60 protein-coding genes, 2 rRNA genes and 2 riboswitches (1 of these 64 running past the window's edge) are annotated in these 56,134 nt (G+C 37.9%); of the genes, 41 read left to right on the top strand and 21 right to left on the bottom strand.

All coding sequences use genetic code 11. The features are described 5' to 3' along the window. The 7 genes from FG383_RS04425 to FG383_RS04395 form a co-directional block, all read left to right on the top strand. Positions 1-117, top strand: a 23S ribosomal RNA gene (locus tag FG383_RS04425); the annotation flags it as partial. Between the two features lie 58 nt (positions 118-175). Further along, positions 176-291, top strand: a 5S ribosomal RNA gene (rrf, locus tag FG383_RS04420). Between the two features lie 389 nt (positions 292-680). Further along, a complete protein-coding gene (locus tag FG383_RS04415) occupies positions 681-1,358 on the top strand; it encodes a response regulator transcription factor (RefSeq protein ID WP_142605635.1) in 678 nt (225 codons plus the stop codon). Continuing rightward, positions 1,355-2,722 carry a sensor histidine kinase gene (locus tag FG383_RS04410; RefSeq protein ID WP_142605634.1) on the top strand — a complete coding sequence of 456 codons (1,368 nt, stop codon included), beginning with the start codon at positions 1,355-1,357 and terminating at the stop codon, positions 2,720-2,722. Before FG383_RS04415 ends, FG383_RS04410 begins: the two co-directional genes overlap by 4 nt. 74 nt (positions 2,723-2,796) lie before the next feature. Continuing rightward, the gene (locus tag FG383_RS04405) at positions 2,797-4,761 is read left to right on the top strand and encodes an MMPL family transporter (protein ID WP_142605633.1); all 1,965 of its coding nucleotides are present in this window, start codon (positions 2,797-2,799) and stop codon (positions 4,759-4,761) included. A 2-nt stretch (positions 4,762-4,763) separates the two neighbouring features. After that, a complete protein-coding gene (locus FG383_RS04400) occupies positions 4,764-5,165 on the top strand; it encodes a hypothetical protein (RefSeq protein ID WP_142605632.1) in 402 nt (133 codons plus the stop codon). A gap of 103 nt (positions 5,166-5,268) precedes the next feature. Next, positions 5,269-6,561, top strand: a complete 1,293-nt coding sequence (locus tag FG383_RS04395; protein ID WP_246096847.1) for an alpha/beta hydrolase family protein — start codon at positions 5,269-5,271, stop codon at positions 6,559-6,561. A 62-nt stretch (positions 6,562-6,623) separates the two neighbouring features. On the opposite strand, the gene FG383_RS04390 is transcribed toward FG383_RS04395, so the two are convergent. Together FG383_RS04390 and FG383_RS04385 are read right to left on the bottom strand one after the other, a co-directional pair. Beyond that, the gene (locus FG383_RS04390) at positions 6,624-7,526 is read right to left on the bottom strand and encodes an EamA family transporter (protein WP_142605631.1); all 903 of its coding nucleotides are present in this window, start codon (positions 7,524-7,526) and stop codon (positions 6,624-6,626) included. A 12-nt stretch (positions 7,527-7,538) separates the two neighbouring features. Continuing rightward, a complete protein-coding gene (locus FG383_RS04385; protein WP_142605630.1) occupies positions 7,539-8,111 on the bottom strand; it encodes a GNAT family N-acetyltransferase in 573 nt (190 codons plus the stop codon). A gap of 237 nt (positions 8,112-8,348) precedes the next feature. Here FG383_RS04385 and FG383_RS04380 point away from each other — a divergent pair, with 237 nt between their 5' ends. The 7 genes from FG383_RS04380 to FG383_RS04350 all read left to right on the top strand — a co-directional run bounded on the left by FG383_RS04380 (position 8,349) and on the right by FG383_RS04350 (position 12,812). After that, positions 8,349-8,522 carry a PLD nuclease N-terminal domain-containing protein gene (locus FG383_RS04380; RefSeq protein WP_425467625.1) on the top strand — a complete coding sequence of 58 codons (174 nt, stop codon included), beginning with the start codon at positions 8,349-8,351 and terminating at the stop codon, positions 8,520-8,522. Then, the gene (locus tag FG383_RS04375; RefSeq protein ID WP_142605628.1) at positions 8,519-9,424 is read left to right on the top strand and encodes an ABC transporter ATP-binding protein; all 906 of its coding nucleotides are present in this window, start codon (positions 8,519-8,521) and stop codon (positions 9,422-9,424) included. The genes FG383_RS04380 and FG383_RS04375 overlap by 4 nt, the downstream gene beginning before the upstream one ends. Then, positions 9,414-10,199 (top strand): ABC transporter permease, encoded by a 786-nt coding sequence (locus tag FG383_RS04370; RefSeq protein WP_246096845.1) that lies wholly within the window; start codon positions 9,414-9,416, stop codon positions 10,197-10,199. The genes FG383_RS04375 and FG383_RS04370 overlap by 11 nt, the downstream gene beginning before the upstream one ends. A gap of 23 nt (positions 10,200-10,222) precedes the next feature. Beyond that, positions 10,223-10,927 (top strand): CBS domain-containing protein, encoded by a 705-nt coding sequence (locus tag FG383_RS04365; protein WP_142605627.1) that lies wholly within the window; start codon positions 10,223-10,225, stop codon positions 10,925-10,927. A gap of 85 nt (positions 10,928-11,012) precedes the next feature. Then, positions 11,013-11,264 (top strand): hypothetical protein, encoded by a 252-nt coding sequence (locus FG383_RS04360; protein ID WP_246096844.1) that lies wholly within the window; start codon positions 11,013-11,015, stop codon positions 11,262-11,264. A gap of 111 nt (positions 11,265-11,375) precedes the next feature. Continuing rightward, complete coding sequence (locus FG383_RS04355; protein WP_142605626.1) at positions 11,376-11,999, top strand: NAD(P)-dependent oxidoreductase; 624 nt, start codon at positions 11,376-11,378, stop codon at positions 11,997-11,999. Positions 12,000-12,014: 15 nt separating this feature from the next. Then, positions 12,015-12,812, top strand: coding sequence for a metallophosphoesterase (locus tag FG383_RS04350; protein WP_142605625.1), 798 nt, complete (start codon positions 12,015-12,017; stop codon positions 12,810-12,812). A gap of 32 nt (positions 12,813-12,844) precedes the next feature. Here the strand turns inward: FG383_RS04350 and FG383_RS04345 are convergent, their stop codons facing one another. From FG383_RS04345 to putP, 7 genes are all read right to left on the bottom strand, one after another. Then, positions 12,845-13,030: a CsbD family protein gene (locus tag FG383_RS04345; RefSeq protein ID WP_425467624.1), complete on the bottom strand. Its 186-nt coding sequence runs from the start codon at positions 13,028-13,030 to the stop codon at positions 12,845-12,847. Between the two features lie 72 nt (positions 13,031-13,102). After that, positions 13,103-13,849, bottom strand: a complete 747-nt coding sequence (locus tag FG383_RS04340) for a hypothetical protein (protein ID WP_142605623.1) — start codon at positions 13,847-13,849, stop codon at positions 13,103-13,105. Between the two features lie 2 nt (positions 13,850-13,851). Further along, complete coding sequence (locus tag FG383_RS04335) at positions 13,852-14,379, bottom strand: RNA polymerase sigma factor (RefSeq protein WP_142605622.1); 528 nt, start codon at positions 14,377-14,379, stop codon at positions 13,852-13,854. A gap of 105 nt (positions 14,380-14,484) precedes the next feature. Beyond that, positions 14,485-15,084 carry a response regulator transcription factor gene (locus FG383_RS04330; protein WP_142605621.1) on the bottom strand — a complete coding sequence of 200 codons (600 nt, stop codon included), beginning with the start codon at positions 15,082-15,084 and terminating at the stop codon, positions 14,485-14,487. After that, the gene (locus FG383_RS04325) at positions 15,081-16,217 is read right to left on the bottom strand and encodes a sensor histidine kinase (RefSeq protein ID WP_142605620.1); all 1,137 of its coding nucleotides are present in this window, start codon (positions 16,215-16,217) and stop codon (positions 15,081-15,083) included. Before FG383_RS04325 ends, FG383_RS04330 begins: the two co-directional genes overlap by 4 nt. A 75-nt stretch (positions 16,218-16,292) precedes the next feature. Next, complete coding sequence (desA, locus tag FG383_RS04320; RefSeq protein ID WP_142605619.1) at positions 16,293-17,345, bottom strand: Delta(5) desaturase DesA; 1,053 nt, start codon at positions 17,343-17,345, stop codon at positions 16,293-16,295. A 344-nt stretch (positions 17,346-17,689) separates the two neighbouring features. Continuing rightward, on the bottom strand, positions 17,690-19,177 hold the full coding sequence (putP, locus tag FG383_RS04315) for a sodium/proline symporter PutP (RefSeq protein WP_142605618.1): 1,488 nt from the start codon (positions 19,175-19,177) through the stop codon (positions 17,690-17,692). 132 nt (positions 19,178-19,309) lie between these two features. Between putP and FG383_RS04310 the strand changes: the two genes are divergently transcribed. Further along, positions 19,310-20,476 (top strand): exonuclease SbcCD subunit D, encoded by a 1,167-nt coding sequence (locus tag FG383_RS04310; RefSeq protein ID WP_142605617.1) that lies wholly within the window; start codon positions 19,310-19,312, stop codon positions 20,474-20,476. Next, on the top strand, positions 20,473-23,553 hold the full coding sequence (locus tag FG383_RS04305) for an AAA family ATPase (RefSeq protein WP_142605616.1): 3,081 nt from the start codon (positions 20,473-20,475) through the stop codon (positions 23,551-23,553). Before FG383_RS04310 ends, FG383_RS04305 begins: the two co-directional genes overlap by 4 nt. Positions 23,554-23,636: 83 nt before the next feature. On the opposite strand, the gene FG383_RS04300 is transcribed toward FG383_RS04305, so the two are convergent. Next, a complete protein-coding gene (locus FG383_RS04300; protein ID WP_142605615.1) occupies positions 23,637-24,944 on the bottom strand; it encodes a M48 family metallopeptidase in 1,308 nt (435 codons plus the stop codon). Between the two features lie 155 nt (positions 24,945-25,099). Between FG383_RS04300 and FG383_RS04295 the strand changes: the two genes are divergently transcribed. The 7 genes from FG383_RS04295 to FG383_RS04265 all read left to right on the top strand — a co-directional run bounded on the left by FG383_RS04295 (position 25,100) and on the right by FG383_RS04265 (position 31,373). Then, positions 25,100-25,921, top strand: coding sequence for an ABC transporter permease (locus FG383_RS04295; protein WP_142605614.1), 822 nt, complete (start codon positions 25,100-25,102; stop codon positions 25,919-25,921). Positions 25,922-25,925: 4 nt separating this feature from the next. Beyond that, the gene (locus tag FG383_RS04290) at positions 25,926-26,705 is read left to right on the top strand and encodes an ABC transporter ATP-binding protein (RefSeq protein WP_142605613.1); all 780 of its coding nucleotides are present in this window, start codon (positions 25,926-25,928) and stop codon (positions 26,703-26,705) included. Positions 26,706-26,717: 12 nt separating this feature from the next. After that, positions 26,718-27,803 (top strand): ABC transporter substrate-binding protein, encoded by a 1,086-nt coding sequence (locus tag FG383_RS04285; protein WP_142605612.1) that lies wholly within the window; start codon positions 26,718-26,720, stop codon positions 27,801-27,803. A gap of 98 nt (positions 27,804-27,901) precedes the next feature. Beyond that, a complete protein-coding gene (locus FG383_RS04280) occupies positions 27,902-28,348 on the top strand; it encodes a YaiI/YqxD family protein (protein ID WP_142605611.1) in 447 nt (148 codons plus the stop codon). A gap of 89 nt (positions 28,349-28,437) precedes the next feature. Continuing rightward, complete coding sequence (gene trhO / locus FG383_RS04275) at positions 28,438-29,394, top strand: oxygen-dependent tRNA uridine(34) hydroxylase TrhO (protein WP_142605610.1); 957 nt, start codon at positions 28,438-28,440, stop codon at positions 29,392-29,394. Positions 29,395-29,611: 217 nt separating this feature from the next. Next, on the top strand, positions 29,612-30,049 hold the full coding sequence (locus FG383_RS04270) for a GNAT family N-acetyltransferase (protein ID WP_142605609.1): 438 nt from the start codon (positions 29,612-29,614) through the stop codon (positions 30,047-30,049). Between the two features lie 19 nt (positions 30,050-30,068). Continuing rightward, positions 30,069-31,373: a D-serine ammonia-lyase gene (locus tag FG383_RS04265; protein ID WP_142605608.1), complete on the top strand. Its 1,305-nt coding sequence runs from the start codon at positions 30,069-30,071 to the stop codon at positions 31,371-31,373. A 166-nt stretch (positions 31,374-31,539) separates the two neighbouring features. On the opposite strand, the gene FG383_RS04260 is transcribed toward FG383_RS04265, so the two are convergent. Together FG383_RS04260 and FG383_RS04255 are read right to left on the bottom strand one after the other, a co-directional pair. After that, a complete protein-coding gene (locus FG383_RS04260) occupies positions 31,540-31,998 on the bottom strand; it encodes an ImmA/IrrE family metallo-endopeptidase (RefSeq protein ID WP_142605607.1) in 459 nt (152 codons plus the stop codon). A gap of 13 nt (positions 31,999-32,011) precedes the next feature. After that, complete coding sequence (locus tag FG383_RS04255) at positions 32,012-32,353, bottom strand: helix-turn-helix domain-containing protein (RefSeq protein WP_142605606.1); 342 nt, start codon at positions 32,351-32,353, stop codon at positions 32,012-32,014. A gap of 200 nt (positions 32,354-32,553) precedes the next feature. On the opposite strand from FG383_RS04255, the gene FG383_RS04250 reads away from it, so the two are divergent. From FG383_RS04250 to FG383_RS04210, 9 genes are all read left to right on the top strand, one after another. After that, positions 32,554-32,751 (top strand): XtrA/YqaO family protein, encoded by a 198-nt coding sequence (locus FG383_RS04250; RefSeq protein WP_142605605.1) that lies wholly within the window; start codon positions 32,554-32,556, stop codon positions 32,749-32,751. 127 nt (positions 32,752-32,878) lie between these two features. After that, positions 32,879-33,355: a sigma factor-like helix-turn-helix DNA-binding protein gene (locus FG383_RS04245; RefSeq protein ID WP_142605604.1), complete on the top strand. Its 477-nt coding sequence runs from the start codon at positions 32,879-32,881 to the stop codon at positions 33,353-33,355. Between the two features lie 73 nt (positions 33,356-33,428). Next, on the top strand, positions 33,429-33,716 hold the full coding sequence (locus FG383_RS04240; protein WP_142605603.1) for a hypothetical protein: 288 nt from the start codon (positions 33,429-33,431) through the stop codon (positions 33,714-33,716). Between the two features lie 2 nt (positions 33,717-33,718). Beyond that, positions 33,719-33,988 (top strand): phage holin, encoded by a 270-nt coding sequence (locus FG383_RS04235; RefSeq protein ID WP_142605602.1) that lies wholly within the window; start codon positions 33,719-33,721, stop codon positions 33,986-33,988. Between the two features lie 108 nt (positions 33,989-34,096). Further along, positions 34,097-34,786: an N-acetylmuramoyl-L-alanine amidase family protein gene (locus tag FG383_RS04230; protein WP_142605644.1), complete on the top strand. Its 690-nt coding sequence runs from the start codon at positions 34,097-34,099 to the stop codon at positions 34,784-34,786. A gap of 658 nt (positions 34,787-35,444) precedes the next feature. Beyond that, entirely contained in the window at positions 35,445-35,834 is a 390-nt protein-coding gene (locus tag FG383_RS04225) for a GntR family transcriptional regulator (RefSeq protein WP_142605601.1), read from the top strand. Beyond that, a complete protein-coding gene (locus tag FG383_RS04220; protein WP_142605600.1) occupies positions 35,831-36,937 on the top strand; it encodes a DUF1648 domain-containing protein in 1,107 nt (368 codons plus the stop codon). The genes FG383_RS04225 and FG383_RS04220 overlap by 4 nt, the downstream gene beginning before the upstream one ends. A 60-nt stretch (positions 36,938-36,997) precedes the next feature. Beyond that, positions 36,998-37,318 (top strand): YbjQ family protein, encoded by a 321-nt coding sequence (locus FG383_RS04215; RefSeq protein ID WP_142605599.1) that lies wholly within the window; start codon positions 36,998-37,000, stop codon positions 37,316-37,318. Continuing rightward, entirely contained in the window at positions 37,315-37,548 is a 234-nt protein-coding gene (locus FG383_RS04210) for a hypothetical protein (RefSeq protein WP_142605598.1), read from the top strand. Before FG383_RS04215 ends, FG383_RS04210 begins: the two co-directional genes overlap by 4 nt. Positions 37,549-37,869: 321 nt before the next feature. On the opposite strand, the gene FG383_RS04200 is transcribed toward FG383_RS04210, so the two are convergent. The 3 genes from FG383_RS04200 to FG383_RS04190 form a co-directional block, all read right to left on the bottom strand. Continuing rightward, positions 37,870-38,310, bottom strand: a complete 441-nt coding sequence (locus FG383_RS04200) for a peptidylprolyl isomerase (protein WP_142605596.1) — start codon at positions 38,308-38,310, stop codon at positions 37,870-37,872. A 195-nt stretch (positions 38,311-38,505) separates the two neighbouring features. Further along, positions 38,506-39,762 (bottom strand): nucleoside permease, encoded by a 1,257-nt coding sequence (locus FG383_RS04195; RefSeq protein ID WP_142605595.1) that lies wholly within the window; start codon positions 39,760-39,762, stop codon positions 38,506-38,508. 70 nt (positions 39,763-39,832) lie between these two features. Further along, complete coding sequence (locus FG383_RS04190; RefSeq protein ID WP_142605594.1) at positions 39,833-40,771, bottom strand: nucleoside hydrolase; 939 nt, start codon at positions 40,769-40,771, stop codon at positions 39,833-39,835. 184 nt (positions 40,772-40,955) lie between these two features. Continuing rightward, positions 40,956-41,057, bottom strand: a riboswitch (purine riboswitch). A 422-nt stretch (positions 41,058-41,479) separates the two neighbouring features. On the opposite strand from FG383_RS04190, the gene FG383_RS04185 reads away from it, so the two are divergent. Beyond that, positions 41,480-41,734, top strand: a complete 255-nt coding sequence (locus FG383_RS04185; protein ID WP_142605593.1) for a hypothetical protein — start codon at positions 41,480-41,482, stop codon at positions 41,732-41,734. Positions 41,735-41,867: 133 nt separating this feature from the next. Here FG383_RS04185 and FG383_RS04180 read toward each other — a convergent pair whose 3' ends face one another. Beyond that, positions 41,868-42,584: a 3-ketoacyl-ACP reductase gene (locus FG383_RS04180; protein ID WP_142605592.1), complete on the bottom strand. Its 717-nt coding sequence runs from the start codon at positions 42,582-42,584 to the stop codon at positions 41,868-41,870. A gap of 281 nt (positions 42,585-42,865) precedes the next feature. Here FG383_RS04180 and FG383_RS04175 point away from each other — a divergent pair, with 281 nt between their 5' ends. Further along, positions 42,866-43,246 carry a winged helix-turn-helix transcriptional regulator gene (locus tag FG383_RS04175; RefSeq protein ID WP_142605591.1) on the top strand — a complete coding sequence of 127 codons (381 nt, stop codon included), beginning with the start codon at positions 42,866-42,868 and terminating at the stop codon, positions 43,244-43,246. A 483-nt stretch (positions 43,247-43,729) separates the two neighbouring features. Here FG383_RS04175 and FG383_RS04170 read toward each other — a convergent pair whose 3' ends face one another. Next, positions 43,730-44,554 carry a MetQ/NlpA family ABC transporter substrate-binding protein gene (locus tag FG383_RS04170; protein WP_142605590.1) on the bottom strand — a complete coding sequence of 275 codons (825 nt, stop codon included), beginning with the start codon at positions 44,552-44,554 and terminating at the stop codon, positions 43,730-43,732. Positions 44,555-44,655: 101 nt separating this feature from the next. Beyond that, positions 44,656-44,769: riboswitch (SAM riboswitch) on the bottom strand. A 185-nt stretch (positions 44,770-44,954) separates the two neighbouring features. Here FG383_RS04170 and FG383_RS04165 point away from each other — a divergent pair. The 3 genes from FG383_RS04165 to nhaC all read left to right on the top strand — a co-directional run bounded on the left by FG383_RS04165 (position 44,955) and on the right by nhaC (position 47,798). Next, positions 44,955-45,152 carry a YwbE family protein gene (locus FG383_RS04165; RefSeq protein ID WP_142605643.1) on the top strand — a complete coding sequence of 66 codons (198 nt, stop codon included), beginning with the start codon at positions 44,955-44,957 and terminating at the stop codon, positions 45,150-45,152. A gap of 12 nt (positions 45,153-45,164) precedes the next feature. Further along, a complete protein-coding gene (locus FG383_RS04160; RefSeq protein ID WP_142605589.1) occupies positions 45,165-46,268 on the top strand; it encodes an amidohydrolase in 1,104 nt (367 codons plus the stop codon). Between the two features lie 90 nt (positions 46,269-46,358). After that, positions 46,359-47,798, top strand: a complete 1,440-nt coding sequence (gene nhaC, locus FG383_RS04155) for a Na+/H+ antiporter NhaC (protein ID WP_425467622.1) — start codon at positions 46,359-46,361, stop codon at positions 47,796-47,798. 41 nt (positions 47,799-47,839) lie between these two features. Here nhaC and FG383_RS04150 read toward each other — a convergent pair whose 3' ends face one another. Then, positions 47,840-49,075 carry a hypothetical protein gene (locus tag FG383_RS04150; RefSeq protein ID WP_142605588.1) on the bottom strand — a complete coding sequence of 412 codons (1,236 nt, stop codon included), beginning with the start codon at positions 49,073-49,075 and terminating at the stop codon, positions 47,840-47,842. A 90-nt stretch (positions 49,076-49,165) separates the two neighbouring features. Between FG383_RS04150 and FG383_RS04145 the strand changes: the two genes are divergently transcribed. The 3 genes from FG383_RS04145 to FG383_RS21455 all read left to right on the top strand — a co-directional run bounded on the left by FG383_RS04145 (position 49,166) and on the right by FG383_RS21455 (position 51,193). Then, a complete protein-coding gene (locus tag FG383_RS04145) occupies positions 49,166-50,281 on the top strand; it encodes a mandelate racemase/muconate lactonizing enzyme family protein (RefSeq protein ID WP_142605587.1) in 1,116 nt (371 codons plus the stop codon). Further along, positions 50,282-50,971 carry a GNAT family N-acetyltransferase gene (locus FG383_RS04140; protein WP_185907841.1) on the top strand — a complete coding sequence of 230 codons (690 nt, stop codon included), beginning with the start codon at positions 50,282-50,284 and terminating at the stop codon, positions 50,969-50,971. A 96-nt stretch (positions 50,972-51,067) separates the two neighbouring features. Continuing rightward, complete coding sequence (locus FG383_RS21455) at positions 51,068-51,193, top strand: hypothetical protein (protein ID WP_281285271.1); 126 nt, start codon at positions 51,068-51,070, stop codon at positions 51,191-51,193. A gap of 295 nt (positions 51,194-51,488) precedes the next feature. Here the strand turns inward: FG383_RS21455 and nadA are convergent, their stop codons facing one another. Genes nadA through nadB form a run of 3 tightly spaced genes read right to left on the bottom strand, consistent with a single transcriptional unit; the run spans position 51,489 to position 55,009 of the window. Beyond that, positions 51,489-52,598, bottom strand: coding sequence for a quinolinate synthase NadA (gene nadA / locus FG383_RS04135; RefSeq protein ID WP_142605586.1), 1,110 nt, complete (start codon positions 52,596-52,598; stop codon positions 51,489-51,491). A 13-nt stretch (positions 52,599-52,611) separates the two neighbouring features. Next, positions 52,612-53,454, bottom strand: a complete 843-nt coding sequence (gene nadC, locus FG383_RS04130; RefSeq protein ID WP_142605585.1) for a carboxylating nicotinate-nucleotide diphosphorylase — start codon at positions 53,452-53,454, stop codon at positions 52,612-52,614. Then, the gene (gene nadB, locus FG383_RS04125; protein WP_142605641.1) at positions 53,423-55,009 is read right to left on the bottom strand and encodes an L-aspartate oxidase; all 1,587 of its coding nucleotides are present in this window, start codon (positions 55,007-55,009) and stop codon (positions 53,423-53,425) included. The genes nadC and nadB overlap by 32 nt, the downstream gene beginning before the upstream one ends. A 106-nt stretch (positions 55,010-55,115) precedes the next feature. Between nadB and FG383_RS04120 the strand changes: the two genes are divergently transcribed. Further along, positions 55,116-56,134 carry the 5' portion of an IscS subfamily cysteine desulfurase gene (locus FG383_RS04120; protein ID WP_142605584.1) on the top strand. The gene runs 133 nt beyond the window's last position, so only the first 1,019 of its 1,152 coding nucleotides appear in the window; the start codon lies at positions 55,116-55,118; the stop codon falls past the right edge of the window.

Below are 56,134 nucleotides of genomic sequence, written 5' to 3'. Positions count from 1 at the left end.
ATTTCCCATTACGCAAGTAAGTAAGATCCCTCAAAGACGATGAGGTAGATAGGTTCGGGGTGGAAGCGTGGCGACACGTGCAGCTGACGAATACTAATCGATCGAGGACTTAACCAAATGTATTTATCTGTTGAAAATGTCGTTTATCCAGTTTTGAGTGAACAAACACTCATCGTCTAGTGATGATGGCAAAGAGGTCACACCCGTTCCCATACCGAACACGGAAGTTAAGCTCTTTTGCGCCGATGGTAGTTGGGGGTTTCCCCCTGTGAGAGTAGGACGTCGCTGGGCACTAATAAAAAAGTCGTTACCGAGTAATCGGTAACGACTTTTTTTGTATAATAATTTACCTCTGTTAAGAAATAATTACTATTAAATGTAATAAAAAAATAGATTATCTATATTTAGTTGCTTTCAAAGGTAAACTGGTTGCCCTTGCTATAAAGATGGTTGCTCAATCAATACAACTAGTTGCTTATATAATACTCTTGATTGCGCTAAGCCATTTATCTCCAAACTTCTTTAAAATAAATCATCTCATCCAGTAAAGAGTATTCATTTGTTTGCTTTATACATAGCCTTTTGTTACTTGCTATTAGACTAATTAAGTATTAAGATGTGCATGTTGTCATGCAGTTTTTTGGCGGACACAATTATAGATAGAAGAGGAGGGCTCCAGTGTGGTTGTAATATTGGCGGTAGATGACGATATGCATACGTTAGAGTTAATCTCTATTTTTTTATCGAACACCGGGTATCGTGTTGTAAAAGCTGAGAACGGGAAAGAAGGATTAGCTTTAATTGAGAAAGAAATGCCTGATCTAGCAATAGTTGACGTGATGATGCCAGAGATGGATGGTTTGACTTTAACTAAAATTATTCGAGAGCAGTATGACTTTCCTGTTTTATTACTAACAGCAAAAGGTGGCTTGGAAGATAAAGAAAAAGGATACTTAGCAGGATCAGATGATTATTTAGTAAAACCATTTGAACCGAAAGAATTATTATTTCGTATCCGTGCAATATTAAGAAGATACGATAAAACAAGTGATGCCAATATACAAGTAGGAAATATGTTGATCAATAGAAAGAGCTTTGAGGTGCAAATAGGAGAAGAGTTACTAGTTTTACCTTTAAAGGAATTTGAATTGCTGTCAAAGCTTGCCTCAAAACCAAACCAAGTATTCACTCGTGATCAATTGATCGAAACTGTTTGGGGAATCGATTTTGAAGGGGAAGAACAAACATTAAGTGTACATATCAAACGAATACGTGAACGTTTAGCTAAAACGCAAGCAGATGTACAGATTAAGACAGTTCGGGGAATTGGATATAAATTAGAAGGAACGCATACATGAAAACTTTATATAGTAAATTTGTCTGGATGACACTCCTTATTATGTTTGCCAGTGGGACAATTGGTTTCATGATTGTAAATACGTTTTATCATCAAAATTTAAAAGAGAAAAATGATGAAAAAAACGTAGAAGTAGCCAATTCCATAGTAGAGCTTATCGAATCGTCTAATCTAGACAGCATAACGCCATTTCTACAGACGATGGGAGACGCGGGGTATCAAATATACATCGTAAATGAAGATGGCCTAGAGCGGTTCTATGGCGGTGATTTCAGGGTTCGAGAAATGAATGATTCTATTGTGAATGGGGTTTTAAATGGCGAGGTATATCATGGGATGCGAGAGTTTCCGAAAGAGACGTTTATAACTGGATATTTTTCAAACGAATTAACGAATACGGTCGGAGTTCCCTTCACATATGATCAGAAAAAATATGCACTTTTTCAAAGGCCAAATATAAAATTTCTATTCAATGAAATTCATTTACTATTAGGGGGTCTTGCTGGTGCAATGATTATCATTAGTATTATTGCGATGCTGATTGTTGCTAAGAGGATGATTGATCCGCTAACAAAACTCACGGTTGCAACGAAAAAAATTGCGAACGAAGATTTCCAAGTACCGATTCTTGTGAATCAACGAGATGAAATTGGTCAATTGGCAGACAGCTTCAGAAATATGGTCAAGCAATTGGAAGCCAGCGACCGCTATAAAAAAGAGTTTATAGCTAGGGTATCTCATGATTTTCAAACGCCGTTATTAAATATACAAGGATATGCTGCTTTGCTTGAAAACGGAGAGCTAAATGGAAATTACGCAGAAATCATTCGAAAAGAGGCTAAGCGTTTATCAGGTTTAATGAAGCAGTTATTATTGCTTACTTCATTCGATCAAGCAAATACTCGAACGAAAAAAGAGTCATTTCAACTTGATGAACAGCTAAAGCAAGTTGTCTTAAAATTTAGATGGTTGCTAGACGAAAAAAATATTTCAATCCAATTGCAATTGAAAAAGCGAGAGGTAATGGGAGATAAAGAAATGTTAGAGTATGTTTGGGAAAATCTCGTTTCTAATGCGATTAAATACAACTTTTCTCCTGGAGAGATACAAATTGGAATGTCCGAAACGCCGGAATATGTGCAAGTTACCATACAGGACACTGGTATTGGGAACAAAAATACAGACTATGGGCAATGGACAGAACGATTTTATCGAGAAGACGAGGCAAGATCTACCCAAATTGAGGGAAGTGGGTTAGGGCTGGCTATTGTAAAAGAAGTCATTCAATCGCATAATGGCATGCTTGCATTTGAAAATGTGGAACCTCACGGAACAAAGGTAAGTATCCAACTAAAGAAGATGTAATCATCCGTTCATCTTCTGTTCACTTTCGACTTGTATAGTTACCCCTGTAAGGAAATCTTAAAGGGGGAAGCGAAATGAAAAACAAGCGTACTTGGCTTATAACATTAACGAGTTGGTTAGTGATCGTAGGATTACTTTCTTTTCTTGCACCATCAAGTAAAGAAGTTGCAAGTACATCCAAAAATGCTGGTCTTCCGGAAACAGCTTTATCCATTCAAGCGGATAAAGTAGTAAAAGAAAATTTCACTAGTAGTGAGGGGATACCCCTCTTAATAGTTTTTGAAAAAGATAAAGGTGCTACAGATGAGGAAATACAAAGCATTCTCACATTAATGGAGAAGAATTATACGGGTATACCGAAGTTTTCAGAAATACCTATGGAACATCGTGCTTCATTTGTTTCTGAGGATAAAAAAACATTCTTTATTCCTTTAATATTAGAAGGGCAATTAGAAAGTAAAGAAATTCACTCACAAGTGAAAGAAATTAAAAAGAATGTATCTGACATTATCCCGGCAGGTTTTACTATTTATTATACGGGACCGGCTGGTATAGCAAGTGATACAATTGAGCTATTTTCACAGGCTGATGTCGTTTTACTTTTAGCAACAGTAGGGATTATTTTTATCCTACTAATCGTTATTTATCGTTCATTTATCCTTGCCATCATTCCACTGATTGGAGCAGGAATTGTGTATGGGGTAGTGGATAGATTAATTGGCCTTACTGGTAAGTTTACATCTATTACAATTGAAAACCAGGCCCTATCAATTATGATGATTTTATTGTTTGCGGTCATTACCGATTATTCGCTGCTTTTGTACGCACGTTATAAAGAAGAACAGGATATGAAAGTGGCACTTGCTAAAACCCGTGAAACTATTCTGTTTAGTGGTGGAACTATTTTAGCGGGAGTAGCAACTCTTGCATTTGCGATATATGAGCCTTATCGTAATTTCGCACCGGTGTTTGCGATTGCGGTCATTATTATGTTGGTCGCGGGACTGACTTTATTGCCAGCTTTGTTTGCAGTAGTAAAAACACCGAAAAAGAAAGAAAAAACAACGAAGCTTTGGGCAAATGCGGGAAATGTAAGTACGAAAAATCCATGGAAAGTAGCGATACCGATACTCCTTCTACTTGGTATTGGCACATGGCATGCAACAACAATCGTCTATTCATATGATTTGTTGGCATCTTTCCCAGAAGAGTTATCTTCAAGAGAAGGTTTTACAAAGCTAGGAGAAGCATTTTCAGAAGGTGAAATAGCACCAACAACGATTCTAGTAAAATCAAAAGACGAGAAAGTAATAGCGGCTATTCAAGAGAAGTTAGAAGAGAGACCACTTGTAAGCCAAGTGCGCCCTTCGACTTCAGAAAGTGATATATACACGCAGTTTTCCATAATATTAAATGCAAATCCTTATAGCAAAGAAGCTTTGAATGAAGTAGAAATGATTAGAGATGAATGGAAAGATCAACATGTTTTAGTAAGTGGAGAGACAGTGAAACAAGTGGATATCCGGGATATTAATAATAGCGATACATTACTCGTAATGGGGTTAATGACGATATTGATTGGATTAATGCTTGCATTCCAAACGAGATCGATTCGAGCATCTTTGTTGATGATGTTTTCTATTTTATTGTCATTCGGAGCGGCTTTAGGATTCTCTACTTGGATTTTCGACGTGCTCTTCGGGTATACGTCTTTTAGTTATCGAATCCCCCTTTACACATTTGTATTTTTAGTAGCACTAGGTGTGGACTACTCGATCATGTTAATGAGTAGGTTGAAAGAAGAACGAAAACAGTATGGCGAACTAGAAGCAATTGCGAAAGCGGTTGAAAAAACAGGCAGTGTTATTTCTTCGGCAGGGCTAATACTTGCTGCTACATTTGCCGTTTTAATATCGCAGCCAGTCATGGAGCTAAAACTATTTGGTTTTGCTGTCGCAGTTGGTGTGCTGTTGGATACGTTTATCGTTCGGCCATTATTATTACCAGCGTTATTAACGATTACAAAGAGGGGGAAATGAAGATGCAAGAAAGATGGAGTTTACGATTAATACGTGCAGGAGCAATATTTGGGTTACTAGGAGCTTATCTAGGTTCTCATATGGCAGGGGCAGGATCTTACGCACTTCGCCCAATTCATGCACATATTTTACTGGTCGGATGGTTGTCGCTATTTGTATATGGTCTGTTTTATAGATTGTATAAGATTAAATCCCCTAAGTTAGTAGCTGTTCATGGTTGGGCTGCCATTATTGGAGCAGTTGGATTGACATTAGGGATGTATTTACAGTTTATACAGCCATTTAATATGGATGAAACGTTTGCGCTTATTGCGTATATTGTAGGTGGAACTATATTGTTAATAAGCTTTGCGATATTTGTTTTGGTGACCTTTAGAGTAGAAAAAGGTAGAAGCGCGGTTTAATCTGCGCTTCTGCTTTTTTATTTTAACTTAGTAGAATTCACTAATCTTTACTCTGTGATCCGCCTTTGTTATATTAGTTATAGAACAAAGATGGAGGGATTGTATGAAGAAACTAGCAATTATTTTTACTTCAATAGCCATGGTCTTTTTATTACTTGCTGCGTGTAGTAAGGAAAAAGAGGAGGCAACAGAGATGGGTTCACTAGAAAGCATAGAAGGTGTATGGGAAGGGTCTATTAATATTCCGGAACAACCGCTTCCAATTGTCGTTGAATTCGAAGCGGACAAAGGGATGATTAGTATTCCAGTACAAGGTCTAAACGATTATCCGCTATCAAATACGGAGTTAAATGGATCAGACGTATTGTTTGATATGAATATTCAAGGACAAAAGTTAACGTTTGATGGTAAAGTCGAAAAAGAAAAGATTACGGGAACTTTTACGCAGCAAGGACAGACTTTCCCTTTTGAAATAGTGAGGGGAAGTAAAGAAGAGGAAGTAGAAAAAGATCGTCTAGTGGAAGTGAAGGTAGAGGGTGGAGCAATGTCTGGCCAACTAGAAATTCCTTCAGGAGAAGGTCCTTTTCCAGTTATGGTGATCATTGCTGGTTCTGGTCCCACTGATCGAAATGGAAATTCAATTGCATTACCTGGAAAAAACAATAGTTTGAAAATGCTTGCGGAGGATTTAGCGGCAGAAGGCGTGGCAACTATTCGTTACGACAAGCGGGGAGTTGGAAAAAATGCAAGCTTAGCTGGCAAGGAAGAAGATTTACGATTTGACCAATACATTGATGATGCTGCTGCATGGGTCCAATTTGCAAAGGAAGATGAACGCTTTTCGAAGGTTGGAATAATCGGTCATAGTGAAGGTTCTTTAATTGGAATGGTGGCTAGCCAAAAAGCAAACGCAGATGCGTTCATTTCCATTGCTGGAGCTGGAAGACCTATTGAACAAGTACTTCTGGAACAACTGAAAGCACAATTTCCAGCAAACCTTATGGAAGAATCAACGAATATTCTTGAAAAATTAAAACAAGGTGAGCAAGTGAAAACGGTTAGCTCGGAGTTACAAAGCTTATTCCGCCAATCAGTTCAACCATATATGATATCTTGGCTACAATATGACCCGGCTGAACAGCTACAAAAGTTAAATAAACCAATACTGCTAGTGAATGGGAATTTAGATATTCAAGTCCCAGTAAAAGATGCAGAGCTATTACATGAAGCAAAAAAAGATTCTGATTTGCTCATTGTAGATAAGATGAATCATATATTGAAAGAAGCCCCTGCAGACCGAGAAGGAAATATTGCTACCTATTCCAATCCAGACCTTCCATTAGCTACAGGCTTAATAGATGGTATAGTCGAATTCTTGGAAGTACATGTGAAGTAATATTTGAATAAAAAAGAGTCTAAATTCTAGTAGGAATTAGACTCTTTTTTATTCCTATTAACTTATAAAGCAGTTTGTCGTTTTTTGTTTCTACGAATTCCAGCGAGCGTAGGAATACACATACCAACTAAAATCACGACTATTCCTAGAACTTGTAGCCATGATAGTGCTTCGCTTAATACGAGTACTGAAACAATTACGGCAACGGGTAACTCCATCGCACTTAGTATAGAAGAAACCGCCCCACCCACTTTAGGTACCGCAATTACAAAGAAGTAAATTGGAATAATGATACCTAATAATCCGAGAGCCAGTCCATAAAACAGTAATGGTTCTGTAAATAGTTTTCCATTCCAAATAATTTCTGGACTTTGGAAGAAGGCGATCATAATCATTGCGATAAAAGAGACGAATAATAGACGAGTTGTTGTATTCATACCTTCGACTTGCTTCGTGTTAACATTCATATTTAAGGAGAATGACACAGCAGCGGCAAAACCATAAACCCAACCTCTCCAGTCGATTCCACTCAAATCAACATCAAGAACACCAGCCGCTAAAATCGTTCCAATAAATAAAATAATGAGCGAAATAACTTCAGGTCTTGTTGGCAATCGTTTTCTCAAAATACAATCGATTAGCGTTCCAATCCATGTAAATTGGAATAGCATAACAACTGCTAGAGAGGCAGGCAAGTATATAAGTGACATCCCGTAAACAATTCCTGTAGTAGCGGTAAACAAACCTGCTAATAAAATAATTTTAAAGCCTCCATATAAACGTGGAAGTTTTCGTTGAGTAATCAGATATAAAATGAAAGCTAATATAAATCCTACAATATATTGACTAGAAATCGCTTCAGAGGCTGAATACCCGTCCCCAATTGCGAGTTTTACCATTGTCGATAAAGTCCCATAACAACTGGCCGCAAAAACAACCATCAATGGGTAAATCCATAATTTCATAAAATTTCTCCTTTAATCAGCCTTTACCGTTTTCACCATATGATAAAAAGGTTCGCCGATAATTGTCCAAGGACATACATTATCAAAACTTAGCCGATTATACAAGCTTATTGCGGCATATTTTTCTGTTTCTACATTTAAAGATAGCTTGCCGCCTCCGAAGCTTTTTACTAATTGCTCGGCGTAATTTAAAAGCTTCGTACCAATACCTTGGCCACGATAAGTAGGATTGACTACTACGGTATCTACATACCATTCCCCAGGTAATGTTTCGGGATCTATTTTAACTGCAGTTCCTTTTTTATTGGATAGATATTCTTCCAAATTTGCATCGAGAGTAGTAGCCTGTTCAGCCGAATAAAACACAAGCACGCCAGCAACTGAACCTTCCATTTCAGCAATATACGTATATAAATAAGAATGTCGATTATCCGTCCGAGTAAACAAATGCTCGAATTCTTCCGTTACTTTTGTTTTCTCTGTTTCTCCCGTAATATGCATTGCGATATCCCCGATGGCTTCCATAATTAGTGGAACCGCTTCCCGGGCATCTTCTTTACGTGCTTTTCTAATAGAAATGTTCATTGTTCATCCACCTTCCCAATGAAATATTATAACAGAACAAAAGCGTAAGCGCCTATGATAGAGGAAATGAGCTGTGTCCTGTTGGTCTTTGCTGGTTGAAGTTAAGCGGTGGAAATCAACTTTATCTAAATTCATAGTAGAAGTAAAAAAATTTTGAAACCTTTTTGTTCTATATGTAGTAGAATAGAAGAAAACAAAAAAGGAGGAATGACAGTGGACTTCGAATCGATACCGTGGATGCTCATATTGCCACTAGTGGTTATCCAATTTATATTAATGCTTGTTGCTATTATTGATTTAATCAGAGTAAGTAATACAAATGGACCTAAATGGCTATGGGCATTGATCATTGTATTAGGGAATTTAATCGGACCAATTATCTATTTCATCATAGGGAGACGAAATGAATGAAAACATTACTTCATATGCAAGACTTAACGAAGGAATATGGAAAAGAAAAAGCGGTAGATAGTCTAACCTTTTCATTACTCAAAAATACGTCAACGGCACTAATCGGACCAAATGGAGCAGGGAAAACAACGACTTTGTCGATGCTAGCAGGATTATTAAAACAAAGTGCTGGAACGATTGTATTTGATGGAGAAATAACAGAAGATATTCAAAAGGTAATCGGTTTCTTACCGCAATATCCTAAGTTTTACTCTTGGTTAACTGCGCTTGAATTTACGGAAATGGCCGCAAAGTTAAGTGGTGTCGATGCAAAAATAGCAAAACAAGAAGCAGAAAAAACGCTTGAATTTGTAGGGCTTGGAGATGCAAAAAACAAAAAGACGGGGACGTTTTCCGGGGGAATGAAACAACGACTAGGACTTGCACAAGCAATCGTGCATAAACCTTCATTATTACTATTAGATGAACCAGTATCCGCATTAGATCCTATAGGCAGACGAGAAATAATGAATTTACTAAAAGAATTACAAACAACAACGACCATTTTATATTCGACTCATATTTTAAATGACGCAGAGGAAATGACGGATCAATTAGTGTTTTTGCGAAAAGGTAAATTAGTGGAGCAAGGATCTATGCAAGAAGTGCGGGAAAAATATGCAAACCCAATGTATAAAATTTATTTCATTTCTACTGAGGAAGCAGCAAAGTTTGTGGAAATTTCTCCTTGGCCCGCTAGACAGGAAGATTCGATTGCTTTTATCCATATAGAAGAGGAAAAACCAGTTATGAACGAAGTACTACATGTACTTGCAGAAAGTCATTTAAGTTTATTAAAAGTAGAGCGAGCGACGGCTAGTTTAGAAGAAATCTTTTTACAGGTGGTGAATAATGGTGAGTAATTTTTCGATATTATTTCAAAAAGAGTGGAGAGAAAATGTACGTAATTTTAAAATATTGTGGATTCCTCTTGTATTTTTGTTGTTTGGTATTACGGAGCCGTTGACTAATTATTATTTACCACAAATTTTAAATGCAGTAGGGAATATGCCAGAAGGAACTGTTTTTCCATTTCCTGAGTTCACACCAGAGCAAATTGTTATGTCGACGGTAAGTCAGTACCAGTTTATCGGCATGTTAGTCATAACGCTTGGATTTGCAGGAATTATTTCAAGGGAGCGGAAGAACGGTACTGCAACGTTTTTATATGTCCGACCTATTTCCTATACAAGCTATGTGTATAGTAAATTAAGTATAATGTGCATACTAGTGGTTGGTAGTGTCATACTTGGACTACTGGCGAATTTATATTATACGAATGTTCTTTTCGGTGCAGTGGATGTCGGAGCGTTTGTAGGATTTCTTGGAACGTACATCGTATGGTTATTGTTTGTCGTTAGTATTGTCCTATTCACAAGTGCGGCATTTTCGACTGCAATAGCTTCCATAATTTCACTTGCACTTGTTTTATTTGTTCAGTTTATCGATGCTTTGCTTGGAGCTTACTGGACAATTTCTCCCTGGAAAATACCTATGTATGCAGGGTATGTATTAAATGGTAGCGTGGATAAAAAGCCATTTATATGGAGTTTAATCATTACTTTATTAGCGATTGTATTACTGATTTTCGGAGCAGTTTATTTTGCTAAAAGAAATATTTCTAAAACGAAAATATAAAAAACTATTTCGAGGTGAAAAAAATGCCGACTCGCAATTCAGATCGATTTGTAACAGCATATAATCGAATAGACCAACTAATGAAAGATGTTATCGGAACGCAGGAGCATATGGCGTTTTTTCGACTGATCGATTATGCGAAAAAAAAGAATGCAGTAATAAGAAAATATGAAGCGGATTTGCGTGAATACGGCGATCTTCGGAATGCAATCGTTCATAATCGTACTTCAATGGAGTTTGCAATTGCAGAACCACACGAAGATATTGTCCTAAAAATGGAAGAAATTGAAACGGCACTGAAGACCCCTGTAACTGTCGGCAGCATGTTTCGAACGAATGTGACAATGTTTCAAAAAACGGATTCCTTAAGTTATGCGTTAAAAGTAATTAAAGACAAAAAGTATAACCAATTTCCAGTGTATGATGGTACGCAGTTTAAAGGGTTAATCACACCCGTAGGTATTACAATGTGGATGGCTAGCATGGTGGAGTCTAAAGACTTTTCTAGATCACGCGCGACATTAGGCGAAATTCTTGCACATGAAAACGACAGGGAAAATCATCAATTTGTCGCTAAGCAGGAATCTGTTTATGAAGCATTGGAAATTTTTAAGGAAGCGGTAACGAGAGGACGTCGTTTGGAAGCCCTGCTTATAACGGAGGATGGAAAGCCAAATAACAAACTGATCGGAATTGTGACACCGATGAGTTTGATGAAAATAAAATAATCGAGTGAATTTTCTCCAAAAGTCGTCTTTTCTAGTACGATTCCAAATAAAATGGAAGTGTATGAAGGGAAAAGGAGGACTAATATTGGAAGAGCATGAAAAGTTTCAACAACAGCCAGCCGGTGAGATGTCAGTAGGAGAGTGGCTCATTACGATGCTTATTATGATTATCCCAATCGTGAACATCGTCATGCTTTTTGTCTGGGGATTTGGAAGTCCAGACAAACGTCGTAACTATGCTCGTGCATCACTTATTTGGATGGCTATTAGTATTGTGCTCATTATTATTTTTTATGGAGTTATTTTTGCACTATTTTTTTCTATGAGATCCTATTAGAATAATTTCCCGGGAAATAACATAATTCGACATGAAAAAGTATTCTTGTAGCTAAATACAAGGATACTTTTTTTACATTTGATATAATTATGAACAAGGAGTGAGTTTAAAATGAAAATTGCTTTGTTTGGGGCTACTGGACGTGTTGGAAGAGACATTCTTTTATTACTTTTGCAAAACAATATAGAAGTAACTGCGCTTGTAAGGGATTCCGAGAAGGTGCAACCTCATGATAGATTGACCGTCCTACAAGGGGATGCAAGATTGGCAATGGATATAGAACGTACATTAGAAAATGCAGATGCAGTGATAAGTGCCCTGGGAACGGATCAGACGACTGTATTAACAGAGTCAATTTCACATATTATTATTGCAATGAAAAAACAGAAAATCCATCGGATCATAACGATCGGAACTGCTGGAATTCTAACAAGTAGGGTAGAGCCGGAGCTTCTTCGTTACGAATCATCCGAGTCAAAACAAAGATCGAAGGTTGCCGCAAAAGAACATCATCGTGTGTTTCATATGTTAAGCCAATCATCCCTAGATTGGACAATTGTTTGTCCAACGTATTTGCCTACTGGTGTTGTAACCAATGCATATATAATTGAACGAGATATGTTACCGGTAGGAGCAACTCGAACGACAACGGGAGATACAGCTGTATTTGCATATAATGAATTGATCGAGAATAAACATATAGGTTATAGAGTAGGTATTATGAGTCCAGAGTAATTTAGGAGAAAATAAATGAAAAAATGGTTAGTAGGATTAATCGTCATAGCAATCGCATTATACATAGGGAATAATGCGATTAAAACAACAAATATTACAGTGGAGTCAGCTAAAATTCCTACTGTATTTGATGGACTAAAAATTGTGCAAATTTCTGATTTACATGATGCAACGTTTGGAGAGAATCAAGAAAAGCTTGCGAAAAAAGTGCGAAATGCAGCGCCAGATCTTATTTTCCTGACGGGAGATTTGATAGATAGTAATCGATATGATTTGGAAAATAGTTTAGATGTGGTGAGGCAAATTATTTCGCTTGCGCCTGTTTATTATGTGACGGGTAACCATGAAATTGCTACAAATGACGTGGATCATATTAAAGCTTCATTGGTTAGTTTAGGTGTAATCGTATTATCAAATGAAGAAACGACAATTGAAAAAGATGGAGAGCAGTTGCGTATTATAGGAATTGAGGACCCTTTAAATGGGGTACCCGTCGGGGAGGCGTTGAGTAAGTTCGATGAGTTGGATGCCTACACATTGGTTTTATCGCATCGTCCAGAAACGTTTCAGGATTATGTAGATCATGGAATGGATCTTGTATTTTCGGGACATGCGCATGGTGGTCAATTCCGCTTCCCTGGTCTAGGTGGGTTAGTTGCACCTGGACAAGGATTATTTCCGAAGTACACAGCAGGTGTATATGAAGAGTCTGATACGAAAATGATTGTTAGTAGAGGACTCGGTAATAGCGTAATTCCGGTAAGGGTGTTTAATACACCGGAAATAGTGGTAGTTACTTTGAAAGCTACATAACAAGCCCCCTACATTTTGTAGGAGGCTTGTTACTACTTATCTTTACTATCCAATCGTTCTTTAAATTCTCCAAATTCTTGTTGGGCTTCGCCTTTTAGTTTATCAAGCTTACCTTCAGCTTGTAACTTCATGTCATCGGTTGCATTTCCAATTTGATCTTTTGCTTCGCCTTTGACTTTGTTGACAGTACCTTTTAATTTGTCCGATAATCCACTCATGTGTATTCCTCCTCAAATTACGGTTCTATTAGCTATATACCCCATTGAAATCAATATGAAACTATCTATAATTTACTCCACAATCTCAAATTCCTGCAACATTGCGTAGAATCTTGCCCCATGACCTTCTGCAGCTTCCAGAAAATACTTCTCTGTAATAACAAAGCTTCCACCGTTTTTATTGTCTACTACATATACGTTTGTAACGGGACTATCCCACTGTGTGCCTCCATCAATCGCATGCAGTTTATAACCTTCTACCGGATCAGTTACTACTTCCGTTGTAGTCACTTTGGAATATTCCGAAGCAAGCTCCGTTTCTTTTGTAGCAATTATCTCTTCTGGTGTAAGTTCTTTAAATTGTTCAATTTTCATTGAAACTTCCGGATATCTTTCCTCTAAAGGCTCTTTTGTTGTAATAATATCAGCGTTTTCACCTTTTATCAGTTTGTATCGTTCTTCATCCATGTAAATGATGTATTCTGCATCTTTGCCTTCTTGGAGAACAACATCTGTTGGTTCTTCTGTACCTTCAATACTTTGAATCATTTCTTTTTCGGGTACGAATATATCTTTTATTTGTTTAATGAATGCCATTCCTGTATCAGTTTGTGTGCTAAACAATATCATTACCCCAGCGGCAGCAGCAATAATAATCGGAATAGCTTTAGATTTCTTTTTCATTTGTTTTTCCCTTCTGCTTTTTTCTTGAAAAAGCTCTTGATCTAATTGATTCCAAATATCGTCTTTTAGCTGATCTATCGAATCGTCTGTATGTTCCATTATTTCTTTTTTAATACGCTCATCCATATGGTCCATATTTACTTTCCCTCCATTTCCATAAGGCTAAGTTGCTCTTTTAACAAGTTCCTCCCGTTAAAAAGCCTTGACTTTACGGTGTTTTGATTTAAATTCAAAATATCTGCAATTTCCTTTTCAGTAAAACCTCTTATATACTTCAGAAGAAGTGGAATTCGGTATAAGTCCGCCATATGTTGAATGACTCCATATAAATCGGAGACATTTTCTTTGGAATGCTCCATTAGTTGTGGGTTATTCTCCATTAACAAAATATCGATAGGTATTGTTTTCTTCTCTTTATTTAACAGTCGATTGCATTCATTGACTAAAATCCGGTAAAACCAAGCGCCAAAAGAAAGTGTTGGATTATAAGAAGATATATTACGATATACACGAATAAAAGCTTCTTGCACTGCATCTTTTGCTAGCTCATCGTCCCGAGTAATCGCTTTTGCCGTTCGTATAGCATATCCAGCATATTCATCGTAAAGATGCCGAAATGCATCTCTATTTCCTTTTTTAATATCCTTTATAATATCTTCATGCATGAGGCTGTTTCACTCCTTTCACTTATATATACCCTTGTAAGAGGCAAAAAGTTTAGTGGAAATAAAAAAACTGCTCAAAGTAATTACTTTAAGCAGTGTGAATGATTATTTAAACCAACCTTTTTCTTTAAACCTGGCAATCGCTTCTATTCGATTACCTACATCTAATTTATCTAAAATAACGGAAATATAGTTACGAACAGTGCCGGTAGTGATAAACAGTTCTTTTGCAATTTCTTTTGTATTTTTTCCGTTCGCAATTAGTGCCAGTACTTGGCTCTCACGTTCTGTTAGCGGATTCTCTCCTTCATACGCAATATCGACTAGCTCCGGTGCATAAATGCGACGACCGTCCATAATGATGCGGATGGAATTCGCAAGTTCTTCACTTGGGCTATCCTTCAGTAAATAGCCACTTACTCCGGCTTTTCGTGCGCGCTCAAAATAGCCTGATCGTGCAAAAGTAGTTAAAATAATGACCTTACAATTATTTTCTTTTAATTGTTCAGCAGCATCTAACCCACTTTTAACCGGCATCTCAATATCCATGATACAGATATCAGGCTGCAGCTGTTCGATTAAATTCAAGGCCTCTTCCCCATTATTTGCTTTACCTACAACTTTCATATCCTCTTCCAAATCTAAAAGTGAACCTAAAGCACCAAGTACCATTCGTTGATCTTCTGCAATGACAATCCGTATCATGTTTCTTCCCCCTGTCTCATTTGTTGAATCACAATAGGAACACGTATATTAAGTGTTGTACCATTCTTTTCATGAATGTCTAAACTGCCATTCACAAAATCTAATCTTTCTTTTATACCACGAAGGCCGTGGCCTTTTGACCAATCTTTTTTCGTGTCAATCCCGGTGCCGTTATCATGTACTTTAAGCAATGTTTCTTTTGTAGATTGTTTAATCGAAATGGAACATGAAGTAGCACCGCTATGTTTGACTACATTTGTCACTGCCTCTTTTAAACACATGCTAAGCACATTTTCGACAAGTAACGGGGTATTTCTCAGTTCTAGTGTTCCGCTTATTTTGCAGGAAATCTCGGCCGCAAGTAGTATTTGTTTCACTCGGAAGAGTTCATCTTCCAGTTTGTTACCACGCATATTTGCAACGAGTTCTCGTACTTCTTTCAAAACAGAACGTGCTGTTTGGTTAATATCATGAATCTCGTTTTTGGCTGCTTGTGGATTTTTTTCAAGGAGCCGACCTGCCAAGTCACTTTTTAACCCGATGAGCGAAAGTTTTTGTCCGAGCGTATCATGTAAATCTCGCGCAATTCGTTCTCTTTCTTCTATAATGATAAATTGAGAAATGCGCTTCTGTGCATCTTCTAGCTGTCCTTCTAATAATTCTCGCTTATTTCGGTTATAAGTGTTGAACGGTAATAATATTACCCCGATTAAGCAAGCAATTAGAAAAGGAAGATGGGATAGAAAAAGTTCTGTTTGCTCAAAGAAGCCGATAATGACGGCTACAATAATAGCAACTATATGAATGCTATAAACGATAAAAAAACTAATTTTGTTTTGTATATGGCCAATAATAAAGGATAAAAAAATCGAAAAGTAAATATATCCAAAAAGGAGTGTCATCGTAACACTAATTGCCATTTCAATAGCGGTACATACATAGAGAGGCCAACCAGTGGAAGTGAACGATAACCGATATGCTATAAAAAACATAATAGTTAAACTTAAACCAACAACAATTTCTATTGGTGTGCTCGATCTAAAAATAAAAAAGAAAGGAAAAATACAAAAAACAACCCATGCGTAAATACTTAGCCACGGATACTTTGGAAAAATCTGATACCATTTTGGCAATGAATGCACCTCACTTTTCTTCATTATAAATGAAAAACCATTCCTCGTTACAGTGGAATGGTTTTTACTAAGGATTTATTTTCCTTCAATTGTTGCATTTTTAGCATCTAGCTTCACTGACTGTTTCTGTTTTTTGAGTAAGTGTTTAATCTCTTTAAAGCTTACGAAGTTTTTGTTAGCTTCATCAAACAAACGGAAACGGATAGATTGTAAGCTAGTGCGCAAATTAATCGTTGTTGCTTTTTGTAGAGGTGGAGTCGATTCATGTGCTTTTTCTAAGTTATAGTTAGGAACCCTTGGACTTAAATGATGAACATGGTGAAAGCCGATATTACCCGTTACCCATTGTAGTACTTTCGGCAACTTATAATAAGAACTTCCATCGACCGCAGCTTTTACATAATCCCAGTCAGCTTCATCTTCAAAATAAGAATCTTCAAATTGATGTTGTACATAGAATAACCAAATGCCTAGTGAACCTGCGATGAAAAGAATTGTTCCTTGAATGATCGCAAATGCCTGCCAACCTATTAACCAAATCATTAATGCATACAGAACCACAACTGAGAAGTTGATCAAGTAAGTGTTATTGCGTTCTTTCGGACGAGCATCTTTTCGATTAATTCGGTTGCTTACTAAAAACAGTAATGCTGGCCCTAAACCGAACATAACAATCGGATTTCGATAAAGTCTGTAAGAAAGTCGTTTCATTGGGGAAGCCTCAACATATTCTTCTACAGTCATCATCCATATATCACCAACACCGCGTTTATCTAAATTTCCGCTTGTTGCATGATGGATATTATGTTCACGTTTCCATTTTTCATAAGCAAATAACGTGATAATTCCCGTAACCGTACCAGTAATATTATTCGCTTTTTTGTTTTTAAAGAAAGAACCATGTGTGCAATCGTGGAAAATGATGAAAATACGAACAACAAATCCTGCCGCGATTATGGATAAGCCAACTGCGAGCCAAACAGAAACATCTAAACTTAAGTAGGCTAAGAACCACAGGATAAAAAATGGTGGTATTGTATTAATAAGTTGAATAATACTCTTTTTCAACTCAGAATTTTCAAATGGTTTTACATTTTTGCGCAATTCAAGTGTTTTTTCTCTACTCACATTATTCCTCCTAAAGTGAATTATTACCTTAACTATAAAGGTACGCAGCTATTAGGAGTAGGCATAAACGTCAAGTCTTAAGTATGACAAGTGTCATATAGGGACAAAAGGTATATTAGAAGCGCAAGGCGTTCTTTATGTGCCTATTGTCTTTTCTCAATGGAAAGGGTTTACTCGACATGAGGTAACGAAGAATTGCGATGAATTGTGTACTATCTCTACTAAGCGCAATATAGGACGGCATACTCGTAACGTTCCAGGACATACCTGCAACTTTATCTAGTTTTCGGCATTATTCATAAAAAAAAGCTGACCGAAACAAACGGTCAGCTTGCGATAACAATTTATTTTCTTTCTTCTTTTAACAAGCGTAATGTTTCATCAAACTCTTTTTCAATCTCAGGATTTGGTTTGTATGTCATTAAGCTAACAACTACTGTTACGATTAACGATAACACGAAACCAGGTACGATTTCGTATAATGCACTGGAAAGAGCTTCAGTTGAGCCCCAAATAACAACGACTACTGCCCCAACAATCATTCCCCATAATGCACCCGTCGAAGTAATCTTTCTCCAGTAAAGGGTAAGTAAAATAACTGGACCAAACGATGCACCGAAACCTGCCCAAGCAAAGGATACAAGTTTCAAGATGGTATCATTTTCACCCCATGCTAGAATTGCTGCAACAATAGAAACGAAAAGAACGGCAAGGCGTCCGTAATTTACATATGTTCGATCAGACGCATTCGTTTTAATAATAGCTTTGTATAAATCTTCTATCAATGCAGAAGATGTAACGATTAACTGTGAAGAAATCGTACTCATAACAGCCGCTAAAACAGCTGCTAGTACAAGACCTGCGATAAATGGATGGAAGACGATTTGCCCAAGTGCGATGAATACCGCTTCTGGACTCGTTAAAGTCAAATCCGGATTTTGTTGATAGTAAGCTACGCCGACTAATGCAGTTGCAACTGCTCCAACTAAACTTAAAATCATCCAGCCAATCCCGATACGACGTGCTTGTTTCGTTTCTTTAACAGATTTTATCGCCATGAAGCGAACGATAATATGAGGTTGACCGAAGTAACCAAGACCCCAAGCTACTGTTGAAATAATTCCAGCTACAGTTGTTCCTGCGAAAAGACTTAGATGTGTTGGATTAACTGCTTTAATAGATTCTACTGTTTCCCCAATACCACCTGTCAAAAATAATCCAAAGACTGGTACACAAATTAGTGCCAAGAACATGAGTAAACCTTGTAGGAAATCCGTATAACTTACTGCTAAAAACCCTCCGAAAAGCGTGTACGCAACGACAACAGCCGAAACGATTAGTAGACCAGCATGATAATCAAGGCCAAATGAGCTTTCAAAGAAAACCCCTCCCGCTACCATTCCGGAAGATACGTAAAACGTAAAGAATAATAAAATAATGAGACCTGATGCAACACGTAACAAACGAGATGATTGCTTTAAACGACTTTCTAAATAACTCGGTATCGTAATGGAATCATTTGATACTTGCGTATAAACACGAAGTCTTGGTGCAACATATAGCCAGTTTAAATAGGCACCGATAGTTAATCCGATAGCAATCCATGCTTCTCCCATACCAGTTAAGTAAATTGCTCCTGGCAATCCCATTAATAACCAACCGGACATATCTGCAGCACCTGCACTTAATGCAGTAACAGCAGGACCCAGTGAACGACCTCCGAGCATATAATCTGTTAAATTTGCTGTCTTTCTATACGAATACCAGCCTATAGCTAGCATTGCAACCATATAAAGTATTATGGCTGTTAATTGATAAGCTTCTGATGACATAAACAATCTCCTCCCACAAACATAATACCATGTCAAGCAATTAGGCGCACTGAAATTTTTGATAATTCCATATTTTACAAGCGTCCTCATCTGTTAAAATAAACTTACTAAATACCGAGAGGAGAATTTTCATTGAAATTTTTTCATACAGCGGACTGGCACTTAGGGAAACTAGTGCAAGGTGTATATATGACGGAAGAACAGCGATTTGTTTTAAAGCGACTAATAGAAGCAATTGATAAAGAAAAACCCGATGCGGTTATTATCGCAGGGGATTTATACGATCGTGCCGTTCCGCCGACCGAAGCGGTAAATTTACTTGACGATATACTCGCCGAAATCGTTATAAAACGACGTATTCCTGTGCTTAGTATTGCAGGAAATCACGATAGTCCTGGACGCTTAAACTTTGGAAGTAAACTAATGAAAGAAGCAGGTTTACATATAGTCGGTCAATTAACAAAAGAGCCAAAACCAGTCATATTAAACGATGCATATGGAGAAGTGTACTTTCATTTGATCCCATATACAGATCCTTCTCAAGTGCGACATATTTTAGACAATGAATCTGTAACAAGCCATCAAACTGCAATGAAAGCAATTATAGAAGAAATAGAAAAACAAGTAGATCCTACTAAAAGACATGTATTTGTAGGGCATGCTTTCGTAACTCCTCATGGGCAGGAGGAAGAAAATACGAGTGAATCAGAGCGTCCACTTGCAATAGGTGGCGCAGAATATGTAGATGCAGCTCTTTTTAAAAATTTTCACTATACAGCACTTGGGCATCTTCACCAGGCGCATTATGTATTAAACGAGACGATTCAATATGCGGGTTCTCCTTTGAAATACTCGATTTCGGAGGAACATCATAAGAAAGGTTTTTTCATTGTCGAACTGGATGAAGTCGGAAATGTTACGATAGAAAAAAGATTATTAACTCCCAATCGTGATATGCGGACGGTAGAAGGGTATATACAAGATATTTTACAGCAGCCAATAAGTGAAGATTTCGTATTTGTGAAGCTGCTCGATGGGACACCGATTTTATCACCAATGGAGCAGATTCGAACGGTTTACCCGAATGCTATGCATGTCGAAAGAAAATTACTTCGCGAAAATGTAGCTTCCGGGGAAAGTGAAACGATGCCTCGAAGAAAGATGGATGATTTTACGCTGTTTCAAGCATTTTATGAGGAAGTGAGTGGGAAAATGCCCACAGCAGAAACAGAAACGCTCTTTAAAGAAGCATTGGGACAAACGATCATGGAAGAACGGGAAGGAGGAAGCGAAGCATGAAGCCACTTCAACTGAAAATGACCGCTTTTGGTCCATATAAATTCACTGAGACAATCGACTTTACTGAGTTAAAGGACAATCGACTATTTGTCATTTCCGGAGCAACAGGAGCTGGAAAAACGACTATATTTGATGGGATTTGTTTTGCATTATACGGGTCTGGCAGCGGTGAAGATCGGCGTGACACGAAAATGATGCGAAGCGATTTTGCTACAGACGATACACATACAGCTGTCGAGTTGATATTTGAAATACATAATCGCAAGTATCGCATTTTACGACAACTCCCACATGTAAAAAAAGGGAACAAAGGTGCAACAGGTGAACGATACGAATTTTTTGAAGTACTGGAAACAGGAGAAGTCCCGGTAGTAGAAAGACAAATTGTTTCCGAGATTAAAGAAAAAGTAGAAGAAATAATTGGTCTATCACTGGAGCAGTTCAGTCAAATCGTTATGCTCCCACAAGGAGAGTTTAGAAAACTTCTTACTTCTCCAACAGAAAACAAAGAAGCTATTTTACGTAAAATTTTCAAAACAGAACCGTATAAAATGATAAGCGAGAAGCTGAAAGACAAAAAGGTTGTTGCAGAAGCGGAACTAAAAAAAGAAGAATTAACGAGAAATGGATACACCGAGCAAATTTTAGCATCCTTTCCAATGAGGGAATCAAGCATTTTTGAATTAATTAAATCGAGTAGCTTTAACACCTATCAATTAGTCGAAGCTTTAAAAGAAGAAACAAATTTTTACAAAGAAAAGATTCAGCTAGACGAACATACGTATAAAGAGGCTTACGCGCAACACGCATCGAAACAAACTGCCTATCATGAAGCAAAAGCAGTAAACGAGCGATTCGAAGAGCTTGAGGCAAAGGAGCAGCAGCTAGAAAGCTTAAAAGGACAATCGAGGGAGTATGACAACAAGCAAAATCAGCTAGAAGCAGCTGAACGCGCAAGCGCCATAGAAGCAGTAGAAATCTACTATACCGAGCTACAGCTAGAATTGAACGAGAAACAGATGTTGCTTGAAGCTGCACGAAAAGAAATGTCAATATCTGAAGAAACGTTAAAAAAAGTGGAGGTAATGTATACAAACGAGGAAAATAAAAAAGAAAATCGTGAAAAAAGTGTAGAAATGCTTATTCAATTTAACGGATTACTGCCTTTATTTGAAGAACTAGAAACGAAACGAAATGAAATGCTTGATTTAGAAAAAAGTACAGTTTTATTACAAGGTCAATTGGAGGAAAGATCTGCCCTTTTCATAAAAGCAAAGGAAGCTTGTTCAGAACAAAAAAAAGCAATAGACAAGCTTGAGGAGTTAGTGGAGCCACTCGACACAAAAGTACAAGAACTATCCATACTACAAGTAAAACACACTGTGCTTCAAGAATATGTGATGAACGAAGAAGAGCAAAATACATTTGTAATAGAAGAAACAAAACAGCAAAAGATTTTTGATGAAATGAAAGATGCATATGTTGCAGAAGAACAAAAATGGATGAGCAACCAAGCCACTATTTTAGCATCTAAACTAGTTTCTGGTGAACCTTGCCCTGTTTGTGGAAGTAAAGAACATGATGTGCTGAATTTGGATGCCCACGAGCAATCTATGAATGAAGAAGCATTGCAGCGATTAAAAGAAGGATTGACTAAACAAGAAACGAAACTGTTAACGACTCGTGCCAAAAAAGAAGCTTTAAATAAACAGCTACAAAGAATTTCCAATCGGTTAGAGGAACTGCAAGTAAATATTCTCCAAGTAGACCAATTGCGGGAAGATGTAGGAAAGTTACAAACGGAAGTAAACGCACTCCGGTTAGAAAAAAATAAGCTGTCTTTATTGAAACAACCTTATAAAGAATTGTTAGCAAAAGTAGAAAAATTGGAGCAAGAAAAAGTTCACTTAGAAACAAACTATTATCAAAAAAACAATCTATTAGAAAAAGCAAAAGCTGTATATGCATCGAAAAAAACATCTATCCCAGCTTCTATCCCAAGTTTGCAGGAGCTCCAAGTTCAATTGACAGCTGCTAAGAAACAAAAAGAAGCATTAGAACAAGCATGGGAAGAAGCACAAAAAATGCTAAAAGCTGCACAAGACGCACGCACAAAAGCAGTTTTAACACTTGAACATGCTGACATAAACGCAAAAGAAACAACCGTAAAACGGGATAAAGCGTATGGGAATTTTCAAGACGCATTAACAAAAGCAACTTTCGAATCAGTAGAAGCATATAAAGAAGCGAAATTATCCGAAAGAGAACGAACGATGCTAAAAGAGCAATGCACCGCGTATAAACGAACACTTCATACTTTAACAGAGCAAGTAAAAGAAGGAAGGCAGCAGCTAGCATCGAAAGTGAAAGTCGAGCTAGTGCCACTAGAAGAAGAACTTGTTCAGTTAAAAGAATTGTACGAGCAAGCGTTAACTGCATTAAATAGTACAAAAGAATATGAGAAAGCAGGAAGGGCATTAGAAGAAAAGATTGCTACCACAAGTAAACGAATAACAGCTTTGGAGCAAGAGGTACACCGTATTATCGACTTGTACGACATGCTCCGCGGACAAAATCATTTAAAGATTTCGTTCGAACGCTATGTGCAAATTGAATATTTAGAGCAAATCGTTGCGGCTGCAAATGAGCGACTAAAGCATATGTCAAATGGTCAATTCTACTTACTTCGAAGTGAACGACAAGAAACGCACGGTAAGCAAAGTGGGCTTGGTTTGGATGTATATGACGCATATACAGGTCAAACAAGGGATGTTAAAACACTCTCCGGTGGCGAAAAGTTCAATGCATCGCTTTGCCTGGCACTCGGAATGGCTGATGTCATTCAAAGTTTTCAAGGAAGTATCCGAATCGATACGATGTTTATCGACGAAGGATTTGGCTCTCTTGATGAGGAATCATTGAATAAAGCGATCGATACACTGATTGACTTACAAAAGTCTGGCCGCATGATTGGCGTTATTTCACATGTTGCCGAGCTAAAAGCGTCTATGCCAGCTATTTTGGAAGTGGAGAAAGTGAAAGAAGGATATAGTAAGACGAAATTTGTTATAAAATAACTCATGTGTTTATTAGCTAATGTATTCCATTAAAAATCCAAAAGAAAAGGTGAGTCTTCATTTCGAGACTCACCTTTTTGTTCCTAATTGCTATTCAATGCTTTTAAAAAATCCTCTTCGCTATATACACCGAGCCTGTTTAATGCGGAATAACCTAGAGGGTCTTCGATTTTTGGATCAGCTCCGTATTCATATAGTAGAGAAACCATTTCATAGTTCTCCATATCCAACGCGGCAGTTAAAGCATTGGTGTATTCATCTGCTGTATTTGGATTAGCTCCTGCATCTAACAATACTTCTGCGATTGCTAGATCGTCCCCATAAATCGCATAATGAAGAGAAGTTGTTCCCTCTGAATCAAAATCTTCTAGATTAGCGCCGTCAGCTATGAGATCTCTAACTTTTTCTTCCTCTCCATTTGAAACAGCTTCCATAAGAGGGGTCATTGAAAGATAATAATCGGTACTAGAATAATCCTCTTCGGCAGACAATTCATCTAAAATACTTCCGGAAAATAAACTCGCATACGTGAATGTTCCTGCTGCAAAAAGTGCAATAACCCCAATGTAACCGACAAAGAAAATTCCGAGGAAAGCACCTATACCAAGAGCAATCTTGCCTGCATTGGAGTAATAAGTAGGTGTTCCATCTACTTGCATAAATGTTCCCACAGCCTGAATTCGTTTAGGCAAAAGTGGATGACTAGATAATACTTCGCTTAACCACACGGCGACATTCGATTCCGTATGAATTTGTTCTAGATAAGCATCCTCGTTCACTTCTGTATATAATTTTTTTCCAACCCCAAGAATGGTAAGTGCTCGCTTAGCAGCTACTCCATTTTGTATATAGTAAGCGGCTTCCCGGTCACAAGTATATTCACAAGATCGACTATATGCTTGAGAAAGAAAAGGGATAAATTGTGCAGGCATGATTAAAATGTTTTTCCACACATGTCTTCTTTTTACATGAGCAAGCTCGTGAGCAATGATAAAATCAAGTTCTGCCTCTCCTCGTTCTCTAGCAAGCTCAAATACTTCTGAATAAATGACAACCATGTTTCTCCCTAGAAATCTTGTAGCGAATGCATTAAATGCACCTTCCGAATGAATGACGAACACATCAGGTACTTTTTTTAGATTCATCTTAGTAGATAAAGAGATAACTCGTTCATAAACGTCTGGGAACTGTTTTTCGTTAATACGTATCCCATTTCCACGAATGGATCCTAGCATGATGGCATTCGCGTAGAGCAAAATACCAACTAGAACTAGTAAAATAGCAATTCCGAATAAAGAAAAAATTGCAAGTATGTATAATAGCAAACTGAAGATAACACTTATAACGAAATATGGCATTTCTCTACTTGACGTTAAATCCCTTGATGACAAATGTATTACCTCCCTTAAAATATTTATAAATTTACCAAATTATGTGTAATAAGTCAATTAGAATTAAATAGAAAACCAGGTAAAGATCTATTTAGACTGTGTTTTTCACACATTCCCTACTTTCGACATATTATTTGGAGAAGAGGTGGTGAAAAATGCGCGATGAAAAAGGGAACGTACGGTTCGATCCCTATGAAACCGAGCAACAGGAATGGAAAAAGCAACAAGTAAAAGAGCGAAGCAAGCAACTATTAACGATTATTTCACCGGTTTTACTTCTTTTACTTTGGGAAATATGTTCTCGAACGGGAATATTGGATATTCGATTTTTCCCGCCGCCGTCTGCCATTATAACGACGTTTTTCGAGTTGGCAACGAACGGCCTGTTATGGACACATGTTTCCGTATCATTATATAGAATAGCAGCAGGGTTTTTACTCGGAGTAATTCCAGGTGTAGTCATTGGCTTACTAATGGGACTGTATGCACCTATTCGACATTTTATATCTCCAATAGTGATGGCACTTATGCCAATACCTACGCTAGCACTACTCCCGATCATTATTATCTTTTTTGGAATAGGAGACTTTTCTAAAGTAGTAACGATTGCAGGAAGCGTATTTTTCCCAGTTGTTATTAATACCGTTGCAGGTGTTCTCAATATAGAAAAGGTGCATTTAGACGTTGCGAAAAATTACGGGGCAAGTCCGAAAGATTTCTTCTTCAAAATAGCATTTCCGGGTGCATTACCTGTCATGCTAGAAGGTATTCAAATGGGGCAGGCGATTGCACTGCTTACAATCGTTGCTGCGGAAATGATGGGAGCCACATCGGGGATAGGGTATTTAATATGGACCTCTTACAAAGCTTTTATGTTAAAAGAAATGTTCGTTGGGTTAATACTTATTTCCTTTTTCGGATTTCTATTTTCGCTGTTCCTACGTGGGCTGCAAAAGAAAATTGTCCCATGGAGGTGAATAGGTGAGTAATGATGTGAAAATTTCAATTGAAGATTTAACAAAAGTGTTTTATAAGAAAAATAATAGTGTGACGGCGATTAAAAATGTATCGCTTGAAGTAGAAGAAGGCGAATTTGTTTGTTTAGTAGGACCAAGTGGTTGCGGAAAGACGACTTTATTACGCATACTTGCAGGCTTAGAGCACCCAAGTTCGGGTCAATTTACGATTGCAGCTGATTCGGATTTTCGTCCGTTGCAGTCGATGGTCTTTCAAGAAAAAGGGGTTATTCCTTGGTTGACGGTCGAAGAAAACGTAGCATTCGGGCTTAACATGCGCCATTTGCCGAAAGAATTTATCCGTAAGCAAACGAATAATTATTTGAAAAAAGTAGGTCTAAGTAATTTTTCTAAGCTGTATCCAAAAGAGCTTTCGGGGGGCATGAAACAACGAATTAGCATTGCCAGAGCTTTTGCAAATGACCCTGAAATTTTACTGATGGATGAACCATTTGCAGCACTCGATGAGCAAAATAAATTCATTTTACAGGAAGAATTACTTTCTATTTGGTCTGAAACGAAGAAAACGGTGTTATTTATTACACATAGCATCGATGAAGCGTTGTTACTCAGCGACCGGATTATATTAATGAGCGCACATCCTGGAGAAATTGTAAAAGAAATTAAAGTGCCTATTCCAAGGCCGAGAACGATGGAGCAAGTGCGAGCAAATACAGAAATGGCGGAGCAATTCATTGCCATTTGGAATCATTTACAAAAAGAGGTACAACGATCGAGAGGATAAGGGAGGAAGCTTGTGAAAAAGCGTTGGTTCATACTAATTGCATCAGTGGTACTTTTATTGGGTGCGTGTAGTTCTAAAGAAAAGGGGAGCACAGATGCAATCGACGACGATGTAAATACAAATAACCCATCAGGTGATTTGGCTCCGCTGGAAAAGAAAGTGAAAGTTATTATCGCAGAAGATGGGGCAGCTTCTGGAGCCGGATTTTATATTGCGAAAGAAAAAGGATATTTCGAAGACTATAATATCGAAGTAGAATTTGCTCAGTTTGCAAATAGTGACGAAATGCTTCCAGCGCTTGCGTCTGGTGAAGTGGATATCGCCGGAGGAGTATCAACAGCTTCATTCTTCAACGCCATTGCTCAAGGTATCGATGTGAAAATTATTGCCGATAAAGGGCATAATGTGCCAGGAAAATCGTACTTTACTTTCGTAATAGGTAATCATATGCAAGATGTCATCAAAGAATACAAAGACTTTAAAGGCAAACGTATTGCTATCTCTTCTAAAAACTCAATTGATGAATACATTTATTTAGAAATGTTGAAACATGCAGGATTAACACAAGATGATGTGGAATTCGTATTACTTGGAGACTTTGGTAGTATGCTAGGAGCAATTGAAAATGGTTCGATCGATGCTGCATTGCAAATTGAACCGTTAATTACACAAGGAATTGAAAATGGTTTTCACACTCGTTTTGGGGATGCAACAGACTACGCTCCTGAATCACAAATAGCCCTCGTACTTGGATCGCCTCAGTTTATGAATGATGAAAAAAATGTGTCATTACGATTTATGGCTGCTTATTTAAAAGGAGTGCGTGACTATAATGATGCCTTCATTAAAGGGGAAGGAAAAGACGAAATAATTGATATTATGACAAAACATACCGCTTTAAAAGACCCTGCATTATGGGAAAAGGTATTTGTAACGGGTCTGGATCCGGATGGCAAAATGTTTTTAGATGACGTTGTAAAACAATACGATGCATATAAAGCAAATGGTGCAATCAGTGGAGACGTTGACTTTGATAAAGCAGTCGACACGTCAACCACCGAAAAAGCAGTAGAGATTTTAGGAGCATATGAACGATAAAGCGTCCAGTGGTATGGGCGCTTTTTTCTTACATTGTACTTTATTTGAAAGAGTGTAATACAATGGTGTAAAAAGGACGTTTGAATGAGGTGCGTAAAATGGTGAGTGTGTTGGTGGATGCAGATGGATGTCCGGTAGTAGATTTGACAATTGCTGTTGCAAAAAAGTTTAACTTAAAGATTACATTGTTATGTGATACTGCGCATTATATGCAAAGGGAAGGTGCAGAGACGGTAATGGTCTCCAAAGGTGCGGATGCAGTTGACTTTGTGCTCGTGAACCGTGTCAAAAAAGGAGATATCGTCGTTACGCAAGACTATGGGCTTGCCGCAATGGTGTTAGCAAAACAAGGATTTGCAATCGATCAAAATGGGCGTTGGTATACAGCCGAAAACATAGACCAGCTATTAGATAGTCGTCATATGTCCAAAAAAATAAGGCAAGCTGGAGGAAGACTGAAAGGACCGAGAAAACGTCAGAAAGAAGATAACGAAAAATTTGAAAGAGGTTTTACAGAACTTTGTAAAGTAGCAACGAAAGACTGACTGTTTAGAATTCAATTGAAATAGTTAACATCCATCACTATTTTTGTTATACTGTTCGGTGGACAAAATTAGAAAAGGTGGAGTAAAAAATGGAAACAAATGCATACAGAGTATTACTTTACTATAAATATGTCCCGATAGAAGATCCAGTCATATTTGCACAAGAACATCTTGCTGCTTGTAAAGAAATTGGGTTAAAAGGGCGTATTTTAGTATCTGACGAAGGAATTAACGGCACATGCTCGGGAACAATTGAACAAACCGACGCATATATGGACATGATGAAAGCGGACGATCGTTTTGCTGACATGGTGTATAAAATAGATGAAGCGGAAGGACACGCATTTAAGAAAATGCATGTTCGTCCAAAAAAAGAAATCGTTCATTTAGGATTAGCAGAAGACATTAATCCAAATGAGCTAACAGGAAAATACCTTTCTCCAAAAGAGTTTTTCGAACAAATGCAAGCAGAAGATACCATTGTAATCGATGCTCGTAATGACTATGAATTCGATCTAGGACATTTCCGTGGAGCAATTCGACCAGATATTCGGAACTTCCGTGATCTGCCGGAATGGATGCTGGAAAACAGAGAAATGTTCGAAGGTAAAAAAGTATTGACGTATTGCACAGGTGGAATTCGTTGTGAAAAATTCTCTGGCTGGTTAGTGCGCGAAGGTTTTGAAGACGTTGCACAACTACATGGTGGTATTGCAACATACGCAAAAGATCCAGAAGTCAAAGGACAATTATGGGATGGTCAAATGTACGTATTTGACGAGCGTATCGCTGTTCCGATTAATCAAGTAGAACATGTCGTTGTTGGGAAAGATCATTTTACTGGTGAACCATGTGAACGCTATGTAAACTGTGCCAACCCAGACTGTAATGACAAAATTCTTTGCTCTGAAGAAAACGAACACAAACATCTTCGTAGCTGTTCACACGACTGCCGCGTGCACCCACGCAACCGCTACATCGTAGAACATAATCTTTCTGAAGAAGAAGTAGAGTCAAGACTAGCTGCAATCGAAGCAACTGTATAAAATCCCAAAATCCCGCCTTGTTTAAAGCAAAGCGGGATTTTTTTATCGATTGATTGCATTGTTAATGTTACAGGATTGTTACTGGTGCCAGGCACCAGTAACAATCCTGTAACATTTTTTTTTAAGTCTTTTGTTTGCGGTAATATAAAGGGAAAACGCTTCCATATACCGAATATTAGTATAGAGTTCGTTTTTAAAATAGAATGGGGGAACGTATATGGCAATCGAAGTGAGAAGAATTTCTGATTTGAAAGAAGTCGACGTATCCAAACTAATTCAAGAAAGCGAAAAGGAAGGATATCGTTTCGTATCAAGGCTTGCTACTGAATATGAAGATGGTACGAATCGATTTAGCGAACAAGGAGAAGCACTATTTGGTGCATGGGATGGGGAAGAAATTGTAGCAATTGGAGGATTAAATCGAAATACAAAAAATACAGATGCTGCAAGGCTACAAAGAGCTTATACACTACCATCCTATCGCAGAAAAGGAATCGGAAGAGAACTTTTCCAAGCGCTTTTCGTCCATGCTAAGGGTGAATTCAACGAAATTACAACGAAAACCGAATCGGCAAAAGCGGATGCATTTTACCGCGCGAATGGATTTCAATTTGACGAGCGTTCACCAGATATAACACATGTGTACAGCTTATAAGAGAAAGGGTAAGACAACTATGACAAGACAAAACTTAATCGAGCAATTTCCTTTAATCGAAAAAATGAAAAAAGCAGAAGAAATAATTTGGTTTAATCCAAATTTAATAAAAACAGAAGAGGCGTTGAAAAATATATCCGTCACAGAGGAAATGGTACAGGACGCAAGCGATCGACTAGATCGATTTGCATCTTATTTACAAATTGCCTTTCCTGAAACAGCGAAATCAAATGGCATCATTGAATCCCCACTTGTAGAAATTCCAGCAATGGCTGCTGCGATGAAGGAGTTATTCCAAACAGATTTCAACGGAGAGCTTTTATTAAAATGCGACAATAATTTGCCGATTTCCGGTTCTATTAAAGCACGTGGCGGCATTTACGAAGTGTTGAAAATTGCGGAGACACTGGCCATTCGTGAAGGTTTATTAACGGAAACTGACGACTACGCTATTCTTGCAAATAAAGAAATGCGAGAATTTTTCGCAGGGTATTCCATTGCAGTTGGCTCAACGGGTAACCTAGGTCTTAGCATTGGAATTATGAGTGCAAAAATCGGATTCCACGTGACCGTCCATATGTCGAGCGATGCGAAGCAATGGAAAAAAGACATGCTTCGTGAAAAAGGGGTAGAAGTGATCGAATATGCTTCTGACTACAGTGTTGCAGTGGAAGAAGGTAGAAAACAAGCGGAAAAAGATCGGACATGCTTTTTTATCGATGACGAAAACTCGACGGACTTATTTATGGGCTATGCAGTTGCGGCTAGTAGGCTAAAAAATCAGTTGGAGCAGCAAGGGAAAAAGGTGGATGAAAACAATCCTTTGTTTGTCTATTTACCATGTGGTGTCGGTGGTGGACCTGGTGGAGTGGCATTCGGTTTAAAACTTTTGTTCGGTGATCATGTTCATTGCTACTTTGCCGAACCGACTAATTCTCCTTGTATGCTGCTTGGAATGATGACAGGTTTACATGAAGATATAGCAGTAGATGAAATCGGCCTAGACAATAAAACAGATGCAGATGGCCTTGCAGTTGGTCGACCTTCTGGATTTGTCGGCAAAACACTAGAACAACTTTTAAGTGGTAGCTTTACGATTAGTGATGAAAAGATGTACACATTGCTTGCACTTCTTGCTGACACGGAAAAAATTCAACTGGAACCATCTGCACTGGCTGGCATGACAGGTCCAATTCATCTAGCGAAAAATGAAATTAATTTGAAAAATGCAACCCATATTGCATGGGCGACTGGTGGAGGGATGGTGCCAGAGCAAATGAAGGTAGAGTACTATGAAAAAGGCGAACTATTGCTTAAAAAGTAAGTTTTACTACTTGTTCTTCCGAAGTAGCATAGCCTCATTAGTCTAACAACATGGACTAATACAATTCTAAGGAATAAAAGAAGGATGACTTAAAGGAAGAATAGCTTTTAAGTCATCCTTCTAATTTATGAGAATGCAGCTGGAATAGATGATATACAGGCTTAGTTTAATCTTTTTTTTCTATCATCTTAATATTAAGTGGGTCAAAGGTAATCTTGTACTCTTTGTGTAATTTAAAGAGACCATATTTTTCAACATAATAATCGATCACGTTTTTCAAATACTCTGGAGTGATTTCAAGAGTTATACATACTTCATCTAGTGTTGTTTGTCTTTTTTCGTAGCAATCAATGAGCTGATCCAAAGAGACAATTTTTTCATAACCCCATCTTCGAGCTATTTGCTCTAATTTTACACTTCTCACATCATTTAAGTCTGTAATATCTCCATAGGTCGTCTCGTAATGACCAAGCTCTTCCGCTAAAATACAATGCTTTTCATATTTATTTTTGAATTTATCAATTTCAATCACATTATCGTAATATAAACCTGGGAGACCTTTAGGTAATACTTTTTCAATAATTTTAATATGTGGGTACTCCATTATTAGTTGATCATACGTCATGTAGACACCTCATTTATCCGCGTTGCGATTTAATAAACTCAATGTATTTCTTAATGTCTTCCATTTCTTCCACCGTGACATCATCATCAATATGCGCTGCAATCGTTACGATTTTCTGGCTATCTAAGATTTTTTCAGAGTCTTCTCCTAAGAAGTACTGACCTGGAACTTGAAAAAAATCTGCGAGTAATCGAACAAATTCCAACTTAGGATCTGCTTCTCCATTTTCCCAACGACTTATAGAGCTCTTACTAATTTTGCTATCAAATTTAGCATTTAAAGAATCAGCTAATTGTTCAATAGTGAGTTTTCTGTTCAGTCTTAGCTCTTTTAATAATGTTCCGAAGTTCTTCACAGCTGTAATCTCCTTACATATTATCTATGGTTAGAATTCTAACTCGAAATTTCCGAAAGTGCAACAAATTTAAATTTTTTGTTCCGTTTTAGGAACTTTTTTGTTGACAGAGATTTCTGTTAGTAATATGATAGATTCATCCCACGAAAAAGAACTAATGTTCTATTTTAATTTTCAGAAATAGTGAGGAGAGGATATTGATGAGAATGAAAGACGTAGAAGTAGATTCAAAAGGTAATATCAATCTCAATACAAAAGAAATTCCGAATCCATGTATCGTCGTAATTAGTAAAGATACAGCAAAAATGACAGAGCTACCTGCATTCGCTGATACGACCATTAAGACACATCAAGGAAAAGTCGTGCGTGTTAAATGGAATGAAGGAGAGGATTTTTAAAATAGGGTAGAAAAAATCATCATAGTCCCACCAGTCATCTGGAGGACAACAAACGATTTCAGCATCTTGCTGATCTTTTGTTGTCCTCTTTTTTTATAGGGTTTTAAAAGAAAAGGAGGAGTTTCCTATGTTGAATTGGGGGGATAAATTGATAAAAGAATATTCCTATCATAAAAAAGAGCTGGAGCACCTAAAGGAACGATTAGATCCAATGAATCCTAAAGATAATACAGATCTCAAAATTATTAATAGCATGATGGATGATATGTCTTACGCGCTTGAATGGATGAAAAAAGGAAGAAGACCGGGCAATCTTCATGGTGCTGATAAACGGTCTATATACCAACGTCGTGCATTACTGGATATGGATCTATTTCCAACGATTGAATTGGACACCAAGCGAACTAGTTTAAGTGAAGAACAAAAACAGAAGATTATATCGATTTTAACAGAACTTTCTCATAGAGAAAGACAATGCTATTTAATGCATATGGCATACGGGATGAGTCTCACAGAAATAGCAGAGGAGCTGAATTTAAAGAAGAGAACCGTGCAACAATACATTGATCGTGCAAAAGACAAAGTCAAAATTCTCGTTTCCTGACGTACGAGTGACGTATAAACCCACCTAGTAGTGAAGAGAGTTATTTGATAGAGAGCTTGAATGGAGGTGCAAAATGGAGGCGTTTATCGGTATTGGTTGCACGATGATAGGTTTGTTTATAGGACTGCTTACATTTCGTCGTAATCGCGACAAAGATGTAAAAGCAGATGCTGCGAAAACGGCAGTTATTGAAACGAAGCTAGACACTATTAGTAATGGCGTAGAGTCAATTCGAATGGATTTGAAAGCAAATGAGAAGCAAATGGATGTAATAGCAGAACGTGTAGCACGAGTGGAGGAAAGCTCGAAACATGCTCACAAAACAATTGATTATCTCAAAATTATTCAGGAGGCACAATAAGTATGAAGATTAACTGGAAAGTACGTTTCAAAAATAAGATTTGGGTTACAGGTTTTATTGCTCAAATCTTTCTATTAGCTGAACTACTTTTGATAGGGGCTCATGCTGCTAGTTTAACAGATTTTCATATTACCGAAGAAATGAAAGACTGGATATTTGCTTTTATAAATATAGTGTTTGGATTATTAGCGACAATGGGGATTATTCAAGAACCTACGACAAACAAATTACCTGATAGCAAAAGAGCAATGAATTATATCGAACCAAAATAAGTTGCCTCCAGGTGGCTTTTTCTTTTGAGGTGGTGATTGCTATGTAATATATTAAAATGGTGTATAAGGTTCTTGCTAGTAATACAAAACTTATATGAGGTGATAATGGTGGTAAAAGTATTTATTGATGCAGGGCATGGTGGAACGGATTCAGGTGCAGTAGGAAATGGGTTACTGGAGAAAAATCTAACATTGCAAATTGCCACTAGAGTCAAAGATATCTTGATTGCTGAATATAACAATGTAAGTGTATTAATGAGTAGAACCGGGGATCAGACTTTGACGTTGGCGCAACGTACAAATGCAGCGAATGCTTGGGGGGCTGATTTCCTTCTTTCCGTTCACATTAATGCAGGTGGTGGGACAGGCTATGAGGATTATGTATACCCAGGAGTAGGCGCACCTACTACAACTTATCAAAATACGATTCACGCAGAAATATTAAAGCTTGTGAATTATACGGATCGTGGTAAAAAACAAGAAAACTTTCATATGTTACGTGAATCCAATATGCCGGCTCTTTTGACGGAAAATGGATTTATTGATCATGCAAATGATGCGGCAAAGTTAAAAACATCTTCCTTCATTGAATCACTAGCGCGAGGTCATGTGAATGGCATTGCAAAATGTTTCAATCTTCCAAAGAAAAGCACAGCAGTTTTTCATACTGTAAAAAGTGGGGATACCGTTTATTCATTAAGTCAGACTTATGGTAGCACGGTACAACAAATTAAGGATTGGAATGGTCTAGATGCTAACTACACCATTTATATCGGACAAGTATTAAGAGTGAAATAAAGGATGATTAGCCCTACTCACATACGTGGGTGGGGCTTTTTTTATGCTTAGGTGATTAGAAGACCTATGACGTTGATGTGCATGCGCGCAACATCTACAAAAAACGAGTCATAGTCCTTGTCGTCTCACTACAAGTAAACTTGCTGTTTTAAGAATTTGGTTGCTTTCATTAGTAATTTGGTTGCTCTACGAATAGAACTAGTTGCTTTCACTGACCAATTAATTGCTCTAATCCATTTTTTGGATGCATACAATTGAAACACTGGCTAATATATTTTTTTTTTTTGCAAGCCTGCACTGATAATTAAGCATTTTTCATTGATTTTCGCTGCAGGCGGTGATTCCCGAGGCCAACAGGATGTTGGTCACGAAGGCGTTGCCACAAGATGTGGCGCTCTTAGCCTTTGTTCCTCTGTTGAGCAAAATGAGACTTCACAACGTACGCCAAAGCGGCGGTGAAGGCTCACCGCTTACCCGGCGGAAAGCGTACGACTGCAGCGAAAATCACAGCGGTCACTTCTTTACGCATTATGCTTATATTGTGCTCAAACTATCATTTATGCATAGCTCCGGTAAACAAGATGTTTTGACTCTGCCATATGAATAATAAATGTGTTACACTAGGAGTAGAACAAAGGTAGATAGAGGAGGTAGCACCATGTTCATTGAAATACAAACAAATTCATCTGTGCCAATCTATTTACAACTAGCGCAGCAACTCATTGAAGGAATCGCAAGGGGCGAGTTAAAACCAGGAGATTCATTGCCATCTGTTCGAGCATTTGCAGCAGATTTAGGGATGAATATGCATACAGTAAATAAAGCCTATCATTACTTAGAAGAGAAGGAATTTATACAAATCGTCGCAAAATCAGGCGTAATTATACAACCAAATGGAATACCAAAAGCAACAGCCGAAGAACAACAACGATTGGCAGAACAAATTCGCCCATTAGTAGCAGAAGGATTAGTGTTAAAACTTTCGGAGGAAGAAATGGTCGATATGGTACGGGAACTCGTGCAACATATTAAGGAGGGGTCATCATGATAGTTTTCTTGTTTGGATTTATTTTATTATTTATAACCGTATTACAAGCTTTTACGCCGAAACTACTTAAGCAAACGGAAGCATTTGGCGTCTATGTACCGGAGCAATACGCTAAGGAACAAACAATCATAGCGTATAAAAAAAGATACACAGCAGTTGTATTAACACTAGGGATTATCCTACTTGCTGTCTATATTATTTGGGCGTTAACACAATCACCGACAGAAGAAACATTATCGCTTTTTAGTATTGGCGTTCAATTTTGCATTCTTTTTATAGGCTTAGGCTATTACTTCATGATGCATGTACGCGTGAAAAGGCTGAAAGAGGAGCAAGGATGGACGACGGGCAAAAAGGAAGTACGTGTAGTAGACTTGCAATTTCAAGCGAAGCTCCAGTTAATACCACGTATCGTGTTTATTATTCCAATGATTATTACGGTAGGGTTAATCATTTACACGTTTATGAAATATGCTCAAATGCCAGACATGATCCCTACTCATTGGGGACCTTCTGGGCAACCGGACGCATTTAGCGAGAAAACGTATTTCAGTGTCGTTTCGATGCCGCTTATTTTACTTGTGATGCAGGGAATGTTCCTTATGATGAGCGAAGGGATGAAGTTTGCAGGGGCTAAGATCAATCCAGCAAATAAAAAAACGTCCGTTTCACAGCAACTAGCGTTCCGTAAATATAGTAGCTGGTTTGCATTATTTATGGCTATAACAATGACATTAATGATGGGTTACTTTCATTTACAAACAATTCATCCAGAAATCGGATCTGCATGGGTGATGTTCGCACTTCCACTAGTCTTTTTAGTGCTAACTTTTCTGGCAGTAGGTATATATATAGTAAAGGTAGGGCAAAGTGGTTCGCGTTTGAAAATAGAAGAGGATAGTCCAAGTTTAGAAGATAAAATCGCTGTTGATGATGATAAGTATTGGAAAGGTGGAATCATCTATATCAATAAAGATGATCCAAGCATTTTAGTCGAAAAGCGATTTGGCATAGGGTGGACACTCAATTTTGGGCGACCGCTTAGTTGGATTGTCTTATTCGGACCGCTTATCCTAATTTTAGTCATCGCATTTAGTTTATAGCGTTACACATAATCATAGTTTAAGAACAAGAAAAACTAGCTTAATAAAGGAGCGATTCATATGTTAGTAGTGACAACGGAAAAAATAGAAGGATATAAAATAGTAGAAGTTAAAGGTCCTGCATATGGTCTAATTGTGAGAAGCAGAGGACTTGGTGGAGATATTATGGCGGGTTTAAAAGGATTAGTAGGTGGGGAGATCAAGCAATACACCGCAATGTTAGAGGACTCAAGAAAAGAAGCGATGGATCGTATGATTAAAAATGCCCATTCTATGGATGCCAACGCTATTGTTATGATGCGATATGATTCGGGGGAAATTGGTCAGAATATGAGTGAGATTGTGGCATACGGAACAGCAGTTGTTGTAGAGAAACTATGACAGGAATCTTCGTTGTAGTAGGTATATATATTGTGCAAATTATAGCGGTTATCGCTTTTATTTTGCTAGGATATTTTATTTATGACAAACGGTTTAGACGTAATCATGGAACGAAAGTGGCGGCAGGCTTTGAGCGAACAGAAGAGGTCAATATAGACCCTGTTACAGGAGAGAAAACGAGGGTGTATTATAATCCTAAAACTGGCGAACGTTTTTATAAGCAAGAATGAAAACTTATATAAAAAAGCGTCTCCAAAAGAAACGCTTCAGTTATGCATCTGTACAAACAAATAAAAATTAAATATGGCAGGTAGCAACAATGCTGATGATAAAAAAATGATTGCAGCGGACTTAGATTGCTTTGTAATCCGCTCGTCACCTTTACGTAAGTTTTCGAAAAAGGTTAAGGTAAAATAAAAGCATAAAATCCAGCACACAGTAGAAATAATACCAACCCAGTTCCCAGTAAATAATGGCGTCATTATCTTCACCACACTTTCTGACCATAGTAAAAAGCAGCTTACCCAACTAAAGGTAGCTGCTTATTTTAATTATTCAGCGTCAAAAACTTCTACTTTTTCCATTTTAGCGCCGTTTTTCATAGCTGTTGCTACTTCAAGACCGCTTGTTACTTTACCGAAAACAGTATGAACACCGTTTAAGTGTGGTTGTGGTTCGTGTACGATAAAGAATTGGCTTGAACCTGTATCTTTCCCAGCGTGAGCCATAGATAAGCTACCTGCTTCGTGTTTGTGTGGGTTTCCAGCAGTTTCACATTTAATCGTTTTGCCGCTACCACCCATACCTGTACCAGTTGGGTCACCACCTTGACTTACAAAACCAGGAATAACACGGTGGAAAATAACCCCGTTGTAAAATCCGCTGTTTGCCAACTCTTCAAAGTTTGCAACTGTGTTTGGTGCTTCATTTGGGTATAAATCAAATTCGATTTTTTCGCCAGTATCCATTAAAAAATAACCTTTTTTCGTCATTCAAAACACTCCTTTTTCAATTAAATCCTTCATAAGTATAGCACGTGCATATAACATTTTCCAAAAACAGCTCATGGAAAAGAGTTAGTACTGATTAGTACAATAATATAAAATCCGGCACCAACAAACTTGGCACCGGATATTAAGAAAGTATTTTAGTTTTCAACTATACTGTTCTCTTAGTATAAATACCTATCAAGCAGTTTTATTTATATCTTTCATTACATCACGATCATTTTTGTATTTAAAACTTATGGCAAAAATAATGGCAAGAACGATTGTATAGGACGCAAAGATTAACCAAATATTTTGCCAATCTTTTACGCCGTCAACTGTGAAGAAATCCACAATTTTTCCACTAATGATAGCGCCTAAATAAGTGCCCAGACCATTTACCATTGTCATGAATAAGCCTTGTGCGCTACCGCGAATGCGACTATCTACTTCTTTCTCTACAAACATGGATCCGGAAATATTAAAGAAGTCAAAAGCAGCACCATACACAATCATGGATAATAGTAATAAGCTAAATCCTAAGCCCGATGGTTCTCCAAAAGCGAAGAGAACAAAGCGTAATGTCCATGCTACCATACTTAACAGTATGACTGTCTTAATCCCAAATTTACGTAAGAAAAATGGAATGGCTAGAATAAATACTACTTCTGAAATTTGTCCAATTGATAATAATATAGCAGGATACTTAACAGCAAGACTATCTTTAAAGCTAGGATTTAACGCAAAGTCATGTATAAACGGGTCAGCAAAAGTGGTATTAATTTGCAGTGCAGCCCCTAATAACATAGCAAAAATGAAAAAGACAGCCATTTTCTTTTGTTTAAACAATACGAGTGCATCGAGTCCTAACCGACTGACTAGCGATGCGTCCTTCTTAGCAGTAGATGTTGGACAGTCAGGCAGTGCAAGTGAAAACAGTGCAAGTAAGAGAGCAGCTCCCGCTCCAATGTATAGCTGCATATTACTTAACTCAAATCCGAAAAGACTAATTGTCCATAAGGCAAGGATAAAGCTAACAGTTCCATAAACGCGAACGGAAGGAAATGTTTTCGTTGTATCGTGCCCTTCTTTTTCTAGACCAAAATACGAAATGGTATACGCCAAAGAAATTGTCGGCATGTAGAACATTGCATTAAAAAGCATTACCCAAAACAAAAGACTAGGGTCTGAGACCTTCGCAGCAAAAAATAAACAAATAGCCCCCAGAAAGTGGAGAATTCCATATAATCTATTTGCCTTTACAAAGCGGTCGGCTATTATCCCTATAAGACTTGGCATAATGAGAGAAGCTAGCCCGATGGAGCTATAAACGAGTCCAACCTCTGAGCCAGAAAAATGCAACGTATTGAACATATAAGATCCAAGCGTAACAAGCCAAGATCCCCAAACAAAAAACTGTAGAAAAATCATTATTTTAAGGCGCGATTTAATTGTCATTTCTTCCTCCTACTTGAGCTACGGCGCCTATCTTTTTATAAGTTCACCGGTTATTTAACATTTAGACGATTTAGTTTACTTTTTTGGATAACTGAGTAATGTAATCGAAGAAAGCGTCGCGATCAACATCATAAACCACATTTACAGGACGCCCATTAGCTGTTTCTTCTGTTCGACCTTGACTCGGTCCATTTGTATGAACGATACTATTAACGCTTTTCACTTTTACAAGATCAGGATTACCAACAAACGCTGTAGTTAAAACATCCCACAAAAAGTATGTGGAGTTAGTTGTGAAGTGAACCAGTGGTGGGCACATCGCATAACATTGACCAATAAAATCAACACCTAAATATTTACGTTCAGATGCCCAGCGTTTACGTATATCTTCCGTAAGTGGTACTTGGCTTGTACTTTCAAGAGCCACTAAATCAATTTCTATGCTGCTTTCCCATACACGCCCTGCTGCCTCAGGATCCCAGAACACATTCCATTCAGCTGTACCATCATGTTCGGGCTCTTCCACATTTCCTGTTTCACGAAATGTACCACCCATCCAAACAAGTCGTTCAATTTTCTCCTCAATTGAAGGATCTTCATCTAATGCGCGAGCAAGATCTGTAAGTGGGCCAGTGAATAGAAGGGTTGTTTTTTCAGCCGATGCGTGAATGGCATCTATCATATGAAGATGTGCTGGTTTTTCAGCTACTGGTGTATCAATTTTACCGGATTCATTTAAAATCGGCAGAGCATCAACAAAGAAAGCATGCAAACGCCAATCTTTTGGGAATGGATTTTTTCCGCGAGAATTTGATTCTGCTACATCAAGACTACCATGTCCAAAGCGATCCATAATCTTTCGGCTGGCAAACATCGCAGGTTCCAAATAACAATCAGCTGGAATGACGGATACACCAGTTAGTTCAACGTTGTCCATTTGCATTAATAAAAACAACGAAACAAGATCATCAACGCCTCCATCATGATTAAAGTATATTTTCTTTTTCATTACTCATCGATCCTCTCGTATTGAATTTAATTTATACTACTTACGAATGCCTGGCATACCATTTCGCATTTTAGTTTTAACATTCTTGAAAAGAATTATTTCCTAAACGAAAAAAACGCTCCGATTTCTACCGGAGCGTTGACTAGGGCATATGTAAATACGGAGGAAGGGTTTGAATCCTTCATCCATATAACAATTAACTCGTAGTCAAGCCCTTTACGGTGGCTTGGTAGAAACTTTTGGGCCATATTCCCAACATTATACGACATAATTCGACATTGTTTTTTTATAATAACTACTACATATGGTTTAGTCAATAAAAATTACAATCCAAATTTATACATTTGAGAGGGATGTACTTAAATAAGACCGACAGTTTAACAGTACAAGGAACTTTTCGATTGAATGGAGAATATTAATTTAGAGCACTAAATTTCGGAGAGAAACGATAAAATGGTAATTCCATTTCGGAATAGAGGATAAATTATATAAAAATAAAACAATCATTTAGATCACAATTTCACTAGTGTTGGTAGGGTTTGTAATCTTTGATTGGAATTATTTTTCACAATCTATTGAATGGAAATTGAATTGGGACTTTGTGGCCCCTAGACCAAGTAAGATAGAAACAGATTTAATACAAGTGGTGGTTTTCCAAGTGAAGGGGAGACCTTTATTGTTCTTCATTATAGGTCTATTGAAAATAAGTTGAAGGAGAAAGATGGTTGGACACCTATTAATAGAGAAACCTTTGATACAGTTTCAAACCCCTTTGAAAACTTTCTAAAAAGTGTGACTAATATAAATGATGCGCAAAATATTAAAAGATTATTTCAAGCGTATCCAGTGACTTATAATATTTATGATAGTTTCTTTTATAAATTAGGAGAAGATAATAGCTACATACTTGCAATTTCCAATACGAAGGAACAAAAACTGTTTGTAATGGAATGGATTCAATAATTGAACGTATGCTCGTGATGTTGGCCATGTGATAGACGGGTTGGCAGTACCGCTATTAGAGCATATTAATCTAAAAATGGAAGACGCTATCCAAAATAGATCAGATAGCGCCTTGATATTTCGAATAGTTCTATTAAGGGTTCGTCGACCATAGTCCAGCATGTTTTAATACAACACGTGGATGAAGTTTTAGCTGTGCAACCATTAAGTCTGCTAAATCTTCTGCTTGCATCACTTTTTCTGGATTGCCGTCTGTTAAGTTTAGCTCGACAGCCATATCTGTTGCAACCGTACTTGGCGTTAACGTTGTAACACGAATATTTTTCTTACGTACTTCAAGCATTAATGACTCACTTAGTCCGATAATTGCAGCTTTTGAAGCCGAGTATGCACTTGTAATAGGTGCCCCTTTCTGACCAGCTGTTGATGAGATATTAATGATGTCTCCTGTGTTGCGCTCTATCATTTCTGGTAATACCGCACGTGTTGTGTAGTACACACCTTTTACGTTGACATCGATAATATTTGTCCATTCTTCAGGTGTTAAGTCCATGAAGCTACCGAATTTTGAAATGCCGGCATTGTTTACTAAAATATCGAGTGCGCCAAGCTCGCCACGAATCGATTCAACTGCTGCTGTGATAGAATTTAAATCTGCTACATTTGCACAAGCGTATGCTACCTTCACATCATACTGTTTAAGTTCCTCTGCTACTTGTTGTAAGTTATCAAGCGTACGTCCAACAAGACCTACGTGAATACCTTCTTTGGCAAAAGCTAGTGCTGTTGCGCGTCCAATTCCACGTCCTGCACCTGTAATTAACGCCACTTTTCCTGCGATCGTTTGCATATTTTTTGCTCCTTTAGATGGGATAGTTTTATTTTAGACGAAATAAAGTGTATTAAACTAAAACATTTTAATAATTAAGTAAGGTGAGTTTGATAAAACTACTCTGGTGATATAATTAATAACATTGTTTTACTCATAAATGTTTGCCGCCTAAAATAGATAAAGATTTGTCTTTAATACTAACTTCATTCTACTTAAGGTTTTCTACATTGTGAAGAATGCACTTTTTTGTGCGGAGGTTACCAAAAGGTTACTTACTTATATGAAAGGGAGTTAGCTCTATGTCGGATAAATTAAGAGAAGAGATAAAAGAGAGAATAATAAAGCAGGATTATCATTGTGAAAAAGAACTTACCTTATCGATTATTAGTGGGAAATGGAAAGTTGTTATTTTGTGGCATTTAGGTGTAGAAGGACCACATCGCTTCAGCGAACTTCAAAGACTGTTTCCGAAAATATCTCATAAGATATTAACAAACCAATTACGTGAACTGATGGAAGATGGAATTGTTCATAGAGAAGTGTTTCCAGAAATTCCACCGAAAGTAGAATATTCAATGACTGAACTAGGGATGACGTTATTACCAATCGTGGAGATGATGTATGAATGGGGAAAAAAGAGGATAGATCAAATTAAACAAGAAAACAACCAGGTTGAATAAGAAAAAATGAGATTATTTCTAATGATCTAAATTACCTGAGCTATAAACAAAAGTTATAATGAATATAAAAAGGATACTTTGTTGGATAAAAAATCTTGGATTTATTCCTTATTATGTTAAAAAGACAGAAAGAGATTTAAGTTTTATCTTGTCCCATAATTGGGCGTCATTGTGGAACAAGCGTCTAATTTCTACTTCAAATAAAGGGGGCTTTAGTTAAAAATCATGAGGTTTGGTTGCTTAGGCAACCCTTTTTTCTTATTGAACAAACGTACCCTTAGTGTGAGAAATATAAAGCGAAAACCACCAAAAATTGGTGGTTTTTAATCTATTTTAAGAAAAATCTTATGAATATTACATCTCAAACAAATCTGTACTCAAATATATTAAACCGGAATCGTTAATAGTTAAAACAATATTCGCTTCTTTTTCTTACTAGTACTACTTCCAGCTTGGAATGTTCGATAGAAGAAAGTCATTTTATTACCAAGAAGGAATGAGGGATCCATCAAATCTTTCTTCGATAAATTGTTTCACTTCTTCCGAACGATACAAATCGACAAATTGTTGAATTACTTCTTCATCTTTTGATTCGGTTCTGGCAGCGATAATGTTCACGAATGGAGAATCTTTTGACTCAATAAAAATGGAATCATCTGCTGGCGATAGACCAGCATCTATTACGAAGTTCGTATTAATAGCTGCAGCTTCAAGTTCATTCAATTGACGGGGAATTTGTGCTGCATCAAGTTCAATAAATTGGAAGTTCTTCGTATTCTCTGTAATATCATGGATTGTAGCATTAGTGTCTAGACCTTCTTTGATCTTAATCATACCGGCACTTTCAAATAGCATTAGTGCACGTCCACCTTGTGTTGGATCATTTGGCAATCCAATTTTCGCACCATCTGGCAGTTCGTTAACATCTTTTACTTGATTGGAGTAAATGCCCATTGGGAAAGTGACTGTTTTACCTACAGCAACGAGATCCAGATTACGGTCTTTTTTCATTTGTTCAAAGAAAGGAATCGTTTGGAAAATATTCAAGTCAATCTCTTTCTCGGCTAAAGCAACATTAGGCATTACGTAGTCAGAAAACACTTGTAGTTCAATTTTTAGACCATCTATTTCTGCCAGTTCTTTCACTTTTTCAACGATTTCTTCATGGGGTCCAGCAGTTACGCCGACTGTTAGAACACCGTCACTTAATAAGTCTTCATTTGCTTCCTCTGATTTTTCCTTACCACCGCAAGCAGCGAGTACTGTTAAAACTAAAATGAGTAATCCTGTAAATAACCACTTTTTCATCATTATTCCCCTATCTGTTGTTTTCTTGTTTGTTGTAGATATAATAAAAACCTCTCATAGATGAGAGGTTCATTAGCAATTTGAAGATATGCAAACGTCCTCTCTCATTTTTCAAAACGGTATCGTTTTGCAGGATTTAGCACCTTTCCACACTTAAACATATGGTTGGTTGCCGAGCTTCAACGGGCCAGTCCCTCTGCTACTCTTCATGAGAGATAAAAATTATTTCATTTTTATTAATGTAAATCACTATACTTGACCAGGGTGACTTCGTCAATGTAAAATTCAAAAAATTATAGTTATGATTGGTATTGTTTGCTGTATTTATTGAACTACTTGTCTTGCATAACAGTGTATATATAGCATGGAAATGATAAGATACAAAAAGAGGTGAATCATGATGAACGGACAAAATAGAAAAGACGTTAAACCAGGATTAGAAGTATATATTATTTTGAAAAAAGACCAACGAACAGGTCAAAAAACGAAAGGTATCGTGAAGGACTTGCTTACAAACTCATCCTTCCATCCACACGGCATAAAAGTTCGATTAACCGACGGACAAGTAGGACGAGTATGTGAAATTATCGAAAAATAAGGAGCGTAAAAAATGAATGTAGAATCGCAAATATTACAATGGTTTGATCATTTCCACAAATACCCGGAAATTAGCTGGAAGGAATACGAAACAACGAATAAACTTGCAGAAATTTTAGATGCGCTACAAGTGTCATATCGCCGTTTCGATGATGTGACGGGGTTACTGGCTGAAATTGGAGAAGGCGACGAAGTCATTGCTGTTCGTGCGGATATCGATGCACTTTGGCAAGAAGTGGATGGCGAATTTCGTGCCAATCATTCATGCGGACACGATGCGAATATTTCCATGGTTTTAGGAGCTTTATTATTACTGAAAGATGAAAAGCTAAATAAGCGCATCCGCTTTATATTCCAGCCAGCAGAGGAAAAAGGAAATGGTTCAAATGCGATGATTGATCGAGGGGCGTTGGAAGACGTGACGCATTTATTTGGTGTGCACTTACGTCCAATTGAAGAGCTTCCTTTCGGGAAAGTATCTCCGGCAATTCATCACGGAGCAGCGATGTTTTTAGAAGGAAAAATTAGTGGAATTGATGCGCACGGTGCACGCCCACATCAAGGGAAAAATGCCATTGATGTGACAGTAGCCATTCATCAAGCACTGAAAAATCTTTATTTCTCCCCATTCGAAGCGTATTCTGCGAAACTGACAAAAATTCAAGCAGGTGGAGAAAATGCGAATATTATTCCGGGTACTGCAACATTTTCAATTGATGCACGTGCACAAAAAAATGCTGTTTTATTTCAAATGAAAGACCAAATTGAAAAAGACTTACACGCCATTCAACAATTATTTGATATAGAAATAGAGTGGGAATGGGAAGACATCACGCCAGGAGCCGAAGTTTCCAAAGATGCAGCAGCTATGACGAGAGAAGGAATTATCGAAGTAGTGGGAATGGAAAACCTCGCAGAAGAAGTGATTACTTCTGGAAGCGATGACTTTCACTTTTATACGATTAGACATCCCGAAGTGAAAGCTGCAATGATTGGTATTGGAGCAGATCTAGCACCAGGTTTACATCATCCGAATATGACGTTTAACTACGGGGCACTTGCAATTGGTGCAAAAGTTATAGCGAAAACGCTTTCAAATAGTGCTAAAAACAATTGACGATAAATTAGTTAAGCTATAAAATTATCCTATTAACGACTATTTAGCGACGATTCTAAATTGTCTACATAGTCTTAAGGGGGATTTTGTATGGGAGAAAAAGAGAAAGTAGTTTCTAAAAAAGAAATGTCTTTGCTATGGGCTATGATTCCATTGCTTGTGATGATTTTATGTATGATTGTAGCAGTCGTTGTTTTAGAGCAAGGACCGCATATACCATTGATCATTGGGACATCCGTTGCTGCATTAGTAGCGTGGAAGCATGGTTTTAAGTGGAATGATATTGAAGAAATGATGTACAAGGGAATTAAATTAGCATTACCAGCGGTCGTTATTATTATGTTAGTAGGATTAACGATCGGTTCTTGGATTGGCGGCGGCGTGGTAGCAACGATGATTTTTTATGGTCTGAAAATAATAACGCCGGCATTTTTTTTAATAACGATTTGTGTAATATGTATGATTGTTGCGTTGGCTATCGGTAGTTCTTGGTCCACGATGGGAACAATCGGCGTTGCTGGAATGGGGATTGGACTTAGCATGGGGATTCCGGCACCTATTATTGCTGGTGCTGTTATTTCAGGAGCTTATTTTGGTGACAAAATGTCCCCTTTATCAGATACGACGAATTTAGCGGCAGGTTTAACAGGTACTGATTTGTTTGTACATATTCGTCATATGCTATTTACTACAGTTCCAGGAGTCATTATTGCCTTAACAGTATATGGTTTACTTGGGATGAAATATAAAGAAAGCAATATAGATCAGGAGAGTATTCAACAAACGATTTTCATGCTAGAAAAAAGCTTTGTCATCTCTCCATGGTTACTGTTAATACCAATAGCGGTTATTGTACTTGTTTCCAGAAAGGTTCCAGCAATTCCTGCATTAGTTATAGGAATTATCCTTGGTTCAATAGCACAAGTACTAGTACAAGGTGGGACTATTGGAGAAGCAATAGGAGCACTTCAAAGTGGATTTGTTATTGAAACTGGAAATGCGATGGTTGATGATTTGTTTAATCGTGGTGGTTTAGATTCGATGATGTACACAGTATCAATGACAATTGTTGCGATGACATTTGGAGGGATTTTAGAGTATTCTGGTATGCTACAATCCATGATGAACCAAATATTAAAATTAGCGAAATCAGCTGGTTCGCTAGTTGCATCAACGATACTAGCTTGTTTTGCTACAAATGCAACATGTTCCGAGCAATACATTTCAATTGTTGTACCATCTCGAATGTTTGCAACTGCTTATACAAAAATGGGATTACATTCGAAAAACCTTTCGCGTGCTTTAGAAGATGGTGGAACGTTAACGTCTGTATTCATCCCTTGGAATACTTGTGGTGTCTTCATATTAGGGACACTAGGGGTTGGGGCATTTGAGTACGCTCCATACGCTGTACTAAATTATGTTGTTCCGTTGTTATCTATTGGGTATGCAGTAACTGGTTTCACCATCCAGAAGTTATCGAAAGCAGAAATAGTAGCTTTACAACAAAAAGAAGCGATGGAAGTATAAAGGAAAAAGGAAAGTTCAGTATTATTGAACTTTCCTTTTCATTAATAAGTAGGAAAACTAAATTCATAGATAGAACGGGGGCGTCCTTGTTGGTAAGTCATTTCTTCCCCAACAACCCGGGCATACCCGTGATCCACTAGCTTTTTTAATAATCGTTCTGTCGTACGTCTACTCACTTGTAAATAGACTTCTAAATCATTCGCCGTAAACTCAACAGAGCTATGTGAACGACTAAATTGCATGATTTTGGACAAATTTGCGGGACTCATCGTCGTTTCTTTTGCTATTTGAACTAGTTTCGGATCATTTGTTTTCAAGCGTACTTGCTGTTTGTTATTTGGGTATGGACCAAGTAATTCTTTATGGTCGGTTAATAAATAAGCAGTGTTCTCAGCTGCATACGGCAAAGCATCTTTTGCATTTTGTGTTGCTTCTATCACTGTTTTTCCATAGCCGAATGCTATTTTTATAGGGGCCGAAGCAAGGTCAATCCAATGTTGGACGGTATTATTTTCAAGTGCTAGCTGCACATTGCCTTGTGTAGAAAAGAATGTATATAAATGATTAGCTGATTGGACGAGATTAGCTTGAATCGTGCCAGCTATTTTCTTTAATGTGTCTTCTGGAATTACTTCTTTTGATTGGATGAATACAATAGCAATTTTCGCGGACTCGCTCTTTGCTAAAAGCGCTATAGATTTCGCATCTTCTAGTCCTTTTAAGATAAAGTTTTTAGAATCTAGCATCCGAATTACAGGAATATTTTGGTCTTGCAACGCATTAAATACGGCATGAATACTCGTGATTGCAAGGGCAGTTTTTCCGCTTTGGTGTAATTCAGCATGAAATTTTACGACCTCTTTTAATTGGAAAGTAGGTTCGATTTTTAGCATATGTGGATACTGTTTCTGTTGCCCGATATCTTCCAATACATTTTGTATTAATTGTGGTTCGATTAAGTCAATCGAAAGCTGTTCAATCGGAATATTATTAGAAAAATAAACGGATAATAACGTTGTTGTAATCACTGTTTCATCCTGTTTTAAATAATGGGTCGGTACAGGTAACTTTTTACTTGCCTCTTTTGCATATATGTATGGAAGGGAACCAGAGAAAAATACGACATCGCAAGGTTTGATGTTTTTTACTATTTCGGTTGCATCAATAGGCGATTGATAGATATAATAATCCAAACGAGTAGAAACTAATTCATGTTCCAGGTTTTTTAATCGGTCGATAAAGTTTGCAGAGCCTAGTACAGCTATTCTAATATCCATAAGAAATCCCCTTTTTTTGTAACATTAACGTCTATTTAACGACAACTATAACGATAAAATAAAAACTTGTAAAGAAAGTAGGAAAATAAAATGAAAATTAAAGAAATAGAAATATTCGCCATAAGATTACCTTTAGTAGATCCATTTATCATTAGTTACCATACTTACGATGATATGCCTTCGATTATCGTCAAGCTAACGACAGAAGATGGGCTTGTCGGATACGGCGAAGCAGTTGCGGATGAGCACGTAACGGGCGAAACGTGGGAAGCAACATATGCACTACTACAAAACACATTAGCACCGTTGCTAATTGGCGAGAATCCAATGGAATTTGAACGTCTACATGAAAAAATGGACAAAGCGGTCTATCAAGCACCTGCTGCAAAAGCGGCTCTTGATATTGCTTGCTATGACGTAGTAGGAAAAAAATTAGGGGTACCGGTCTATCAATTACTAGGTGGGCGTTACCACGAGAAGTTCCCGATCACACATGTTTTAAGCATCGGCACACCTGAATCGATGGCAGCAGAAGCGGAAAGCCGTATGAAAGAAGGCTATGCATCGTTTAAGATGAAAGTGGGAACAGAAGTTCAAGCCGATGTAGAACGTATCCAAGCTGTACGCGAAAGAGTAGGAAAAGACATTGCAATTCGTGTAGATGTAAACCAAGGCTGGAAAAACAGTGCAAATACGATTACCGCAATGCGTCAATTAGAGCATTTGGGACTAGACTGGCTAGAGCAGCCTGTAGTTGCGGATGATTTCAATGGAATGGTTGAAGTAAAAGCAAAAACAAGCACACCTCTTATGATGGACGAAGGTTTAAGAGGATTCCGCGATATGCGCGAACTAATCGAGAAGCAAGCAGCTCATAAAGTAAATATTAAGCTCATGAAATGCGGAGGTATTTATCCAGCGATGAAGCTAGCTCATATGGCAGAAATGGCAGGAATCGAGTGTCAAATTGGCTCCATGGTCGAGTCTTCGATTGGATCAGCAGCAGGATTCCACGTAGCATTTTCGAAAAAAGCATTTACAAGTGTCGAGTTAACAGGTCCGTTAAAATTCTCGAAAGATATTGGAAATCTACACTATGACGTGCCTTTCATTCAGTTAAATGAACGCCCGGGACTTGGAGTAGATGTAGACGAGTCTATATTACAAGAGCTAACTGTATTCCAGACGAAAGTAAGTGGTATTTAAATGAAAGAATGGACAGGTAAGCTCGGAGAAAAAGATTATGTAGTTCGTTTATTGGAAAAAGACAGTGTGGAAGCTATTTTACTCCTCCAGGATCTTGTTTTGAGAACGCTAATAAACAATGATTTTTTATCGCCAGTAACGAAGGAAGAATACGAAGATTTTGTTTCAAAAAGCCTAATGGTAGGTGTATTCGTAGAGGATAAGTTAATCGCATTTCGCGCATTAGCGATACCTGAAATAGACGAACATCACCTTGGTTATGATATCGGACTGAAGACAGCGCAATTAGGCCAAGTTGTCTATCAAGAAATTACAAATGTGCACCCAGACTACCGTGGATTTGGTTTACAAAAAAAACTTGGAGCTATCGTAATGGAACTATTAGATGCATCTCCGTATACGCATGTATGCGCAACAGTCGCACCATTTAATATAGCAAGTTTAAAAGACAAGTTAAGCCAAGGTATGGTCATCGGTGCATTGAAAAATAAATACGCAGACATGTTGCGCTACGTATTTTATAAAAAACTCCATGAAGAGCGGGAAGCCGGTAGCGAAGAGTTGGAAATTCTTATGGGAGACACAGAAAAACAACAGCAGTTACTAGCAGAAGGTTGGATCGGAACAGGTATTTTGCAAAAAGAGAATGAATGGTATGTGACTTACGAGGAAAAAGGTTCGTATATGTAAAAAGATAGCTAAGGACAACCAAATATATTACGCTACGTATTTTATAAAAAACTCCATGAAGAGCGGGAATCCGGTGATGAAGAGTTGGAAATCAACATGGCTGACACAGAAAAAAAGCAAAAGCTACTAGCAGATGGTTGGATCGAAACGATTATCATGCTAAAAGACGGAGAATGCTATGTGACTTACGAGGAAAAAGGGGCATTGGCTTTTCATAATTAGTTGAATAAATTATAAGCCGCAAGAAGAAAAAGAGAGTATGTTCTTCTTGCGGCTTATCTTAATGATGGAAGAATTATCTACGGTTTGGCAAAGGCATTATTGTTATGAAAAGAGGATCATAAGAATTAGGTGAAAATTCGAGTTCACCTATTTGTTGCATATAATAGGATTTATCACGGCGGTATGAGATTCCTTCGGGAAAAGCAAATGCCAATGAGCTAAATCCTAGCAACTCTATTACAATTACACTTTTTTTAGTGCCGTTCATTTCAGAACCTGTGCCTACTTTACATTTTCATGCTCTTTCCAACATCCGCTCTAGTGCCGTAATAGCATCTTTTGCAGTTAGCTCGTCTACTTTGATAACATTCACTTCTTCTTTGTTTACAATGCTTTCCAGGCTCCAAAGTAGATGAGGAAGATCGATTCGGTTCATAGTTAAACACGGACACATACTTGGATTCAACGAAATAATCTGTTTGTCTGGATGCTGTTGGATAAGGCGGTTGACGAGATTCATTTCCGTCCCAATTGCCCACTGGCTGCCTGGTGCTGCTTTTTCCATTGTATCAATGATGTACTTTGTAGAACCACTGTCGTTCGATAATGAAACGACTTCCCGTGAGCATTCGGGATGTACGATAATACGCATGTCGGGATATGTTTCACGTACATGGTTGATATTTTGGACGGTGAATTTTTCATGGACAGAGCAATGTCCTTTCCACAAGATCACTTTAACGTCTTCGATTGCTCCTTCAAAGACGAGTTTATCGTTTATCGGATCCCAAATAGCCATTTGCTCAAGTGGAATGCCGATATCATATGCAGTGTTTCTGCCTAAATGTTGGTCTGGCAAGAACAAGATGCGTTCCTTTTGTGTGAATGCCCATTTCACCATTTGATGAGCGTTTGATGAAGTCACAGTTGCGCCACCATTTTTACCGACGAAGGCTTTAATTGCTGCGGTTGAATTGACGTATGTAAGTGGTACGACTGTGTCTCCAAATGTTTCTGTCAATGTATCCCATGCACGGTCCGTCTGGAAGATGTTCGCCATGTCGGCCATTGAACAACCTGCACGCATATCGGGTAAATACACTTTCTGCGAATCCGTCGTCAAAATATCAGCGGTTTCCGCCATAAAATGGACGCCGCAAAAAACGATATGCTCTGCTTTTTCATTGGCAGCGCAAATCTGCGCCAGTTGCAGGGAATCGCCAGATGTATCAGCAAACTGAATTACTTCATCTTTTTGGTAGTGATGCCCTGGGATGAAAAGTTTTTCGCCAAGTTGCTGCTTGATCTCCGCAATACGTGTTTCCATTTGCTCACGTGATAAGTTCCTGTACGATTCGGGTAATGTACCGCTCTTTTTCTCTTCGAAATAGTGCAAGATAGACAAGTCGATCCCTCCATTAATTTGTACTAATTGTTACGTTCGCGCTAATGTCTAAAGCTTTGACAGAGTGTGTCAAGTAGCCTAATGAAATATAGTCAACACCAGCTTCTGCATAATCACGAATCGTATCGTTCGTGATCATTCCGGACGCTTCCGTAATGATTGTTTCTGGAACAAACTTCTTCCATTCTTTAATTGTTTCGGGTGTGCAATTGTCGAACATAATAATATCCGCATTAACTGCAATCGCTTCTTGCAGTTGTTCAAACGTCTCTATTTCCACTTCAATTTTGACGGTGTGACCAATAGTAACTCTCACAGCTTCGATGGCTTTTGTAATGGACCCTGCAAAAGCAAGATGATTATCCTTCAACATAACAGCATCATATAATCCGTTGCGATGATTGAATCCGCCGCCTGTACGGACAGCGTATTTATCGAGCATGCGTAAGCCTGGCATCGTTTTTCGTGTGTCGCACACTTTCGTTCCCGTTCCTTTGATCTTTTCCACAATTCTATGCGTCTCGGTCGCAATGGCACTCATTCGTTGGATCAGATTCAATATGACACGTTCACTTTTTAACAAGCTACGTACAGGTCCTTTCGCAGTAGCGATTACGGTCCCTTTTCTAATCTGCTCGCCATCCTCTATATGACAGATAGCGGTTGATGAATGATCAACAACTCGCAATCCTTCTTCAATCACTTTCTTACCGCAAAAAATACCATCCGTTTTCGCGATGATACTCAATTCACCAGTCACTTCTTCTGGGAATAAAAAATCACTGGAAAGATCATTGTCTCCAATGTCCTCTATATAAAAGTGTTCAAGCATAGATTTCAATTTCAGTGTGTTCACGTTGTCGTTCCCTCATTTCAATTCCTTTTTTTGACTGGACAATATGTAATTGCCCCCATCGTTTATTCTCCATAGAAAAATCTTTCCGGTTATGCGCACCGCGGCTTTCTTCTCTAAGCAATGCAGCATTTACTACAAGCTTTGCAGTTTGAAGCATGAATAGTTTTTGGATGTTATCGATACTCCATTCATCGAATGAATTAGCCATGAAGCTCGGATAATCGTATTCGCTTAGCCACTTTTTGAGTAGCTCAAGTTCCGAATGTGTTCGAATAATCCCAGCGTAGGCCATCATTTTTTCTTGTATTTCCTCTTTATTTGGGAATACGGGTATGTTTAGAGATGATGTTTTTATTGGATAAAAAGAAGTAACACCAGTTTCATTCATATCTATCTGTTCATTCAAATGAACCGCCAATTTCTTCCCATAATAAAGACCTTCCAACAAGGAATTGCTGGCAAGTCTATTCGCCCCGTGAACTCCTGTTGCTGCCGTTTCACCAATTGCGTAAAGGCCATCAATGGAGGTTTGACCAACTGAATTGACGGCGATTCCACCCATAAGAAAATGACAGCCGGGAGCTACCGGAATTTTCCCGCTTTCTATTGAAATCCCGTTCACGGAGCACAGCGCTGTAATCGTCGGAAATTTTTCTTCAAATTGGTGAATAGTTGAAATGTCCAAGTAGACATCGTTTCCTGTCGCACGTTGATGAAATATTTCCTTCGCGACAATATGACGTGGCGCTAAGTCTTCAAGTAAATGCTTCCCTTTCATCAAGGCAATTCCTGATTGATCTATCAATCGGGCCCCTTCACCCCTTACTGCCTCAGATACTAATCCTGCTGTTTTCCCGTTTATATAGAGTAGGGTTGGATGAAATTGAATGAATTCCATATCTGTAATTTCTGCACCTGCTCGATATGCCAATGCAACCCCATCTCCTGCAACAGAAGAATCGTTTGATGTGTAAGAGAATAATCCACCTATTCCACCGACAGCTAGAACGACATTGTCACTAAAATACACTTCGTTATTGCCATCTGGATCTTTCGCTTTAATACCAATACACTTTTTTGAATCAGGGTGAATCATGAGCTCGTAAACAAAACGATTTTCTATTACATCAATCGTCGGTCTTATCGAAGCGATGAGATGTTCCATCATATGTTTTCCGGTGGCGTCACCTCCGCAGTGAACAATTCGTTTTCGACTATGAGCGCCTTCCATCCCTAGAGCCAATTGCCCGATTTCATCTTTATCAAATGGAAGTCCAGCGTTTTTCAACTGTTCAATGAGTGCAGGACCATTTTCAACGAGTACACGGACTTCCTGTTCGTTATGGTAGTCACATCCTGCCTTTATCGTATCTTCATAATGAAAAAACGGTGTATCTTCTTTTCCAATTGCAGCTGCAATACCGCCTTGAGCTCGATATGAATTACTCGCCCGTCTCGTAGACTTTGTAATAACAAGTACGCGAGACTTGTTGTTTAGGTGATTCGCAAGCTGCATAGCAGCAATTCCACTCCCGACAATGATGCAATTGTACATTTTCACTCTCATTCCTCCAAAAATAGCGGGTGTCTTGTCACCTATCTTTACACATTTCAAAAACTATGGCAAGATGAATTTATACTTTTATCTGGGGGAATTATCATTGCATTATTTCGACTATGCAGCAACGACACCATTACATCCGGAGGCAGCACATGTTTATGGGAAAATTTCTCAAGAGTGTTTTGGAAATACAAGCAGCTTACATGAAATAGGAGGAGTAGCGCAAAATATGCTCGCTTTTTGCCGTGAAGAACTTGCCAATATGCTAGGTGTGGAATCAGCTGGGGTATATTTTACTTCTGGTGGTACAGAAAGTAATCTATTGTCTATCATTTCGCTTGCTAAAGCGAATAAACATAGAGGAAAACATATTATTACAACTTTAGGTGAACACCCTTCCGTTGATTCGGCACTTGACTATTTAAAAGAGGACGGATTTACAGTGACGGCAATCCCGTTTACGAAAGAAGGATTTGTCGATCTTCAATTATTGGAAGAAGCGTTAACAAGTAATACGATTCTAGTCAGCGTGCAACATATCAATCCGGAAATTGGCACGATGCAACCGCTTGATAAAATTGCTGCGATCTTAAAGGAACGTTCTATTCTTTTTCATAGTGATTGTGTGCAATCTTTTGGGAAAATAGATTTGAAGAAGGTCGCAAAAATCGTGGATAGCTTTACAGTTTCGAGCCATAAAGTATACGGACCAAAAGGTGTTGGGGTAGCGTACATCCATCCACGCCATCGGCTTGTCCCAGTTTTCCCAGGACTCGTCCACGAATCAGGCTTCAGAGGCGGTACAGTCAACGTTCCTGGTATTGCGGCATTTGTAACAGCAGCTAAACAAACGGAAGAAACATTGACTCACCAAGAAACATACAGAGCCTTTCGGAACGCTTTTCTAAAAAAAATTATGAAACATTCGGAATTATTTACGGTTTATCAGTCGAATGATATAGATCAACAACTTCCTCAAATCATCGGACTTGGGATAAAAAACGTGGAGGGCCAGTTGGTTATGCTAGAATTGAATCGACACGGATTTGCTATTTCAACTGGAAGTGCGTGCAAGGTTGGACAGCAGCATGCATCGAAAGTGTTGATAGCGTTACAGGT

Origin of the sequence: Psychrobacillus soli (genome assembly GCF_006861775.1) — a bacterium.
Classification (GTDB): Bacteria; Bacillota; Bacilli; order Bacillales_A; family Planococcaceae; genus Psychrobacillus; species Psychrobacillus soli.
Note: the sequence above shows the minus strand (reverse complement) of the source record. Positions and strands in the feature narration are given on the sequence as shown.

What these genes read in the sequence shown, in the direction of transcription:
- FG383_RS04410 (WP_142605634.1), top strand. Translation starts at nt 1,355, where the DNA reads ATGAAAACTTTATATAGTAAATTTGTCTGGATGACACTCCTTATTATG.
- FG383_RS04405 (WP_142605633.1), top strand. Translation starts at nt 2,797, where the DNA reads ATGAAAAACAAGCGTACTTGGCTTATAACATTAACGAGTTGGTTAGTG.
- FG383_RS04400 (WP_142605632.1), top strand. Translation starts at nt 4,764, where the DNA reads ATGCAAGAAAGATGGAGTTTACGATTAATACGTGCAGGAGCAATATTT.
- FG383_RS04395 (WP_246096847.1), top strand. Translation starts at nt 5,269, where the DNA reads ATGAAGAAACTAGCAATTATTTTTACTTCAATAGCCATGGTCTTTTTA.
- FG383_RS04390 (WP_142605631.1), bottom strand. Translation starts at nt 7,526, where the DNA reads ATGAAATTATGGATTTACCCATTGATGGTTGTTTTTGCGGCCAGTTGT.
- FG383_RS04385 (WP_142605630.1), bottom strand. Translation starts at nt 8,111, where the DNA reads ATGAACATTTCTATTAGAAAAGCACGTAAAGAAGATGCCCGGGAAGCG.
- FG383_RS04380 (WP_425467625.1), top strand. Translation starts at nt 8,349, where the DNA reads ATGCTCATATTGCCACTAGTGGTTATCCAATTTATATTAATGCTTGTT.
- FG383_RS04375 (WP_142605628.1), top strand. Translation starts at nt 8,519, where the DNA reads ATGAAAACATTACTTCATATGCAAGACTTAACGAAGGAATATGGAAAA.
- FG383_RS04370 (WP_246096845.1), top strand. Translation starts at nt 9,414, where the DNA reads ATGGTGAGTAATTTTTCGATATTATTTCAAAAAGAGTGGAGAGAAAAT.
- FG383_RS04365 (WP_142605627.1), top strand. Translation starts at nt 10,223, where the DNA reads ATGCCGACTCGCAATTCAGATCGATTTGTAACAGCATATAATCGAATA.
- FG383_RS04355 (WP_142605626.1), top strand. Translation starts at nt 11,376, where the DNA reads ATGAAAATTGCTTTGTTTGGGGCTACTGGACGTGTTGGAAGAGACATT.
- FG383_RS04350 (WP_142605625.1), top strand. Translation starts at nt 12,015, where the DNA reads ATGAAAAAATGGTTAGTAGGATTAATCGTCATAGCAATCGCATTATAC.
- FG383_RS04345 (WP_425467624.1), bottom strand. Translation starts at nt 13,030, where the DNA reads ATGAGTGGATTATCGGACAAATTAAAAGGTACTGTCAACAAAGTCAAA.
- FG383_RS04340 (WP_142605623.1), bottom strand. Translation starts at nt 13,849, where the DNA reads ATGGACCATATGGATGAGCGTATTAAAAAAGAAATAATGGAACATACA.
- FG383_RS04335 (WP_142605622.1), bottom strand. Translation starts at nt 14,379, where the DNA reads ATGCATGAAGATATTATAAAGGATATTAAAAAAGGAAATAGAGATGCA.
- FG383_RS04330 (WP_142605621.1), bottom strand. Translation starts at nt 15,084, where the DNA reads ATGATACGGATTGTCATTGCAGAAGATCAACGAATGGTACTTGGTGCT.
- putP (WP_142605618.1), bottom strand. Translation starts at nt 19,177, where the DNA reads ATGTCATCAGAAGCTTATCAATTAACAGCCATAATACTTTATATGGTT.
- FG383_RS04305 (WP_142605616.1), top strand. Translation starts at nt 20,473, where the DNA reads ATGAAGCCACTTCAACTGAAAATGACCGCTTTTGGTCCATATAAATTC.
- FG383_RS04295 (WP_142605614.1), top strand. Translation starts at nt 25,100, where the DNA reads ATGCGCGATGAAAAAGGGAACGTACGGTTCGATCCCTATGAAACCGAG.
- FG383_RS04280 (WP_142605611.1), top strand. Translation starts at nt 27,902, where the DNA reads ATGGTGAGTGTGTTGGTGGATGCAGATGGATGTCCGGTAGTAGATTTG.
- trhO (WP_142605610.1), top strand. Translation starts at nt 28,438, where the DNA reads ATGGAAACAAATGCATACAGAGTATTACTTTACTATAAATATGTCCCG.
- FG383_RS04270 (WP_142605609.1), top strand. Translation starts at nt 29,612, where the DNA reads ATGGCAATCGAAGTGAGAAGAATTTCTGATTTGAAAGAAGTCGACGTA.
- FG383_RS04265 (WP_142605608.1), top strand. Translation starts at nt 30,069, where the DNA reads ATGACAAGACAAAACTTAATCGAGCAATTTCCTTTAATCGAAAAAATG.
- FG383_RS04260 (WP_142605607.1), bottom strand. Translation starts at nt 31,998, where the DNA reads ATGACGTATGATCAACTAATAATGGAGTACCCACATATTAAAATTATT.
- FG383_RS04250 (WP_142605605.1), top strand. Translation starts at nt 32,554, where the DNA reads ATGAGAATGAAAGACGTAGAAGTAGATTCAAAAGGTAATATCAATCTC.
- FG383_RS04245 (WP_142605604.1), top strand. Translation starts at nt 32,879, where the DNA reads ATGTTGAATTGGGGGGATAAATTGATAAAAGAATATTCCTATCATAAA.
- FG383_RS04240 (WP_142605603.1), top strand. Translation starts at nt 33,429, where the DNA reads ATGGAGGCGTTTATCGGTATTGGTTGCACGATGATAGGTTTGTTTATA.
- FG383_RS04235 (WP_142605602.1), top strand. Translation starts at nt 33,719, where the DNA reads ATGAAGATTAACTGGAAAGTACGTTTCAAAAATAAGATTTGGGTTACA.
- FG383_RS04225 (WP_142605601.1), top strand. Translation starts at nt 35,445, where the DNA reads ATGTTCATTGAAATACAAACAAATTCATCTGTGCCAATCTATTTACAA.
- FG383_RS04220 (WP_142605600.1), top strand. Translation starts at nt 35,831, where the DNA reads ATGATAGTTTTCTTGTTTGGATTTATTTTATTATTTATAACCGTATTA.
- FG383_RS04215 (WP_142605599.1), top strand. Translation starts at nt 36,998, where the DNA reads ATGTTAGTAGTGACAACGGAAAAAATAGAAGGATATAAAATAGTAGAA.
- FG383_RS04210 (WP_142605598.1), top strand. Translation starts at nt 37,315, where the DNA reads ATGACAGGAATCTTCGTTGTAGTAGGTATATATATTGTGCAAATTATA.
- FG383_RS04200 (WP_142605596.1), bottom strand. Translation starts at nt 38,310, where the DNA reads ATGACGAAAAAAGGTTATTTTTTAATGGATACTGGCGAAAAAATCGAA.
- FG383_RS04195 (WP_142605595.1), bottom strand. Translation starts at nt 39,762, where the DNA reads ATGACAATTAAATCGCGCCTTAAAATAATGATTTTTCTACAGTTTTTT.
- FG383_RS04190 (WP_142605594.1), bottom strand. Translation starts at nt 40,771, where the DNA reads ATGAAAAAGAAAATATACTTTAATCATGATGGAGGCGTTGATGATCTT.
- FG383_RS04180 (WP_142605592.1), bottom strand. Translation starts at nt 42,584, where the DNA reads ATGCAAACGATCGCAGGAAAAGTGGCGTTAATTACAGGTGCAGGACGT.
- FG383_RS04175 (WP_142605591.1), top strand. Translation starts at nt 42,866, where the DNA reads ATGTCGGATAAATTAAGAGAAGAGATAAAAGAGAGAATAATAAAGCAG.
- FG383_RS04170 (WP_142605590.1), bottom strand. Translation starts at nt 44,554, where the DNA reads ATGAAAAAGTGGTTATTTACAGGATTACTCATTTTAGTTTTAACAGTA.
- FG383_RS04165 (WP_142605643.1), top strand. Translation starts at nt 44,955, where the DNA reads ATGAACGGACAAAATAGAAAAGACGTTAAACCAGGATTAGAAGTATAT.
- FG383_RS04160 (WP_142605589.1), top strand. Translation starts at nt 45,165, where the DNA reads ATGAATGTAGAATCGCAAATATTACAATGGTTTGATCATTTCCACAAA.
- nhaC (WP_425467622.1), top strand. Translation starts at nt 46,359, where the DNA reads ATGGGAGAAAAAGAGAAAGTAGTTTCTAAAAAAGAAATGTCTTTGCTA.
- FG383_RS04150 (WP_142605588.1), bottom strand. Translation starts at nt 49,075, where the DNA reads ATGGATATTAGAATAGCTGTACTAGGCTCTGCAAACTTTATCGACCGA.
- FG383_RS04145 (WP_142605587.1), top strand. Translation starts at nt 49,166, where the DNA reads ATGAAAATTAAAGAAATAGAAATATTCGCCATAAGATTACCTTTAGTA.
- FG383_RS04140 (WP_185907841.1), top strand. Translation starts at nt 50,282, where the DNA reads ATGAAAGAATGGACAGGTAAGCTCGGAGAAAAAGATTATGTAGTTCGT.
- FG383_RS21455 (WP_281285271.1), top strand. Translation starts at nt 51,068, where the DNA reads ATGGCTGACACAGAAAAAAAGCAAAAGCTACTAGCAGATGGTTGGATC.
- nadB (WP_142605641.1), bottom strand. Translation starts at nt 55,009, where the DNA reads ATGTACAATTGCATCATTGTCGGGAGTGGAATTGCTGCTATGCAGCTT.